We start from the raw sequence: 55,761 nt of genomic DNA on the forward strand, positions 1-55,761 counted from the left end.
CCAAGCAGTAGTAGGCGTGATTGTCGTCTGCGTAGGTGTCTTAGTGATCATTTTGAACCGACAGATTCCAAGACTTATCCACTTCGTGTTGCGTCTATTTTATGGCGAACCAATGGCTGATGACGCAGTGAGACCGAATTCAACTTGGAAACACATCATCATAGTCGGGTGTGCGTTCATCGCATTTGGAGTATTTATGATCTTGGCTCCGGCAAACCCACGTTGACGGGTGCGAGGTCGCTACTGGCGGCGCGGCAGTGGAGAAGCAGGCCCAATCGATGACCTTGCGATATCTCTACGGGTCTGGTGAAGCGTTCGACGTTGGGCACGGTGTCGACGGCGGCGTACACGTATCCGGCGGCGGGTGGGGGATCGTCCGCATTCGGTGAACTCGGTGACGGGGCCGGCTGGTGTGGGTCCGGGGTCATATTCGTATGACGCGGCGGGGAACATGACGGGCCGTCCGGGGCAGACCATCACGTTCAACGATGTCGGGAAGGTGTCGAAGGTCGTTGCCGGTTCGGTGACGCAGGACACGGTGTACGACGTGGATGGCAGCATCCTCTTGCGCACGAACACGACGGAGGGTGCGTCGTTGTTCGTGGGAGATACGGTGTTGTCGCAGGCTGCGGGTTCTTCTGTGGTGGCGGGTGTGCGGACGTACAGTGGTGCGGAGGGTAAGCCGATTGCGGAGAAGTCGGCGAAGACCGGGACCACGGGGACGACGTTGACGTGGTTGTTCTCGAATCTGGAGGGGACGGTGGACGTGCAGACCGTAACGAACGGGACGGGTGGCCACTCTCGCCCAGAATGCCGTCAAGGGGCTCCGGACATGCAGGCCGCGAATTTGAAACGGATGCTTCGCCAGTGAGTGACGCGGAGAAGGTCAGGTTAGCCAGATTCGTGCTTTGGTGTCTTCCTGTCATCGCAGCGCTCGCGGTCGTGCTCGGGTTTTCGTATCGATTCTTGTTTCTCGGTCAAGTAGTTCTCGATCGCGGCCCTGCGGCGCGTATTCGCGACGCTTTTTCTGCGAGCGCAGCAATGTTTGTCGTACTCCTCGTCGCCTCGATTGCTCCTGGTGTCGCCTTCCGAGTCCGCGCCTCGCTCGGGGGAAAGATCGTCGCGGCGAGCATCTCGGGGTTGCTGGTCTACGCGCTAACTTGGTTCTCGTTGGCGCAAGTCGGTGGTTTCCCTCTAGCCGCGGGTTCAGTAACGGGCGCGACTTCTTTCTTTCTCTTGATATGCGTGCCGAGGCGCAGTTCCGACTGATCGGTGGTTGCCCGCGATGGTGAGCAGTGAGGCTCAAGCACCATGCCACCCGTCGGAATCGGGGATTCCGGTGCACGGACAGGCGCCGAGGTTCGGGACATACGAGTGAGAGGTTTCGTTCCGGTTCATCCGTAGAATCGACTATTTCCTTCCTGTGCAGGCATCCTCTAGATTCGATCCGTTGCCGCATTTTCGGCAGAGGTTCGAGGGCCGAGCGGGACAGCGTGAGGGTTGCGCGCACGACCTCCTTCACAGGGTGGGACGATGACGCGATGACGCGACGACGCGGGATGATGCGGGCGATGCTCGGCGGGATGGCGGCGTTCGCGCTCGCCTTGGGCGGTGCGACGACGGCGGCTGCCGCCGGACCGGAGGACGCCGCAGGGTCGGGCTTCATCAGCGGGGTGGTCACGCGCGAGGACGACGGCACTCCGCTCGAGGGCGTCACGGTCTCGGCCGGCGGGGAGGGGGCGGCCTGGGTATCGACGCAGACGGACGAGACGGGAGCCTACTCGCTGACCGGTCTGGCGCCCGGTTCCCACCTGGTCTCCTTCACCCCCGAAGGCACCGATCTGAAGTCGGAGTACTGGGAGAACGCCGAGCGATGGGATTCTGCGACTCCGATCGTCATCGGCGACGGCACCGTCGTCGCGGGCATCGACGCCGCGCTGAGCGTGGGAGGCACGATCACGGGTGTCGTCACCCGCGAGGACGACAGCTCCCCGCTCGAGAACGTCTCGGTATCCGCTCTCGATGCGCACAACGAGATCGTCGGAATGGCCCGGACGGATGCGACGGGTGGGTACCACCTCGGCGGTCTCCCCGATGGTTCGTACCGGCTGCGCTTCGGCTCTCCGGATCCGGAGCTGCTGTCCGAGTTCTGGGAGAACCAGTACCGGGGGGATTCCGGGACCGTCATCGCTGTCGTCAGCGGGCAGACGACCGCGGGCGTGGATGCGGCTCTCGCCGCCGCGGGGTACATCAGCGGCACGGTGACCAGTGGGGCCGACGGGCAGCCGCTGTTCTCCTCGGTGCTGGTCTACGACGTCGATGAGCGGTTCGACTTCGAGTTCAGCTATACGGAGGTCGACGGCGGCTACCGCGTCGCAGTTCCTGCGGGAACCTACAAGGTGCTCTTCCGTTCTTCCGGCCTGGCGGAGGAGTGGTGGAACGATGCGCCAGTCTGGGACGCTGCGACCGCCGTCACCGTCTCTGCGGGCGACGAAGTCGAGAGCGTCGACGCTGTGCTCGACGAGATCGCGACCGTCACCGGCACGGTGACGGTCGACGCCGGCGCAGCGTCGGAGATCCTCGTGGAAGCCTGGAGCGACGGCATCCAGGTCGCGAACAAGTATGCCGACCCGGCCACGGGCGCCTACTCGATGCTTCTCCAGAAGGGGACATACATCCTGAAGGCAACGGCCACGTTCACGGATGGCGCGACGGCCACGATCTCGCAGTTCTTCGACGGGGTCGAGACGGCTGCCGAGGCGACGCCGCTCTCCCTCTCCCCGGGTGACATCGTGCAGGGGATCGACTTCCTGCTCACGGCCGACACGGAGCCAGAGCCGACTCTCGTGCTTTCGTCCGGCGCCGCGCAGGCCGGAGGCGACATCACGGTCTCGGGAACCGGCTTCGCGCCGAGTGCCGAGATCACGTTCGAACTGCACTCCGACCCGATCGTGCTCGGCACGCTGACGGCAGACGCGGGAGGTGTGCTGAAGGGCTCGTTCACGATTCCGGCCAGTGCTCCGGCCGGCGCCCACACGCTGGTCGCGTTTTCCGGCGCGACCGTGGTCGCGACCGCGGCGTTGAACGTCACAGCCGCAGGGAGCACCGGTTCGGGAGGGGCCACCACCGGCGGAACCGGAGGTGCTCTCGCGAACACGGGCTCGGATGCGCCGGTCGCCGCAGCTGCGACCGCTCTGCTGCTGCTGCTCGCGGGTCTGACCCTCGTGCGGCGGCGCCGTCGGGTGCAGGTCTGAGGAGGAGCCACGCGGCCATGCACATTCATGGGGCGTGGGTACCGATTTCGCGTGGCCAAGCGATGGCCTGGTCAAGGGAATCCCTCGACCAGGGGTCCGGTATCTCCGCACAGATGGCCGCCAGGCTCGACCACGAACAAGTCCACGCCTTTGCGATCATGCCTCGTGATCGGGCCGGCGCCGATGTGGCAGATTTCGCGCGATCTGCGCAGCTCGGCGATGCCGATCTCCTTCTGGGGAGATTCCTTCGGAGTCTCTCCGCAATCTCGGACAGCATCCTCGTGGTCGACGACGATCTTGCGCGCCGCGGTGACCCGGGACTCGACGACGTCTCATTCATCGATGACCGAGTCATTCGTTGGAATGACCTGCAGTCGGCCCCCGACCGCCTGACGCGCCTCCTACGGACCGGAGCGTCGGGGTATCCGCTGAATGCCTTCATCTGCGGTGCTCAAGGTGGTCACGCCTTTCGCCCCCCAAGTGGTCCACTGTCCGAATCGGACATCGAGCTGCTGGTACGCGAGGCGCGAGCCGTCATCCACTCGATCTACGACGCGGAATCGTTCCTGATCCTGGTCATCGACCAGGAGCTCAAAGAACTCTTGGAGACGCATACACACGCAGTCGACTCCGCACCGGAATCATGATCGACGGATACTCTCTCGTGCTGGCCAGCTCTGTCGGCGTGCGTGATGGAATGGCCCTCGAGCTGACCAGAGCTGGTGGCGTGATCATCGCTGAGGTCTATGAAGACGACTCCACCCGGGCGCGGACGGTGACCGTTTTCGAGCCTGACGTTCCGGTGGAGGCAATGGAGTGGCTCCTCTCGTCGGCACGAGAAATGCTCTAGGCGGAGATTCCGAGCATCCGCTCGATCACCTGCGCCACCCCGTCATCGTCGTTCGACGCGGTCGTCTCGTCGGCGGCATCCTGCACGACGGCCTCCGCGCCGGCCATGGCGACGCCGCGCCCGGCCCAGCGGAGCATCTCGACGTCGTTGAGCGCGTCGCCGAACGCGACGACGTCGGCGCGGTCGATGCCGAGGTGCGCGCACAGGCGTGCGAGCCCCGTGGCCTTCGTGACCCCCTCGGCCATGACCTCGACGAACGGCGCGCCCGACAGAGTGGCCTCGAAACCGGTGAGGCCGAGCGAACGCAGGGTATCGAAGAGTGCGGCGGCGGCGAGCTCGGGATGCCGGATCACGAACTTAACACTCGGTGCGGACACGACGTCGTCGAAAGCGACGCCGCCCATCGTCTCCGGGGCTCGCTTGTGATCGGTCAGGTCCGCGATCGCCGCATACCCTTCCTGCGCCACGAACGTCTCGCCGGCGTCGCGCACGCTCGCGAACAGCAGCCCGGGGATGCTGGCGCGCAGCGCCTCGGCGAGCGTGCGGATCGTGTCGGCGGGGAGTTCCTCGGCGAACAGCATCCGTTCGTCGGTCAGGTGCACGGCATACGCCCCGTTGCTGCACAGCGCCCAACCGTGGAACGCCGCATCTGCCGCGATCGCGCGCAGGCCGATCGGCTGGCGGGCGGTCACCGGGACGACGTGGATGCCGCGCTCACGAGCGGCATCCAGCGCCGTACGCGTGCGCGGGGAGACGTGCGATGAGGAGTCGAGAAGCGTGCCGTCGAGATCGGTGGCGATCAGGCGCATCGGATGTGTCCCTGAGCCTGTCGAAGTGTCAGGAGAAGATCATCGGCAGGTCGTCGTCGTCCTCGGCGCCGCCGAGATCGAGGTCGACGACCACGGGCACGTGGTCGCTGGGCTGCTCGCCCTTGCGCTCGTTGCGGTGGATCGAGGCGCCGGTGACGGCATCGGCGAAGGTGCGCGAACCGAGCACGAAGTCGATGCGGATGCCCTCGTTGCGGGGGAACTTCAGCCTCTGATAGTCCCAGTACGTGTACCCCTCGGGGAGGAGCGGGCGCACGACATCGGTCACTCCGGCGTCTTCGAACGCGAAGAAGGCGGCGCGCTCGGGCGGCGAGACGTGGGTGGACCGGCCGACGACGATGTCGGGGTCGCCGTTGTCATGGTCGAAGGGGATGATGTTGAAGTCGCCGACCAGCGCGAGCGGCAGCTCGGGGTTCGCCGCGAGCTCGGCCGCCGTGGAGTCGCGCAGCGCCTCGAGCCAGTGCAGCTTGTAGGCGAGATGCGGATCGTCGAGCGAACGACCGTTGGGCACGTACAGGCTCCACACCCGCACGCCGTCGACCAGCACGCCCAGCGCGCGGGCCTCGAGCGGAGCATCCGGACCCTCATGCCCCTTCGCGAAGCCGGGCATCCCCTCGAACGCGGTGCGCACGTCGGTGATCGGCAGGCGGCTCGCGATCGCGACGCCGTTCCACTGGTTCAGGCCGTGCACCTCGACGTGGTACCCGGCCTCTTCGAACGGACCGTACGGGAACTGCTCCGGCTTGCACTTGATCTCCTGCATCGCCAGCACGTCGATGTCTTCGCGCACGGCGAATTCGACGGTGCGGGTGACGCGGGTGCGGATGGAGTTGACGTTCCAGGTGGCCAAGCGCATGCGTCCAGCCTAGTTGCGGCCTCCGACAGCGGTCGCCTGCTGCGCCTTCTTCTCGCGGCGCAGGCCGTGCAGCAGCGGCTCGGTGTATCCGCTCGGCTGCGCCGCGCCCTCGACGATCAGTCGCCGGGCCGCGGTGTAGGCGATTCCGGGCTCCTCACCCTCGGCGAACGCCAGTGGCTCGTACGCGGCGTCGCCGGCGTTCTGCGCATCGACGACCGGTGCCAGGCGCCGCAGGCTGTCGTCGATCTGCGCCTCGGTGATCACGCCGTGCGCGAGCCAGTTGGCCAGTAGCTGGCTCGAGATGCGCAGCGTGGCACGGTCTTCCATGAGGCCTGTGCCGTGGATGTCCGGCACCTTCGAGACGCCGATGCCCTGATCGATCCAGCGCACGACGTAGCCGAGGATCGACTGCACGTTGTTGTCGATCTCATCGGCGACGATCTCGGGCGTGAGGTCTCCCTCTCCGGCGAGCGGAGGCGTGAGCAGCACGTCGAGCGAGGCCTCGTCGAGGGCGGGCAGTGTCTCCCGCACCGCGAACGCGTCGACCTGGTGGTAGTGCAGCGCGTGCAGGGTCGCCGCGGTCGGCGAGGGGACCCACGCGGTCGAGGCCCCGGATCGCACGTGCGCGATTTTCTTCTCGAGCATGTCGCGCATGAGGTCGGGCTCGGCCCACATGCCCTTGCCGATCTGCGCGCGACCGCCGAGTCCGGCGGCCAGCCCGATCGCGACGTTGCGGGCCTCGTAGGCCGCCATGAACGGCTGCGCCTTGATCCCCGCCTTCGGCAGGAAGGGCCCCGCGTGCAGCGACGTGTGGATCTCGTCGCCCGTGCGGTCGAGGAATCCGGTGTTGATGAACACGACGCGATCGGATGCCGCGGCGATGCCGGCCAGGAGGTTCACCGACGTGCGGCGCTCCTCGTCCATGATCCCGATCTTCATGGTGCGCGCGGGCAGCCCGAGCAGCTGCTCCACGCGACCGAAGAGCTCGGCCGTGAACGCGACCTCGTCCGGGCCGTGCATCTTCGGCTTGACGATGTACATCGAGCCGCTGCGCGAGTTGCGTCCGCGGTGCGGCCCCTCGAGTTCGGGGAGGGCGCCGAGGGCGGTCATGATCGCGTCGAGCATCCCCTCGAAGGTCTGCTCGCCGTGGCGATCGAGCACCGCGTCGGTGCGCATGAGGTGACCCACGTTGCGGACGAAGAGGACCGCTCGTCCCGGCAGCGTCAGCTCGCCGCCGTCGACCGCGCGGTAGGTGCGGTCGGGTGCGAGCTCGCGGAGGAACGTGCGCCCGGCCTTGGTCACCGACTCGGTGAGCGTGCCGTCCATGAACCCGCGCCAGTTGCGGTAGCCGAGGGCCTTGTCGTCGGCGTCGACGGCGGCGACCGAGTCCTCCAGGTCGAGGATCGCGGTGAGCGCGGACTCGAGCACGATGTCCTGCACCCCCGCCTCCTCGGTGCGCCCGATCGCGCCCTCGTGGTCGATCACGATCTCGGCGTGCAGGCCGTGGTGCCGCAGCAGCACGGCGGTCGGGGCGTCGGCCTCTCCGGTGAAGCCGACGAGACCCTCGGGTGCGGCGAGGCGTCGGTCGCCCCCGGGCGTCCGGATCACGAGGCCGTCCGCGTCGACGAGGTAACCGGTCGCATCGCGGTGCGAGCCCTCGGCGAGCGGAGCGATCTGGTCGAGGAACTCGCGCCCGCGAGCGACGACCGCGGCGGCGCGCACCGGGTTGTGCTGAGATCCCGGTGCCAGATCGCCGGTCTGGTCCACGGCGTCGGTGCCGTAGAGCGCGTCGTACAGGGAGCCCCATCGGGCGTTGGCGGCGTTCAGTGCGAACCGGGCGTTCAGCAGCGGCACGACCAGCTGCGGCCCGGCCATCGTCGCGATCTCCGGGTCGACATCCTCCGTCGTCACAGACACGGCATCCGGAACCGGGACGAGATAGCCGACATCGGTGAGCAGCGCCCGGTACGCGGCGGGATCCGGCGCTCCGGGGTTCGCGCGGTGGAAGTCGTCGATGCGCTGCTGGAGCTCGGCGCGTCTCTGCAGCAGCTCCGCATTCCGCGGGCCCAGATCATGGATGAGCGCACTCGCCTCGCGCCAGAAGGCCTCGGAGTCGCGTCCTGAAGCGGCGAGCGACGTCTCGGCGAACTCCACGATCGGCGCGGCCACCGAGAGGTCTGCTCGGGTGAGATACGAGGTCATGTGGGCATTCCTTCTCTTCGGGCGCCGAGGCGCTGCAGGGTCTCCAGGGCGATCTCCGCATCCTGGACGGGAGTTCCGCCGGCGACACCCAGTCCGCCGACGTGGTCGTCGCCGAAGAAGATCGGCACGCCTCCGTCGATCGTCGTGAGGGCGCCGCCGGTGCCCAGGGGCAGCGTGGTGCTGAGTGCTTCGGGGATCAGCCCGGTGCGCCGACGAGTGGATGCCGACGTCGCGGCCTTGCGACGGCTGGTCTCTGCGCTGTGCGGTGTGGCCCCGTCGGACATGCCGTAGGCGATGAGCGTCATCGAGGGATCGGCGACGGCGACGACGGTCTTCACGCCGTGGCTCTCGCCCACCTCCATCGCGATGGCGACGGCGCGGACGGCCGTCTCGTAGTTGATCGCGGCGATCTGGCGGTGGGTAGACATGACGTCTCCTCTTCTCGATCTCAACTATTCACACTGCGAATGTTAACTTTCGCATGACGGAATCCTATGTCATCGAGCGTCGCCGATTCAACCGCGCCTTCTACACTGGATGCCGTGACCGCACTCGACGCAGACCGCCAGACCCTTCTCGACCTGATCAAGGACGAGGCGGTGTTCCACGGCGACTTCACCCTCTCCAGTGGCAAGAAGGCGACGTACTACGTCGACATGCGCAAGCTGACCCTCGACCACCGCGCGGCTCCGGCGATCGGCCGCATCATGCTCGACCTCATCGGCGACCTCGACATCGTCGCCGTCGGCGGCCTCACGCTCGGCGCCGACCCGATCGCGAACTCCGTGCTGCACGCCTCGGTCGCAGCGAGTCGCCCGCTCGACGCGTTCGTGGTGCGCAAGGAGCCGAAGGACCACGGCCGCGGCCGTCAGATCGAAGGCGCCGACGTCAAGGGCAAGCGCGTCGTCGTGCTGGAGGACACCTCCACCACGGGGCAGTCCGCTCTCAAAGCCGTCGAGGCGCTGCGCCGCGAGGGTGCCGAGATCGTCGCCGTCGCCGTGATCGTCGACCGCAAGACCGGCGCCCAGGCGGCGATCGAAGCCGAGGGCCTCGAGTGGCGCGCCGCCTTCGACCTCGACGACCTCGGGCTCGACCCCCAGTGACGCGCTACGCCCTGGCCGTCGATGTGGGCGGCACGAAGATGGAAGCCGCGCTCGTCGGCGAAGACGGCGTGCTCGTGCGCGGAAGCCGCAGCCGCCGGGCGACCGGCAGGGATGCCACTCCCGCGTCGCTCGACGACGCGATCGCGACCGTGATCGCCCACGCTCTCTCCCGTCTCCCCGACGACGCCGAACTCGTCGGCGCCGGTATCGGCAGCGCGGGGCCGATCGACCGGAACGTCGGCCAGATCCTCCCGGTGAACATGCCTGCGGCCCGCGGATACGGTCTCGCCGAGGCGGTGCGCACAGCCGCCTCCGGCCTCCTCGGCCGGGAGCTGCCGACGGTCTTCGGCCATGACGGCGGAGCGCTCGCGCTCGCCGAGTCCTGGCTCGGTGCGACGAAGGATGCCCGTTCCTCGCTCTCGATCGTCGTGTCCACCGGCGTCGGCGGCGGGTTCGTGGTCAACGGGTCCTACATCCCCGGCGCCACCGGCAACGCCGGCCACCTCGGGCAGGTGCGCCGTGAGGGCGGGCTGACGCTCGAGGAGATCGCCTCCGGGCCCGCGAGTGCCGCCTGGGCGCAGCAGCAGGGCTGGAGCGGCGCGACCGGCGAGGACCTCGCTCGGGACGCCGCGGCGGGAGTCGCCATCGCGCGTGCCGCGATCGAGCGCTCGGCGAAGGCTGTCGGTGAGGCGTTGGCGGATGCCGCGACCCTCGTCGACCTCGACACGGTCGCCATCGGGGGAGGCTTCTCCCGCGTGTCCGACGACTACATCGACCTCGTCCAGCAGGCGCTCACCGCAAGTGCCGCGCACGAGTACTCGCGCAAGGCGCGCGTGGTGCGCTCGGGACTGGGCGACGAGGGTCCGCTCATCGGCGCTGCGGCGCTCGTGCTGCGCTAGGTGCTCGCTGTGACGAGGTGGCGGGGCGGTCCTTCGAGCCTCGCGATCGCGATCTTCACTCCGGTGACCTCGTCGGCCAGGGCGTCGATGCGTGCGGTGAGCTTCTCCTCGACGGCGTCGATTCGTGCGGTGAGCTTCTCGTCGACGGCGTCGATTCGTGCGGTGAGTTTCTCGTCGACGGCGTTGATGCGGGTCGTGAGCTTCGTGTCGACCGCGTCGATGCGGCGCACCATCCAGGCGAAACCGGCGAACAGGCTCGCCCCGAGGGTCAGCACGATGCCGATCGCGCTGATGACGATCGTCAAGGTCTCCACGGACACGTACACGGCTCCATTCTGCGGCTCAGGTTCGGGATGTGCCAGCAGGTTATCGAAGAAACCGATATTCTCTGCGACCAGGAAAAATGCAGGCTCAGCGATGGTGGACGACGTGACGAATCTGCCTCGCTGTGGAGGAAAAGTCCCGCCGCTCAGTTCGTCGCGGAGGTCCTCTGCTGTGCCCGTGCGGCGATCAGAACCAGCACCGGGACGACGGCGCACAGCGCGGCCGAGATGATCAGGGTCGTGCTCGATGCCGGGTCGCGGCCGATCAGCAGCACGAGGCTCGGCACGAACGTGCCGCCGACCGCGCCGCATGCCACCAGGGCGCCCGTCACCGCGGCGCTGCGCACCGCATCGAGCCGATCGAGCGCGAGCCCGAGGATGAGGCCGTAGCTCGGCGCGAGCAGGACGACGGATGCCGCGAGGGCGACGAGTGCGCCGACGGGGGTGTCGCCGACGAGCACTCCGGCCGTGGCCATCAGGCCCGCGGCCCCGATCGTGCCGGTGGCGAGGATCGCGACCGGTGGAACGGAAGCGCGGCGGAGGGCTGCCGCGACGAAGCGGCCCAGTGCCATCAGCGCCCAGAAGGCGGACGTGCCGAGGGCCGCGGCCGCGGGTTCGAGCGCCAGAGCCCGCTCGGGGATCACCGCCGACCATCCGGACAGCACGGTCTCGACGCCGACGTACAGCGGCAGGGCGACCGCGAACGGGAGCAGCGCCGTCAGCCCGCGCAGGTCTCGACGCGTCGGGGTGTCCGAGGCGGGTGTCGACGGCGCGCGCCCTCCGGCGAGCAGGACGATCGTCATGAGAGGGACGACGGCGAGGATGCTCAGCGCGGACAGAGCCCCGGTTCCGGCGGCCACGGCGAGAGGGGTGACGGCGGCGCAGACGGCCACGGTCCCCATGAGTGCGCTCAGCAGCCCGGTGGCGCTGCCGGTTGCTGCGGCCTTCGCCGCGACGGAACCGGCCGCTTCGACCAGACCGAACCCGAGTCCGGCCAGGGCTGCCGCAGCGATGAAGACCGCGGGGTGGCCCGCCCACGCCGCGGCGACGATCGCGCCGGCCTGGAGCGCGCTGCCGAGGATGAGTGCGGTCCGCGGAGGGCGCCGCACGAGCAGGGGGCCCGAGAGAAGCACGCCGACGAGGAGCCCGGCGAAGAGCACGGGTACGGCGACGCTGAGCGCCGTCCCGATCGCCCGCTCGGCCGCCGGCAGCACCGCGGGGACGAAGGACGCCGTGACGCCGAGGCCCGCGAAGGCGGCGAAGAGACCCGTGCGGTCGCGGCTGCTCGTCACGCGCCGCCCGCTCTGATGCGGTGCACGGCGGCGTAGGTGTCGCGGAGCGCCTCCATCGAGCGGTCGTAATTCGACTGGGCGACGCCGATGAAGATGCAGTCGACGACCATGAGCTGGGCGATCCGGCTGCCGAGGGCCCCGGAGCGGAACCCGGTCTCCCTGGCCGCCGTGGTGAGCACGATGTCGGCCTGGTCGGCGAGGGGGGCTCCGGCGTGGTTCGTGATCGCGATCGTCGTCGCTCCCGCGCGGCGGGCGAGCAGGAGGAACTCGATCGTGTCGGTCGTCGAGCCGCTGTGCGAGACCGCGATCGCGACGTTGCCGGGACCGAGGGTGGCGGCCGATGTCCACGCGGCATGCGGGTCGGACCAGTCCAGGGCGGTCCGGCCGATGCGGGTGAGCTTGCGCTGCAGGTCGAGCCCGACGATCGAGCTCGCGCCGACACCGAAGATGTCGACCCTCGACGCGGAGGTGATCGCGTCGACGGCCGCGCGCAGCGCGTCGGTGTCGAGCACCTTGGCGGTGTCGGCCAGAGACAGCGTCTCGGCGAGCGAGACCTTCGCGACGATGTCGGCGAGGGTGTCGTTGCGGTCGATGTCGCCGGAGACGTCGGGCAGGGCCGCCGTGTCGAAGGTCTCGCGCTCGACGTCGCGCAGCACGTGGTTGCGCAGCTCGCGCACATGGTCGTAGCCGAGCCGCTTGCAGAAGCGCACGACCGAGGTGGTCGAGGTGTCGCAGCGCTGCGCCAGCTCGGCGATGGAGAGCCCTGCCGTCTCGGCGGGGCTCGCGAGGAAGAGGTCGGCGATCCGCTGCTCGCTGGGGCGCAGCTCGGGGCGGATCGCGCGCATGCGCACGAGAACAGGGTGCCCGCCGGCGTCGTCGAGGGCGGCGTGATGGGGCATGGAGGTCTCCGATCGATGTTTCATAACACTAGAGGAACTTCTGTTACATAAGAAGTGACTTTCGTGTACTTTTGGTACCACCAAGACCGACGATGTTCGCGGGCGAGCAGGCGCAAGCGCCTCCCCGACGCCACGGCGACGCGTCCCAGCCAGCAGGAGGAATCAGCAATGAGCACAGCACGGCGGGCGTCACTGGGCGCTCTCACCGCGACGGGAGCCATCCTCGCCCTCGTCATGACCGGGTGCTCCGCCCCGGCATCCGATCCGTCCCCCTCCGAGGGCGCAGCCGGCGGCGATCTCGTCATCGGCGTCACCAGCGACCCGGACACCCTGTTCCCCTGGAAGGCCACGCAGTTCCAGGCCGTCAACGTCCTGCAGAACCTCTACGGCACGCTCACCGAGTTCGACGAGGAGCTCAACGTCGTCCCCGGGCTCGCCGAGTCCTGGGACGTCTCGGAGGACGGGCTCACCGTCACACTCAAGCTCCGTGAGGGCGTGACCTTCGCCGACGGCAGCACCTTCGGATCCGAGGACGTGAAGTACTCGCTCGACGCGATCGCCCTCGAGGCCACCGCCGCCGTGGCGCGCAGCTCGCTGGCCTCGGTCACGGCCGTCGAGGCGACCGATGAGACGACCGTCACCCTCACGCTCAGCGCACCCGACGCCGCGCTCCCCGCCAACCTCGCCGTGATCAACATGGCGATGCTGTCCTCGGACGACACCGAGGAGGCGCTGAACACCACGCCGAACGGCACCGGGCCCTTCGTCCTCGAAGACCGTGCGCCGAGCCAGTCGCTCACGCTCGCGAAGAACGACGACTACTGGGGCGACGCCGCGCTGCTCGACACCGTCGAGTTCCGCGTCATCCCGGACGAGTCCTCGATCGTCTCGGCGATGCAGTCCGGCAACGTCCAGCTCGCCGTGTTCGACGACCCGCTGGTCGCTCAGACTGCCGAGGGCGCGAACGTCGAGGTCGCGACCACGCCGCAGCTGAGCTACCACGCCCTGCAGCTGAACGCGACGCGCGGCGACCTCGCCGACGTCAACGTGCGTCTCGCGATCCAGTGCGCGATCGACCGCCAGGAAGTCCTCGACACCGCCGCCCTCGGCGAGGGCGAGGTCACGGGGCCGATCACCTCTCCCGCGTACAAGTCCGACCCCGACGCGCGCCCCTGCCCGGAGCGCGACCTCGACAAGGCGGCGGAGTACCTGAAGAAGGCGGGCAAGGAGGACGGCGTCACGATCAACGCGATCGTCTCGCAGGGCGAGTACGCCACCTCGGTGAACGAGGCGCAGAACCTCAAGGCCCAGCTCGCCGACGCCGACATCACCCTCGAGATCGAGGTCCTCGAATCCGGTGCGTTCGTCGACCGCTGGATCGCCGCGGACTTCGACGCCGCCGTCGCCCTCAACGGCGGACGCCCCGACCCCGACGGCATGTACGGCCGGTACTTCACCAGCACCGGGAACCTGAACAAGGTCGCCGGCTACTCCTCGCCCGAGCTCGACGCGCTGTTCGCCGAGGGCCGTCAGACGGCGGATGCCGACGAGCGCAAGGAGATCTACGCGCAGGTCTCCGAGAACCTCGAGGACAACGCCGCGTGGATCTGGCTGTTCACCAGCTACACCTACACCGCGACGGCGTCGTCCGTCGACGGCTTCGTTCCGATGGTGAACGGCTCGCTGCAGTACCTGCGGACGACCTCCATCAAGTAGCGGACGGAGGCGGCGCCGGCGTACGACCAGCCGCCGCCGCCTCCTCCCCGACGACAGGCAGCCTCACACTCGCATGTTCAGACAGATCCTCCGCAACACCGTGCTGCGCCGCATCCTCGCAGCCCTCGGCACGCTCCTCGGCGTGGCCGTCTTCGTCTTCCTGATGCTGCGCGCCATCCCCGGCGACCAGATCAGCTCGGGCCTCGGCACCGAGGCCGCCGCCCTCACACCCGCGCAGCGCGCCGCGCTCGAGGCCTACTACGGTCTCGACCAGCCGCTGTTCGTGCAGTTCTTCTCGTGGCTCGGCAACATCTTCACCGGCAACCTCGGCTTCTCGTCGCGGGCGCAGACCAGCGTGCTCGACCTCACGCTCGCCGCCCTGCCGGTGACCTTCGAGCTCGCGATCTTCTCGATCGTGATCGCCCTCGCCATCGGCATCCCGCTGGGCATGCTCTCCGCCTCGAAGCCCGACTCGGTCCGCGACGGCTTCGGCCAGGTCGTCGGGCTCGCCGGGCTCTCGATCCCCGCTTTCCTGCTCGGCACCGCGCTCCTCGCGATCCTGGCCTCCTCGTTCGGGTTCAACCCCAACGGTCAGGGCTTCGTCACGCTGTTCCAGGACCCGCTGCTGAACCTCCAGCAGATGCTGCTCCCGTCGATCGTCCTCGGCTTCGGCATCGCCGCCCCGATCATGCGGACCACGCGAACCGCGGTGCTGGAGATCCGCGCCAACGACTTCATCCGCACCGCCCGGGCGAAGGGCGTGCCGCCGCGTCGCCTGCAGATCCGGCACGTGCTGCGCAACGCGCTCGTCCCCATCGTCACCATGACGGGCCTGCAGTTCGGCTACCTCCTCGGAGGTGCCGTCGTGGTCGAGCAGATCTTCTCGCTTCCCGGCATCGGCCGCCAGGTGCTCCTCGGCATCCAGCAGAAGGAGTACGCGCTCGTGCAGAGCACCGTGCTGGTGATCGCGCTCGCGTTCGTCATCGTCAACCTGCTCACCGACCTGCTCTACCGGGTCATCGATCCTCGGGTGCGTGCCGCATGACCGACATCTCTCAGACCCCCGCCCTCGCTCCCGGTGGCGGGCGCACGATGGAGCGCGTCCGGCTGCTGCTGCGCAGCAGGAGCGGTCTCACCGGGCTCATCATCGTCGTCCTCCTCGGTGTGCTCAGCATCGTCTCGGCATTCGGACTGCTGCCGTTCGACCCGCTCGCGCAGGACCCGCCGTCGCGGCTGCAGCCGCCCTCGGGCGTGCACTGGTTCGGCACCGATCAGTTCGGCCGCGACGTGTTCTCCCGCGTCGCCGCCGGCGTCGCGAACTCCGCCCTCATCTCCCTCGTCGCCGTCGCCTTCGCCACGGTCGTCGGCACGGTGTGCGGTCTCATCGCGGGCTTCTACCGCGGCTTCTCCGACGGCGCGATCACGGCGGTCACGAACGTGCTCTTCGCGTTCCCGCCGCTGCTGCTCGCCCTCTCGCTGGCCTCGGTCTTCGAGCGCAACTGGTTCACGATCGCCGTCGCCATCGCGATCGTCTACGTGCCGATCTTCATCCGCGTGACCCGCGGTCCCGTGCTGTCGCTCCGCGAGGTCGAGTACGTCAAGGCCGCCAAGAGCACCGGGCAGAGCCGGATGGCCACGATGTTCCGTCACGTGCTTCCGAACATCACGTCGATCATCATCGTGCAGGTGACGCTCTCGCTCTCGTGGGCCGTGCTCACCGAGGCGTCGCTGAGCTTCCTCGGCCTGGGCACCCCGCCGCCGGCGCCGTCGCTCGGGTCGATGATCTTCGAGGCGCGCACGCTCGTGACGATCGCCCCCTGGACGATGATCGCCCCGGGTGTGATCGTGGTCCTGCTCGTCGTCGGACTGAACCTGCTCGGCGACGGACTGCGCGACAGCCTCGACCCGCGGAACAGGGGGAAGCGATGACCCTGGAGGATCTCGGCGGACTCGCCACCGAGGCGAGCGACCCCCGGTACGCGGAACTCGACCGGATGAGCGTCGCCCAGCTCGCGCAGACCATGAACGACGCGGATGCGACGGTTCCGGGCGCCGTGCAGCGGGCACTCCCGCAGATCGTGCCGGCCATCGAGGCGACCGCCGAGCGCATGGCTCGCGGCGGTCGGCTCGTCTACGTGGGCGCCGGCACGCCGGGCCGCATCGGCGTCGTGGACGCCTCGGAGTGCCCGCCGACGTTCAGCACGCCGCCGGAGCTCGTCTTCGCGATCATGGCAGGCGGACCGGGAGCCATCGTGAACCCGGTCGAGGGCGCGGAGGACGACGCCGACGCCGGCAGCGCCGCGATCGACGAGGCGGGTATCGGCCCGCTCGACACCGTGATCGGCATCGCCTCCAGCGGACGCACGCCCTACGTGGTGGCCGCGATCCGGCGCGCGCGGGAGCGCGGCGCACTGACCGTCGGGCTGTCCTGCAACACCGGCACCGTGCTCAGTGCGGCGGCGGAGCACGGCATCGAGGTCGAGGTCGGCCCCGAGGTGCTCTCCGGGTCGACGCGCCTCAAGTCGGGCACCGCGCAGAAGCTCGTGCTCAACATGTTCTCGACCATCGTCATGGTGCGGAACGGCAAGGCCTACGGCAACCTCATGGTCGATCTGAAGGCGACCAACCACAAGCTCCGCGAGCGCGCCATCCGCATGGTGCAGTCGATCGCGGGCGTCGATCGGGATGCCGCGGTCGGCGCGCTCGAGACGGCGGGCTACGACGTGAAGATCGCGTCGATCATGCTCCGCCGGGGCGAGGACCTCGCCGCGGCCACCGCACGGATCATCGCCGCCGACGGTCGGCTGCGGACAGCACTGGAGGAGAACTGATGCGCGTCCTGGGACTCATCTCCGGCACCTCGCACGACGGGATCGATGCATCGGTCGTGGACTTCACGATCGACGGCGATGGGTCGTCGACCCGGGGCGTCCACCTCCGCGGGAGCGTGCTCGCCTCGAGGAGCGTCCCGTACACCCCCGAGCTGCGCGCCCGGCTGATCGCGGCGCTTCCGCCCGCGCAGACCACGCTCGCCGAGGTGGCCGAGCTCGACACGCTCATCGGGCAGGCGTTCGCCGAGGTCGCCGCCGACATCTCCGCCGAGGTCGGCGGCGTCGACGCGATCTGCTCGCACGGACAGACCGTGTACCACTGGGTCGACGGCGCGCATGCGCTCGGAACGCTGCAGATCGGACAGCCCGCCTGGATCGCCGAGCGGGTGGGCGTACCCGTCGTCTCCGACATCCGCATCCGCGACATCACGGCCGGCGGCCACGGCGCTCCGCTGGTCTCCTTCCTCGACGAGCTGCTGCTGCGCACACACGCCGGCGTCTCGGCCGCCCTGAACCTGGGCGGCATCTCGAACATGACCGTGGTGCGCCCCGACGGCCTCGTCGCGTACGACATCGGTCCGGCGAACGCGCTCGTCGACGCGGTCATCGTGGAGCACGGGCTCAACCCGCTCGGCTACGACGACGACGCCCGGATCGCGCGCACGGGCCGCGTGGACGACGCCCTGCTCGCGGCGCTGCTCGCCGACCCGTACTACGCGCTGACTCCGCCGAAGAGCACGGGCAAGGAGCACTTCCACCTCGGCTACGTGCTCGAGCACCTCGCGGCGCAGGGGCGCGAGATCGCGGTCGAAGACGTCGTGCGCACCCTCACCGAGCTCACGGTGCAGACCGTCGCCCGCGACGTGGCCGCGGCCGGCATCGAGTTCCTCGCGGTGTCGGGCGGCGGATGCCGCAATCCGCTGATCCTCGACGGACTCCGCGCCGCTCTGCCGGGCACGCGGGTCGTCCTCGCGGACGAACTCGGCGCCCCGGCCGACAGCAAGGAGGCGATCCTCCTCGCGCTGATCGGCTGGTGCACGATGCACGGCGTCTCGGCCATCGTCCCCGGCGGGACCGGGGCCAGGGAGCCGCGCATCCTCGGCACGATCACCCCGGGCGCCGGCCCGCTCGTGATGCCGCAGCCGGTCTCCGGCATCGACTCCCTGAGCCTCGCGGAGGCCGCGGCATCGTGAACGTCGAGGTGCGCCCTGCGACCCCGGACGACCTGTCCGGGGTGCTCGGCGTGTTCCTGGGATGCTGGCGAGAGAGCTACCGCGGCATCCTGCCGGCATCCGCGATCGACGCCATGACCGATGAGCGCGCGGAGGCGCTGTGGCGACGGGTGCTGGCCGATTCGGTCGGCGAGGTGCTGGTGGCCGAGCGCGACGGCGAGGTCGTCGGTCTGACCCGCTACGCCGTGAGTGACGGCGAGGCGGCGGTGCACTCCCTGTACGTCTCGCCGCGCACGCACGGCGGCGGGGTCGGCACCGCGCTGCTGTCGGCCGCCGGCGAGGCGCTCCGCGCGGCCGGAGCGGATGCCGCCACCCTCTGGGTCTTCGCGGCGAACGCACCCTCCATCGGCTTCTACGAGTCCCGCGGCTGGCATGCCGACGGAGCGACCCGCACCCAGTCCGACTTCGGCGAGCCGGAGCAGCGGATGCGCAGGGAGTGGGCATGAGCGTCGTGGAGCGGATGCGCGTGCTGCGGGTGTCGTCGCCGCTGGTGCGGCCCTTCGTCACGGCGGTGCGCCGCACGGATCGCCTCGACGTCGTGCTCGTCGAGGCGACCGATGCGGACGGCCGCGTCGGCTGGGGCGAGGCGGCGGTGAGCTGGCGGGTCACGGGGGAGAGCCCGCAGAGCGTCGCCGCCGCCGTCGCCGGTCCGCTCGGTGACATCGTCGGCGGACGGGGAGCAGGGGACCCCGCGTTGGCCGACGACCTCGCGCGGGCGATCTGGGGGAATGCGGCCGCTCGCAGCGCGGTCGCCTGCGCGGTCGCGGATCTCGCCGCGCGGCAGCGGGGGCTGTCCGTCGCGGAGGCGCTTCTGGGGAACGGCGCGACGGCGCCGTCGCGCCTCCGCACGGACATGACGCTGTCGACCGCCGCCCCCGCGGAACTGGCGGAGCAGGCGATCGCGCACGTCGCGGCGGGGTTCGGCTGCCTCAAGATCAAGGCCTCGGCCGATCACGACACCGTGGCGGGGCTGCGGGCGGTCCGGGCGGCCGTCGGGGCTGAGGTGTCGCTGCGGATCGACGCGAACCAGGCGTGGGACGTCGCGACCGCGATCCGCATCATCCGCACCTGCGAAGACGAGGGACTCGGCATCGAGCTGGTCGAGCAGCCGGTCGCTGCGCCCGACATCGAGGGCCTTGCGGGGGTCACGGCCGCGGTCGGCACCCCGATCATGGCCGATGAGGCGGTGCGCACCGAGAGTGATGTCCGGGTGATCGCCGAACGCGGCGCCGCCGACCTGGTCAACATCAAGCTGGCGAAGACCGGCGGGCCGGCCGAGGCCGTCGCCGCGGTCCGCGCCGCTCGGGAGCACGGACTCGGCGTCGTGTTCGGCTGCATGATGGAGTCTCCGGTCGGCGTCACCGCCACCGCGCACCTCGCCGCGGCCCTGGCCCCCGAGGTCGTGCACGATCTCGACGCGGCGCTCTGGCTCCAGCGGTCGCCCGTCACGGGCGGCATCCGTTCCGAGGCTGACGTGCTCATGCTCGGAGACGGGTGCGGTCTCGGCATCGACGCGCTCGCGTCCGACGCCGACGCCGATGTGCTCGCCGACATCCGGGTCCACCAGGGGGTGTGCGCATGAGCGCCGCGCAGGCCGTCGAGGCCGTGATGGCAGAGCGCTCCGCTCCGGCCGGGGTCGTGGTCGGCATCACGTCGCCCGCTGGACGCGACGTGGCCGCGGGCGGTCGTGCCGACCTCGCGGGAACGCCGATGACGGTGGAGACCGCCTTCGACATCGCCTCCGTCACCAAGGTGGCCGCGACCACGACGGCTCTTCTCGGGCTGGTCGGCCGCGGCGAGCTCCGGTTCGACGACCTCGTCTCGCGGTTCCTCCCGGGCACCGCGTGCGCGCCGCAGACGACGCTCCGCCACCTGCTGCAGCATCGTGCCGGTCTCTGGGAATGGCAGCCGCTCTACCTGGACCGGCGGGACCCGGTCGCCGCCATGGATGCCCTGCCCCTGCGCTACGAACTCGACGAGGGGCGCCACTACTCCGATCTCGGCTTCCTGCTGCTCGGCCGCATCGTCGCCGCCGTCACGGGCATGCCGCTCGACGCCGCGGTCCGCGAGCTCGTGACCGCGCCGCTCGGGCTCGACCGCACCGGATACGGCCCGGTCGCATCGCCCGTCGCCTCGACCGCCGTCGGCGACCTCGCGGAGCGCCGTATGGTGGCCACGGGCGAGCCCTACCCGATCCTCACCTCGCGTCGCCACTTTGCCTGGCGCGAGGAGGAGATCACCGGTGCGGCGAACGACGGCAACTGCTTCCACGCCTTCGGCGGGATCGCCGGGCACGCGGGACTGTTCAGCACCGCGGACGACCTGCTCGCCTTCGGCGCCGCCCTCGCCGATCCCGAGCAGCACGCCGACCTGTGGAATCCGGATGCCGTCGCCGACCTGTTCCGCGACGGACCCGACCCCGGCCAGGCGCTCGGCTGGCGCAGCGACACGGTGCGGGTCGACGGCCACGAGCAGCGGATGCTGTGGCACCCCGGCTTCACCGGCTGCGCCCTCGGCATCATCCCCGGCGCATCGACCGCCGTCGTGATGCTCGGCAACCGCCTCCTCGCGGCCGAGCCTGCCACGACAGAGACCCTGTGGCGATCGGCTCTCCCCGCACTCCTGGGCGACCAGGCATCCCGTGACACCGCGACTTCCCGTGAAACCGAAGGAACGAGAACACCATGAGCAACACCGAGCCCGTGCTGAGCATCAAGGGCCTCGCGGTCGCCTTCCGGACCGGCTCCGAGCTGGTCACCGCGATCAGCGACGTCAGCATCGACGTCGCCGCGGGAGAGACGGTCGCCGTGGTGGGCGAATCCGGATCCGGGAAGTCCACGACGGCCGCGGCCGTCAACCGGCTCCTCCCGGACAACGGGGTGATCACCGCCGGCAGCATCCGCTTCGACGGGCGCGAGCTCACCGAGCTGGGCGAGAACGCGATGATCTCGCTGCGCGGCGCGGGGATCGGCCTCGTCCCGCAGGACCCGATGTCGAACCTCGACCCGCTCATGCGGGTCGGAGATCAGATCGGCGAGGCTCTCGAGGTGCACGGCCGCACCACGGGCGACGCCACGACGGCCCGCGTCGTCGAGCTGCTCGAGATGGTGGGGATCGCGGATGCCGCGAACCGCGCGCGCCAGTACCCGCACGAGTTCTCCGGCGGCATGCGCCAGCGCGTGCTGATCGCCATGGGGCTCGCCTGCACGCCCCGGCTGCTCATCGCCGACGAGCCGACCTCCGCGTTGGACGTCACGGTGCAGCGCCGCATCCTCGATCAGCTCGACGAGCTGACCGACGAGCTCGGCACGGCCGTCTTCCTCATCACGCACGACCTGGCGCTCGCCGCCGAGCGGGCGGACCGCATCGTCGTGATGTTCCGCGGGAAGATCGTCGAAGAGGGCACCTCCGCGGAGGTGCTCGGCAACCCGCAGCACGAGTACACCCGGCAGCTCCTCGCCGCAGCCCCCAGCCTCGCGTCGCGCCGCGATCCGCTCCCGCTCCGCGAGACGGTCGCGTCGGAGACGCCGTTCGTCGAGGTGCGCGACCTCCGCAAGGAGTTCGCGCTGCGCTCGCCGAAGCCGGGGGAGCCGCAGACCTTCACCGCCGTCGACGGCGTGAGCTTCTCGATCCGCCGCGGCACGACCGTGTCGATCGTGGGGGAGTCGGGCTCGGGCAAGTCGACGACCGCGAACATGGTGCTGGGACTCGAGGACGTCACTTCGGGATCGATCCTGTTCGACGGTCTCGACCTGACCGGTCTGCGGCGCAAGGAGCTCTTCGCCCTGCGGCGGCGCGTCCAGCCGGTGTTCCAGAACCCCTACGCGTCGCTCGACCCGCGGTACACGGTCGAGCAGTCGATCGCGGAACCGCTGCGCGTGCACCGCATCGGCACCGCGGCCACCCGGCACGCCCGCGTGCTCGAGCTCCTGGAGCAGGTCGCCCTTCCCGCGGCCATGGCCGAGCGCCTGCCGCACGAGCTGTCCGGCGGACAGCGGCAGCGCGTGGCCATCGCCCGGGCGCTCGCTCTCGAGCCGGAGCTCGTGGTCCTCGACGAGGCGGTGTCGGCCCTCGACGTGCTCGTTCAGGCGCAGATCCTCGACCTGCTCGCCGACCTGCAGCGCCGCCTCGGGCTCAGCTACCTGTTCATCAGCCATGACCTCGCGGTCGTGCGGATGATCTCCGACGAGGTGCACGTCATGCAGCGCGGCGTCGTCGTGGAGAGCGGAACGCCGGAGCGCATCTTCGACGATCCGCAGCATCCGTACACGAAGGAGCTGCTGGCGGCGATCCCGGGGGCCTCGCTCGCCTCCTGAGCGCTGCGGTCAGCGCTTCCGGTCGTCCTCGTCCCAGGGGCCTTCCCACCAGTTGCCGCCCCCGCCCTCGTCCGACCCGCCGCGGCGACGGGAGCGCACGAACTGCACGATGATCACCGTCAGCGAGCTGAGCAGGATCAGGAAGACGACGAGGAACAGCACGTCGCTCTGGTTCATGGACGCTTCCTCTCCGCGGCATCCGCCACGATCTTCGCGATCCGGGCGGACCGCGTCTCGGGCCGCTTCGCCATCGCGATGTGGGTGAGGCCGAACTTCTTGACCGACTTCGGGAACGCGTCCCAGTTCTCGCGCGCCGCGGGCACGGCGTCGAGCGCTGCCGCGAACTCGTCGGGCTCGATCCCGGCCTCCGGCCCGTCGAGCACCGTCCAGGACCCGTTCGCCTTCGCGACCTCCAGGACGCGGATGCCGGCCGGCGCGAGCAGCCCCTCCGCTTCGAGCAGGGCGATGCGCGCCTTGTTGGTCGCCGCCCATCCGCTGCCGGGGCGGCGCGGCGAGAACCACTGCCCGTTGGCGCGGTCGTCGCCTCCCTCGTCGAAGACGCGCACCGGGCCGTCGATCCATCCGAAGCAGAGCGCCTGCCGCACGGCATCCTCGTAGCCGACGCCGCCGGAGTCCGTGCCACGCACGCTCAGGAGCCAGACGCCGGCCGCGCGTTCGTGGTTCTCCTCGAGCCAGGCGCGCCACGCGGCGGCATCCGCCGCGCGGATCCGTTCGCCCTCGTCAAGCGCGCCCACGGGTCACTTCTTCGTCTTGACCGTCGTGATCGTGTCAGTGATCCGCGGCAGCAGGTCGGCGACCGACTGCACGATCTCGTCGGGGCGGAACGGATACTTCTCGATCTCGGCCTGGTCGCTGATGCCGGTGAGCACCAGCACGGTGTGCAGGCCCGCCTCGATGCCGGCGACCACGTCGGTGTCCATGCGGTCGCCGATCATGCCGGTGCGCTTCGAGTGCGCGCCGATCTTGTTCAGAGCGGAGCGGAACATCATCGGGTTCGGCTTGCCGACGACATACGGCTCCTTGCCCGTGGCCTTCGTGATGAGGGCGGCGATCGCACCCGTCGCCGGCAGCGGGCCGTCGGCGCTCGGGCCCGTGGCATCCGGGTTCGTGACGATGAAGCGCGCGCCGCCGATGATGAGACGGATGGCCTTCGTGATGGCCTCGAACGAGTAGTTGCGCGTCTCGCCGACGACGACGAAGTCGGGGTTCGTCTCGGTCATGATGAAGCCGGCGTCGTGCAGGGCGGTGAGGATGCCGGCCTCGCCGATCACGAACGCCGAGCCGCCGGGGAGCTGCTGCTGCAGGAACGACGCGGTCGCGAGGGCCGAGGTCCAGATCCGTTCCTCCGGCACATGCAGTCCGCTCGTGCGGAGGCGGGCGGAGAGGTCGCGGGCGGTGAAGATCGAGTTGTTCGTGAGCACCAGGTACGGGATGCCGGCGCTCTCCCAGCCGGCGAGCAGCTCGGATGCTCCGGGGATGGCGTCGTTCTCATGGACGAGCACGCCGTCCATGTCGGTGAGCCAGCATTCGATGTCGTCTCGTTGGGCCATGTGCCCAGCCTAGAGGGAGGGGGTGACCGCCGGAGGTCTGATGTCCGCGGACGGGACGGCCCAGGCGGCGAGGCCGGTGATGAGGGCCCGCAGGCCGATGCGGAAGGTCGCCGCGGCGGGGTCATCGCCGGCCCCCGCGCGGAGGCGCTCGGACTCGGCGTAGCGGGGGAACTCGTCGGCCAGCTCCCCCGGGGACATGTTGTCCCCGGGGGCGAGCGCGTCGAGCGCGGAGCCGATGATGAACGACTCGAGGGCGACGATCGTGTCGAGGGTCCGTGCGGCAGGCCAGCCGGCTGCGAGCAGTCGATCGGTGACGGCCTCGTACTGCACGAAGGACTCCCGATCCGCGTCGATGGGGAGGGTCGCCAGGAGGACGATCGCCCCCGGTGCGGTGAGCAGCGCCTCGCGATAGCTGGCGCCCCATCCGAACAGTGCGTCCGCGGCATCCGCCTCGCGCAGCGGCGCGAGATCGGTGAGCCGGCCGATGCGCGCCCGCATCCCGCGGATCACCGCATCGCGGTTCGCGTAGTGGTGGTACAGCGCCGACGTCCGCACGCCGAGCGCTGCGGCGAGCGCGGTCATGGTGAACTGCGCGGGTCCACGTGATCCCGCCACGCGGAACGCCGCCTTGAGGATCTTCTCCTCGGACAGGACGGTGGCGCTCGGGCGACCGGCGCTGCGCTGCTGCTTTGTCATGGACCCGTTCTCTGCTACTTTATTGAAACTCATTCAATTAAACCCCTGTCGGGAGCTCCCGCCATGACCATTGTCACTGCAGACGTGATCATCACGGGCGCGCGCATCATCACCATGGATCCGCGTCGCCCGGTCGCCTCCGCGCTCGCCGTGCGAGACGGCCGCATCCTCGCCGTGGGCGACCACACGACCGTCGCCGAACTCCGCGGGGCGGCTACCGAGGTCCGGGACCATCGGGGGAAGACCCTGACGCCCGGACTCATCGACGCGCACCTGCATCCGATCCAGGGGCTCGAGCTCACGGTCGGAGCCGATCTCGGCGGGATCACCGAGGCCCGCGCCCTCCTCGCCGCCCTCCGCGCCGAGGCGGACCGCGCGCTGGCCGAGGACGCGGACCCCTGGGTGCGCGGCTGGAATCTCGACTACGACGTGTTCCATGCGCTGCCCTGCACGGCGGCCGCGATCGACGACGCGGTGCGCGGCCTGCCCGCGCTCCTGGTGATGTACGACGGGCACACGGCTCTCGCGAGCTCCGCGGGTCTGATCCGCGGCGGGATCACCGGCGCGCGCGACTTCTCCGACAACTCGGTCATCGTGGTCGACGCGCACGGCGCGCCCACGGGTGAGCTGCGGGAGATGTCGGCCTACGAGCCCGTGCGCCTCGCCGCCCCCGCGCTCAGCCGCGAGCAGACGCTCGACGCGACGCATCGGCTGCTGCGCGGTCTCGGCTCGTCCGGTCTCACCGGCGGATGCATCATGGACGGATCCTTCGACACCCTCGACCTGCTGCGCGAGCTCGATGAGAGCGCGCGCCTCCCCATCCGCATCGTGTCGGCCGTCGACCACGAGCCGTCGTTCGATGCCGAGCGGATGGCGGCGAACCTCGCGGTGCGCGACCTGGGCGGAGCGCACTGGCGCGGGGGACTCGTCAAGCTCTACGCCGACGGCGTCGTCGAGACCGGCACCGCCTGGCTCTACGAGCCGGACACCGCGGGAGCGGGCCTCGAGCCGTTCTGGAAGGACCACGCGGCCTACGCGCGCACCGTCGGCGAGTACGCCAGGGCCGGATTCCAGGTGGCGACGCACGCGATCGGCGACCGCGCCATCGGCAGCGCCGTCGACGCGTATCTGCAGGCCGGGCCGCGAGCCGTGAACGGGGCCCCGCACCGCATCGAGCACCTCGAGACCACGGCCGATCGCGATGTCGCGCGCATCGCCGCCGCCGGCATCACGGCTTCGATGCAGCCCCTGCACCTGCAGTGGCGAAAGGCCGACGCCGGGGACGACTGGGCGCACCGCCTGGGCCCCGAGCGTGCGGCGCGGGCGTGGCGGGTTCGCGACTTCTGGGATGCCGGTGCCGCGGTCGCCCTCGGCTCGGACTGGCCGATCGCGCAGAACGACGCGAGGATCGGCCTCGCCTGGGCGATGCTGCGTCGGCGGCCCGGAGCTCCCGATGCTCCGGTGTTCGAACCGGAGCAGCGCCTCACGGCCTACCGGGCGCTGCACGGCTACACCGTCGGCGCGGCGCGCGCCCAGGGCGACGTCGATCTCGGTCGGCTCGCCCCGGGGTACCGCGCCGACTACGCGGTGTGGGATGCCGATCCGCTCCAGGTCTCCGCCGACGAACTCGTCGACGTTCCCGTGTCCGAGACCGCCGTCGGCGGCCTCGTCGTCTCCTGATCACAACGAGGTGAACATGTTCGCTGAGGCGACAACACTCCCGGCCGTCGGCGGCTTCGTGCTGCTTCCCATCCTGGTCATCCTGCTCGTCGCCGTGCTGACGCGCCGGACGCTCTTCGCGCTGTTCTGCGGCACCCTCGTCGGAGCAGTGCTGCTGACCGGCTGGGGCGCCTTCGACACCTGGGTCGAGTACTTCGGCAAGTCGCTCGCGAACGAGACGGCCCAGTGGCTCCTGCTGATCGTGGTGCTGTTCGGCATCCTGATCACACTGTTCGAGCGCTCCGGGATCGTCTCGGACTTCGCGCGGTGGACAGAGCGGTTCGTGAACTCGCGGCGGAAGTCCACCCTGCTGACGTTCTTCCTCTCGGTGGTGCTCTTCGTCGACGACTACCTGAACGTCCTCACCGTCGGCACATCGCTGAAGTCCCTCACCGACCGCTACGCCGTGCCCCGCACGCAGCTGGGGTCGATCATGAAGATGACCGCAGCGCCGATCGCCGTGATCGTGCCGTTCTCGACCTGGGCGCTGTTCTTCTCCGGCCTCTTCGAGGCACAGGGCGTGACCGTCGGGGGATCCGGCTTCGGCGCCTATCTGCAGGCGATCCCGTACATCTTCTTCGGCTGGATCGCGATCGTGGTGGCGTTCCTGATGAGCGCAGGGTGGCTTCCCCGGATCGGCGCGATCAAGCGCGACGCCGTGCGTGCCGAGCGCGACGGCGACGTGTTCCCGCTCGGCACGACCGCGGAGGAGCGCGAGGCCGAGGGTGCCGTCCTCCTTCAGGAGATCCGGGCGACGGATGCCGACGGCTCGACCGCTCAGCGCGTCGCGGTGGCGCTCGAGACCGAAGCCGCCGTCAAGCGGCCGCAGGCCTGGCCCTTCCTGCTGGCGATGGTCACCCTCGTCGGGGTCACGATCCTGACCGAGGCGAACGTCGTGAAGGGCACGGCGGCCGCCCTGGTCGTCACGATCGTGATCACGCTCATCCAGCGGCGCCTGCGCATCCGCGAGGTGCTGGAATCAGCGCTCGCCGGCATCGAGAGCATGCTGTTCGTCGCGGTGCTCACGGTGCTCGCCTTCATGGTGCAGGAGATGAACCTCTCGCTGCACCTCGCCGATTGGGTCATCGCCGTCACGGAGCCCGTGCTCACACCGGCGCTGCTTCCCGCGATCGTGTTCGCCGTCTGCGGCATCTACGCCTATGCGACCGGTTCCTTCTGGGATCTCGCCGCCGTGATCACCCCGGTCGTGCTCCCGCTGGCGATCGCGCTCGGCGCCGACCCGATCCTCGCGGGCGCCGCCGTGTTCTCCGGGGCGGCGCTGGGCAGCACGACCTGCCTCTACGGCGACGGCATCATCCTCGCGTCGCGCTCGATCGGCATCAAGCCGCACAACCTCATGCTCGCGATCTTGCCGTACGCGGGCATCGCGGCGGGCCTGTCGTTCGTGATGTACCTCATCGTCGGCGTGATCGGAGCCTGAGCGCGGCCGGCCGCCGGCGTTCGTCAGGCCGAGAGCCAGACCACGTCGGCGCTGCCGTCCGGAAGCGCGGTGTCCGCGCCGTCCAGGCGCACGCCGGCGACGGTCACGTCGAGGGTGGCGCCGATCTCGACGCCCGCACCCTCCAGTGCGCGCAGCAGGTCCGGATCGCGGTCGTCCACCCGGAGCACGCGGCCGACGTGCCCGATCTCCGCATCCGCCAGCAGGACGAAGGGCTCGCGCTCGACCGCTCCGGAGGCATCGGGGATCGCGTCGCCGTGCGGGTCGAACCGCGGGCGGCCCAGACGTTCGTCGATGCCCTCGAGCAGCCGGTCGCTGATGGTGTGCTCGAGCACCTCGGCCTCGTCGTGCACCTCGTCCCAGCCGTAGTCGAACTCGCGCACGAGCCACGTCTCGATCAGGCGGTGGCGGCGCACCATCGCGAGGGCGCGCTGCGTTCCGGCATCCGTCAGCCGCACGGCGCCGTACGGGACGTGCGAGACGAGACCTGCGGCCGCGAGCTTCTTCACCATCTCGGTGACCGAGGAGGGGGCGATGCCGAGCTTCCCCGCGAGGACCGACGGGGTGATCGGGGCGTCCTGCCATTCGGTGTGGGCGTAGACGGTCTTCAGGTAGTCGTCTGCTGCGGGGGAAGCCACGGGAGTCAGTCTAAATCAGGGGTCAGTTCGCGACCGCGACCAGCACGCCCCAGGCGACCTGCCCCGCGAAGAAGATGACGAGGAAGCCGAGGAGCGCCGCCGCCAGCGACAGACGTCCGTCGTAGTCGGAGACCTGGGCGATGCCGATCCGGCGGGCGCGGAACGACAGTACGAGCGTCGCGATGCCGAGCGCGAGCTGCACCCACGGCCCGCCGACCGGCAGCACCTGCGGGAATGCGATCAGCAGGGCGCCGATCACGCCGGCAGCGAGTCCGCTCCAGCTGAGGAGGCGGACGTTGCGGCGGGCGGTGTCGGCGGACATGACATCGAGCCTATCCGCGCCTCAGACCCCTCTCGTCCCGCTGCCTCCGGTCTCAGGCACCGGTGAGCACCAGCCAGAGCAGCGCCCCGTTGAGCGCGATCAGCAGCACGGATGCCACGATCCCGGCTGCCGTCGTCCACACCCGGTTGGTCCAGGCGCCGAGGGTGCGGCGCTGCGCGGTGAGCGCCACCAGGGGGATGAGCGCGAACGGGATGCCGAACGACAGCACGACCTGGCTGAGGACCAGGGCGAGGGTCGGGTCCACGCCGATCCCGAGGATCACGAGCGCCGGAATCAGGGTCACCAGGCGGCGCGCGAGCAGAGGGACGCGCACGTGCAGCAGGCCGTGCATGATCTCGGCGCCCGCGTAGGCGCCGACCGAGGTCGACGCCAGGCCGGAGGCGAGCAGGCCGACGGCGAAGAACGTGGCGACGACGGGACCGAGACCGGCGGCGAGGGCCGCGTGCGCGCCCTCCAGCGAATCGGTGCCCTCGACGCCGGCGAGGTTTGCCGCGGCCAGCAGCAGGATGCCGAGGTTCACCGAGCCCGCGATGACCATCGCGATCGAGACGTCCCAGCGGGTCGCGGTGAGGAGACGGCGGATGCGCGAGGTCTCGGTGCGCACCGCTTCGTCGCCCGCGTGGGCGGTCGTGGCGCCGAAACGGTCGCGGGCGAGCGAGGAGTGCGCGTAGATGGCGTGCGGCATGATCGTCGCACCCAGGATGGATGCCGCGAGCAGCACCGATCCTGTCCCCTCGAATCGGGGCACGAGGCCGCCGACGACGCCCGCGGGGTCCGGCGGAGCCACGAACACGCCCGCCACGAAGCCCACGGTGATGATGACCATGAGGCCGATGATGACGAACTCGAACGGGCGTGCGCCGCGACGGCTCTGCACCGCCAGCAGGATCATCGACACCGCTCCGGTGATGAGGCCGCCGAGCAGCAGCGGGATGTCGAACAGCAGGTACAGGGCGACCGCGCCGCCGATGACCTCGGCGAGATCGGTCGCCATCGCGACCAGCTCGGCCTGCAGCCAGTACGCGCGACGTGCCCATGGCCGCCGCAGCCGGGAGCCCAGCACCTCGGGCAGGCTCTGGCCCGTGACGACACCGAGCTTCGCCGAGAGGTACTGGATCAGCCAGGCCATCACGTTCCCGGCGAGCACGACCCACACCAGCAGGTAGCCGTACTGGGCTCCCGCCGTCATGTTGCTCGCGACGTTGCCGGGGTCGAGATAGGCGACACCCGCGACGAGAGCGGGTCCGAGGAGCCACAGGCTGCGCTGCGCGGTGGTGCGGGGAGCGGTACGGGGGGACGGCGTCAGCACCGACGGAGAATTTTTAGGCACACCGAAACCATAGCGTGTTTTCGGTGCGCCTAAAAGTGGGAATGGTGCCTGCCTGGGTTCACGTGTCGGCCGACATCTGTGCCGCCGGATAGCCTGGCGTGATGGATGAGCAGACGCCCGACGGGCACACCGGTTCGGTGGCGCAGCCCGGGTACGGCGTCGGCCCGTGGCCGGGTGGTGAGGATGCCTGGCCCGACGGCGACCGCTACGACCCGGAGCTCCTGGCGGCGGGGGACACCCGCAACGTCATCGACCGCTACCGCTACTGGCGCATGGAGGCGATCGTCGCGGATCTCGACACCCAGCGGCATCCGTTCCACGTCGCAATCGAAAACTGGCAGCACGACATGAACATCGGCTCGATCGTGCGCAGCGCCAATGCGTTCCTCGCCGACACCGTGCACATCATCGGGCGCCGCCGCTGGAACAAGCGCGGTGCGATGGTGACGGACCGCTACCAGCACGTCGTGCATCACGAGGACGTCGAGACGTTCGCGGCGTGGGCGGCCGCCGAGGGCATCCCGATCATCGCGGTCGACAACGTCGACGGCGCGGTGCCCGTGGATCGCGCCGACCTTCCGCAGACCTGCGTGCTGCTGTTCGGTCAGGAGGGTCCCGGGCTGTCGGCGGAGGCTCTCGCCGCGGCATCCGCCCATATCGAGATCACGCAGTACGGCTCGACCCGCTCGATCAACGCCAGCGCGGCGGCAGCCGTGATCATGTACGAGTGGTGCCGCAGATACGCCGGCTGATCGTGCCGAGGAACCCCCTCGACAGGCGGTGCCCGCGGGCGTAGCGTGAGTGCCGATCGAGGAGGTCGACATGGCAGGCCCTACGCCCATCCGTCCCTATCTCTGGTTCCACGACTCCGCCCAGGAGGCGATGGAGTACTACGTCTCCGTGTTCCCGAACTCGTCGATCGACCAGGTGACGCTCTACCCGGATGAGAACCTCAGCGAGCACTTCGAGGGCATGGGCGGCAAGGTCATCAACGGCGAGTTCACGCTGAACGGCACGCGGTTCGGCTGCATCGACGGGGGACCGGCGTTCACGTTCAACGAGGCCGTGTCGTTCGTGATCGAGTGCGCCGACCAGGCCGAGATCGACCACTACTGGCAGGCGCTCTCCGCGGTTCCGGAGGCGGAGGCGTGCGGGTGGTGCAAGGACCGGTTCGGCGTCAGCTGGCAGGTGGTCCCCGCCGGCCTCGATCTGCTGCAGCAGCGCCCGGAGCAGATCCAGGCGCTCATGCACATGAAGAAGATCGTGATCGCGGAGCTCGAGATGGCTGTAGCCTGATGCCACTTTCCCGACGAAGGAGCATCGTTGCGCCGAGCACTCGCCCTGGTCCTACTGGCCATCGCACTCGTGGGCTGCTCGCCGACGACGAGCGAGCCGACGTCTCCGCAGGCCGTGGATTCACCGTCTCCGCGACCCTCGGTCACACAGTGGACGCCCGCTCCTGAGGCACCGCTGCCCGAGCTCTCCGAGGCGGAGATCGCACTGGCGGTTCAGATTCGAGAGGCCGCCATCGACGATCTCAACCGCGTATCGGACCGCTCGATCATCGAGATCAGCAGGCAGATCTGTCAGAACCTCGACGCCGGGATCACTCTCGGCGACCTCGAGGCCGGATTTCGGCAGAGTCGTTTCAACGACGACATGATCGCCGCATTCTTCGTGCCCTCCGTCACCGCGCTGTGCCCTGAGCACGCGGGCGTGTTCGACGACGGCGACGTCTGAGCCGCTCCGGGGTCTCTTGCTCGGGACGGCGTCAGACGGCGGCGGCGAGCCAGCGTCCTGACCGCACGCGCCAGCCCAGCGTCGCCAGACGTGCCAGCAGATAGACGCCGAAGAACGCGAGCGCGAGCCAGACGAGGCCGGTACTGCCGTCGACGCCGACCGCGGCGATGATCCACAGCACGGGCAGGAACGGCACGAGGTTCAGGGCACCGGCGATCGCGAGGTACCGCGCGTCGTTCGCCCCCATCAGCACCCCGTCGAGCACGAACACGATGCCGGCGACGGGTTGCGCGGCGGCCAGCAGGATCAGCGCCGGCTGCACGAGCGCCGCGATCTCCGGGTCGCCGGTGAAGACGAGGCCGAGCACCCCCGAGCTCGCGGCGATCAGCGCACCGACCGCGAGACCGAACCACGCACCCCAGGCCACGGTGCGGCCGAGCACTCGGTGCACCTGCTTCTCGTCGCCGGCTCCGAGCTCCTTGCCGATCAGCGCCTGCGCGGCGATCGCCAGCGCGTCGAGCGCGAAGGCCGCGGCGGAGAAGATGGTGAAGACGATCTGCCAGCCTGCGAGCTCCTCGGTCCCGATGCCCGTGGCGACGGCGACCGTCACGAGGAGGGCGACGCGCAGGCTCACGGTGCGCAGGAACAGCCAGCCGCCGGAGGCGGCGGTGCTGCGCATGCCCGCCCGCTGTGCACGGAGCGAAGCGCTGTGCCGGGTGGCGAGCCGGCGCACGACCAGCACGTACGCGGCGACCATGCCCCACTGCGCGGCGACGGTGCCCGCGGCGGATCCGGCGATGCCCCACCCGAACCCGTAGATGAAGAGCCAGTTGAGCAGCGCGTTGGCGCCGAATCCGAGGCCGGCGATCCACAGCGGCGTCACCGTGTCCTGCATCCCGCGCAGCAGGCCGGTCGCGGCGAACACGATCAGCATCGCCGGCAGCCCCCACATCGAGATGACGAGGTAGGCGTTCGCCTGTTCGGCGACGGCTTCCCCCGCACCGAACAGCGAGACGAGCCACGGCGATGCGACGGTGCCGACGACAGCGAGCGCCGCGCCCAGCGCGAGAGCCAGCCACATCCCGTTCACTCCCACGGTCACGGCTTCGCCGGGTCGGCCGGCGCCGAAGCGACGAGCGACCGCCGGGGTGGTCGAGTACGCGAGGAAGACCATCAGGCCGACGATCGTCTGCAGCACGGCCCCGGCGATGCCAAGCCCGGCGAGCGGCGTGGTGCCCAGATGCCCGACCAGGGCCGCGTCGACGATGAGGAAGGCGGGCTCCGCGATCAGAGCGCCCAGCGCGGGAACGGCGAGCCGCAGGATCTCTCGATTGAGGGAGCGGCGCGCGGTCATCTTCCGAGCTTAGGGTGGGGAGGGAACTCGGATGCTGCGGAGGTGCATCATGACGGATCCACGGGAGAGCGCTGCGCGATATCGGGCGCGGCAGCAGCAGGGCTCGACGGGCGACGACGAGGAGGGCATCGCCCCGGGCGTCGCGGCCGCCGTCGATCGGGCGGCCTTCATCGAGACAGCGATCCAGGTGGCGATCCGGCGTGGCGAGTTCGACGACCTGCCCGGTGCGGGCAAGCCGCTGGAGGGTCTGGGCACGCACCACGATCCGGACTGGTGGATCCGCCGCAAGATCGAGACCGAGAACCTCACCGGGCTCGGCCCGCCCGCCATCCTGCTGCGCAACGAGGACCGCGAGCTCGACGATCAGCTCGACCTCCTCGGCCGGGAGGCCGACGTGCGCGATGTGCTGGACGACTTCAACCGGCGCGTGATCGAGGCGCGTCGTCAGCTCCAGGGAGGCCCTCCGGTGGTCACCGCGACCAGGGACGTCGAGGCCTCGGTGGCAGCCTGGCGCGAGCGCCGTGCGGCCCGGCCCGCGGCATCCGCTCCCGAGCCGGAGCGTCGCCGCCGTCGCTGGGGGATCCGCAAGACCGAATGACGGAGGCGCGTCATAGGCTGTTCGCATGACTGACGTTCTTCCCGTGGGCCTCGCCCTTGATGAGTTCAGCTCCGACATCCGCCCGCAGGACGACCTGTACCGCCACGTGAACGGCGCCTGGCTCGCTCGCACCGAGATCCCGGGCGACAAGGCGCGCTGGGGCTCGTTCCACCTGCTCGCGGAGCAGGCCGAGAAAGACGTCAGGACGATCATCGAGGAGTCGCAGGATGCCGAGGACGGCACCCTCGCCCGCAAGATCGGCGACCTGTTCGCGAGCTTCATGGACACCGCGCGCATCGAAGCGGCCGGCACGGCTCCGCTCGCCGACACCCTGGCCGAGATCGACGCGATCGACAGCATCCCGTCGTTCCTGCGCACGGTCGGCGCCTATGACCGCGACGGCCGCGCGCACCTGATCGGGTTCTACGTCGACGGCGACCCGGGCGACCCGGAGCGCTACGTGCCGGTCATCGTGCAGTCGGGGCTCTCGCTGCCCGACGAGAGCTACTTCCGGCTCGACACGTTCGAGGAGACGAGGGCCAAGTACCGCGCGCACCTCGAGCGTCTGCTCGCGCTCGCCGGAATCGCGGATGCCGCCGCCCAGGCCGACCGGGCGATCACGCTCGAGACCGAGCTGGCCGGCCACCACTGGGACAACGTGAAGAGCCGCGACGCGGTCGCGACCTACAACCTGAAGAACTGGACCGAGATCCAGGAGCTCGCCGGCGTGGACCTCGCCCCCTGGCGCGAAGCGGTCGCCCCGTCGAACCCGCGTGCTTTCGACGAGGCCGTCGTCTCGCAGCCGAGCTTCCTCGAGGGCCTCGGCGCGCTTCTCACCGCCGAGCGCCTCGACGACTGGAAGGCCTGGCTGCGCGCGCAGGTCGTGCACGCGGCGGCGCCGTACCTGACCGACGACTTCGTGCAGGAGAACTTCTCGTTCTACGGGACCGAGCTCACCGGCGTCCCGACGATCCGCGAGCGCTGGAAGCGCGGCGTCTCGGTGACCGAGGGCGCACTGAGCGAGGCGATCGGCAAGGTCTACGTCGAGCGCCACTACCCGCCGACGGCGAAGGCGGCGATGGACGAGCTCGTCGCGAACCTCATCGAGGCGTACCGCCGGAGCATCACGGACCTCGAGTGGATGACGGCCGAGACGCGCGAGCGCGCGCTGGCCAAGCTCGACTCCTTCACCCCCAAGATCGGCCACCCGACCGTGTGGCGCGATTACTCGAGCCTCACGATCGACCGGGCCGACCTGTTCGGCAACATCCGCCATGCCGCGATCGTCGAGCACGACCGCCACGTCGACAAGGTCGGCAAGCCGATCGACCGCGACGAGTGGCACATGCCGCCGCAGATGGTGAACGCCTACTACAACCCGTCGATGAACGAGATCGTGTTCCCCGCGGCGATCCTGCAGTACCCGTTCTTCGACGCCGCACGAGATGCCGCCGCGAACTACGGCGGCATCGGCGCGGTCATCGGCCACGAGATCGGCCACGGATTCGACGATCAGGGCAGCCGCTACGACGGAGACGGCCGGCTCCAGGACTGGTGGACCGACGCCGATCGCGCCGCCTTCGAGGAGCGCACCAAGGCACTCATCGCGCAGTACGACGAGCTCGTCCCCGAAGGGCTGGACGCGGAGCATCACGTCAACGGCGCCCTGACGATTGGCGAGAACATCGGCGACCTCGGCGGCCTGGGCATCGCGCTGAAGGCCTACGAGCTGTCGCTCGCCGGCGCCGCGGATCCTGTCATCGACGGCTACACGGGAGTCCAGCGCCTGCTGCTCTCCTGGGCCCAGGTCTGGCAGCAGAAGAGCCGCGACGCCGAGACCCTGCGGCTCCTCACGATCGACCCGCACTCGCCGAACGAGTTCCGCTGCAACCAGATCGTGCGCAACATCGACGCCTTCTACGCCGCGTTCGACGTGAGCGAGGACGATGCGCTGTGGCTGCCGCAGGAGTCCCGGGTGACCATCTGGTGACCGATCACCGCAGTCTGTGACGATCTCCCCGGCGGCGGGGTTACGATATCCCTGCCGCTGGGGAGCGCATCCTCTCGGTATCCCGCAATCCCCATCCCCCCTAAGGATCACGCGTGGGCGCTCCCGAGCCTTTCGAAGGGTTCCGCAACTCGCAGGCCCCGGCCTCTGCCGGCGGACGTCGGTCGCAGCGCGCCAGCAGACGCCTCCCGCGACGAGCCGCCGTCGGACGCCGGTCGTTCACCTCGACCCTGCGGTCGCTGGAGGAGCTGGCGGACGCCGGTGCGCAGGTCTCCGTGCACGTCGTCGACCTCGACAGCCACGTGCACGTGCTCTCGGGCGATGACCACGTCACGATGCCGGTCGCGGGGCTCGGCGTCGTGCCGCTGCTGATCGAGGTGGCGGCGGGTTTCGAGAACGGCACGCTGGATCCCCTGGAGATCGTCGACCGCACGGTCGTGGAGGCGGTGGAGACCTCGGGGCTGTGGCGGAACCTGCACGCCCCCGCGCTGCCGCTCGAAGATCTCGCGGTGCTGGCTGCCACCGCCGGTGACCCGATCGCGGTGAACGCTCTGCTGCAGCGGGTCGGGCACGATCGAGTGCGCGAGCGCATCGAGTCGCTCGGGCTGCGTCGCACAGCACTGCTCGACCGCTTCCGCGACCAGCGCGGTCCCGACGACGCACCGCAGGTCGCGGTGGGATCGGCCCGCGAGCTCGCCGGCCTCTTCTCGGCGCTCGTGAACTCGCAGGTCGTCGACGCCGCGGTCAGCGCCCAGGTGTCGGAGTGGCTCAGCCTCAATCAGGATCTGAGCCTGGTGGCGGCATCCACGGGTCTCGATCCGTTCTCGCACGATCACGACGCCCACGGGCTGCTCTTCATCAACAAGACGGGCCGCGATCGCGGCGTGCGTGCCGAGGCCGGCGTGCTCGCCGGGCCCCGCGCCGGCATCGCCTACTCGCTCATCGTCTGCTTCGACGACCTCTCGATCACCCACCGTCTGCGCGCGCACGACGCGTTCCGCGTGCTCGGTGTGGAGCTCATGGAGTACACGCACTGAGAGCCGTCGCTCTCGGCCGAAGCGTCAGCCCGGCAGCGATGGATGCTGCTCGGCGCTGCGCTGGCGGGGGATGAACAGCGACAGCACGACGGCGACGATGCCCGCGGCGATCGCCAGCCAGAAGCACACGTCGAACGCGGCGCGCGTCGGCATCGCCACGCCGTCGGCGTCGGTGCTCATCGCCGCGAGGATCCCGCCCATGACGGCGGAGGCGCTGGACGTGCCGACCGAGCGGAACAGGGCGTTCAGGCCGTTGGATGCTCCGGTCTCGTTCGCCGGGACGGAGCGCATGATGATCATCGGCATGGCCGCGAAGGTGAAACCGATGCCCACGCCGATGAGGATGTTCGCGGCGAGGATGTGCCACACCTCGCTCGACCACAGCAGCACGAACAGATAGGCGAGCACGATCGCGGCAGCGCCGATCGTGAAGAGCGGGCGTGGGCCGACGGTGCGCTCGAGCCGTCCGGACAGCGGTGAGATGACCATCATCACCAGTCCGGCCGGCATGACGACGAGCGCGGCGCCGACCATGTCGAGGCCGAACCCCGAGCTCGCGACGGGCATCTCGAGCAGCTGCGGGAACGTGATGTTGGATCCGAACAGGGCGAAGCCCATGCCGATCGCGGCGATGTTCGTGAAGAGCACGGCGGGACGCGCGGCGACGCGCAGGTCGAGCAGCGGGTCTTTCGTGCGCAGCTGGTACCAGCCCCAGACGAGCAGCACGATGACGCCGCCGATGATGCTCGTGAGCGTGAGAGGCGCCGCCCAGCCCCACTCCGCACCTCGGGACACGAAGAGCAGGATGCCGGTGAGCCCGATCGCGAGCCCGATCGCGCCGATCACGTCGAGGCGGCCGGGGGAGCGCAGGACGTCTTCCGGCACGACGAGCAGCACGAGCGCGAGGCCGACGGCTCCGAGCGCGGCGGCGAGCCAGAAGAGCATGTGCCAGTCGGCGTGCTCGGCGAGAAGAGCGGCGACCGGGAGTCCGATCGCTCCGCCCACGCCCATGGTGGCGCTCATCAGGGCGACAGCGGTTCCCAGGCGCTCGGGTGGCAGGACGTCGCGCATGATCGCGATGCCGAGCGGGACGACACCCGTGACGGCACCCTGCAGGGCGCGGCCGATGATGACGCCCACGATCGATCCGGAGAGTGCGGCGATGAGGGAACCGGCGACGAGGAGCGCCAGCAGCACGATCACGACGCGGCGCTTGCCGTACATGTCGCCCAGGCGTCCGGAGATCGGGGTGGCGACGGCGGCCACGAGCAGTGTGATCGTGACGACCCAGGTGGTGTCCTCGCGTGAGGCGTTCAGGAGCTGCGGGAGCTCCGCCTGCAGCGGCACCACCAGCGTGAACATGAACGACGAGCACAGCCCCGCGAACGCGAGAACCGCGACGATCGCCCATTTCGGTGGGGTTCTCGAGAGACGTCTCCTGGCCTTGTCCTCGTTCGCACCCACCGACCAAGGCTATCGGCGCTCCCGACACCCGAGGGTCGAACGGCTCTGACTAACATGTGGACATGGTCACGAGCAGCGTCGCTCCGGACGATCCGGCCGCCAGTCGCGGCATCTCCCGGCGCGCCCAGTCCGACATCTACCGCGCCGGCATCAGCGGGACGAAGCCCACGGTGCCGATCGACTCCGCGGGGCTGAAGGCGGCGGCGCGCAAGGCGCTGAGCGCCGAGGCGTTCGCCTACATCGCCGGAGGTGCGGGCGCCGAGCGAACCGTGGCGGCCAACCGCGCGGCGTTCGGACGCTGGCAGGTGTGGCCGCGTCCGCTGCGCGATGTCTCCGCGCGCGACCTCGGCGTCGACTTCCTCGGCACGCGCCGTCCGACTCCGCTGCTGCTCGCTCCGCTCGGGGTGATGGAGATGGCGCACGCGGATGCCGACCTCGCGGTGGCCAGAGCCGCGGCATCCGTCGGCGTGCCGTACACGCTCTCGAACCAGGCGTCGTTCCCGATGGAGCAGGTGGCGGATGCCGCGCCGCAGGGGTCCCGCCTGTTCCAGCTCTACTGGTCGGCGTCGGACGACCTGAACCGCTCGCTGCTCGCCCGCGCCGAGGCGTCCGGCTGCGAGGCGATCGTCGTCACGCTCGACACTCATCTGCTGGGCTGGCGGACGCGGGATCTCGATCTGGCGTATCTGCCGTTCACTCGGGGCATGGGCATCGCGCAGTACACGAGCGATCCGGTCTTCCAGCAGCTCGTGCGCGAACGGGTGAGCGCTCCGAAGACGGATGCCGCGGCCGTGAAGGTCACGGCCCAGGCCGTCCGGGCGGCATTGACGATCGCGAGGAAGGGCGCGCCTCTCACAGGAGGCGGCTCGCTGCGCGACAATCTGCGCTCACCCCTGCCGAGGGCCGCGGTCGAGACGTTCCTCGATGTGTTCTCCACCCCGGCGCTGACCTGGGGCGACCTCGCCAAGGCGCGGGAGTGGACGACCCTGCCGATCATCCTCAAGGGGATCGTGCACCCCGACGATGCGCAGAGCGCCCTGGACGCCGGGATGGACGGGATCTGGATCTCGAACCACGGCGGCCGCCAGATCGACCAGTCCGTGCCCACGCTCGCCGTGCTGCCCGAGATCGCCGACCGCGTGGCCGGCCGGGTGCCGATCGTGTTCGACTCCGGCGTGCGCGGAGGAGCGGATGCCGCGATCGCCCTCGCTCTGGGCGCCACCGTCGTGGCGCTCGGGCGTCCCTACGCGTACGGTCTCGGCATCGCGGGGGAGGCGGGGGTGCGCGAGGTGATCCGCAACGTGCTCGCCGAGCTCGACATCACCGTCGGCCTGGCGGGCCTGACGTCGGTGTCGCAGCTGGATCGGGACGCCCTGCGCGCCGTCTGATCCGGATGCCGATTCCTCGAACCGGCCGAGGAGGGGCAGACTGGGTTCGTGCGAACCATCCGCGATCTCGACACCGTTGAACTCATCCTCGACGCGCAGGGTCTGCTCGACTCCATCAGGGGTCCGCAGCGCGTCGTGGATGCCGGCACTCTGCGCGCCCTGCAGCAATCGGGCAACTACGTCGTCGGCTTCTTCGACGGCGAGGGCGACGACGAGCGCATGGTCGGCGCGTCGATCGCGTTCTTCGGAGAGCCGGCACGCCGTGCGATGCACTCGCACATCACCGCGCTGCTGCCCGAGTACCGCGGCCGCGGGTGGGGCCGCGAGCTCAAGGAGCACCAGCGCCAGTGGGCGTTCTCGCGCGACGTCGGCCGCATCACCTGGACGTTCGACCCGCTCGTGGCGCGCAACGCGCACTTCTTCTTCTCGGTGCTGGGCGCCAGGGCCACCGGGTACTCGGTGAACCGCTACGGCATCTTCGGCGGCGGAGACGCCGGCGACGAGAGCGACCGGCTCGACGTCGAGTGGGCTCTCGCCGACATCGCGAAGCCCCCGGCATCCGACACGGTCGTCCAGACCCTCGAGATCCCCGCCGACATCGAGTCGCTGCGTGTCTCCGACCCCGACGCCGCCCACGAGTGGCGTATGCGCCTGCGTGGCGAGATGGAGGAGCTCCTCGGACGCGGCCTCCGGGTCGCCGGGTTCGACGTCGAGCGGGGCTACCTCTTCACGGAGTGACGCCGGCCGTCACCGTACCCCGCGCATGAGCTTCAGCACGGGCTTGACCGAGAGCAGCAGTCCGATCCCGACGACGATCGCGATGGCGCCGAGGATCGAGAAGAACGGCACCTCGTTCTCGGGGTCGTAGAAGGCCACGAGCTGCCCCGAGATCGCGGTGCCCAGCGCGACCGACAGGAAGAACAGCGCCACCATCTGCGTCTGGAACACGGCCGGGGCGAGCTTCGTGCTCGCCGACAGCCCGACGGGCGACAGCAGCAGCTCGGCGACGGTGAACACGAACAGGATGCCCACGATCGCCAGCACCGGCGTGGTGTTCTCCCCTCCGCCTGCGAACGGGAGGAACAGCAGGAACGCGGATCCCATGATGATCGCGGCGAGTCCGAACTTCACCGGGGTGGAGGGCTGGCGTCTGCCGAGTTTCGTCCAGAGGGCGGCGAAGACACCCGACAGGATGATGATGAAGACCGGGTTGATCGACTGCACCCACGAGACCGGCATCTCCCAGCCGAAGAGCGAGCGGTCCAGGCGCTTGTCGGAGTAGATCGTCAGCACCGTGAACTGCTGCTGATACAGCGACCAGAACGCGACGCTGGTGATGAACAGCGGCAGGAAGCCCCACACGCGCGACCGCTCGGTCGCGTCGATGCGGGGACTGCGCAGGATCACCGTGAAGTAGGCGATCGCTGCGACGACCGTGACGCCGATGACGATGGGGGCGAGGTTGTCGGCGCGGATGACTCCGAGCAGCACGAGCACCGCGATGAGCACGACGGCGGTGACCGCGATCACGACGACCAGACGGTAGCGCGACGAGGGCAGCGGGTTCGGCACCACGCGTGCGGCTGCGGGCAGGGATCGGCGGCCGAACGAGTACTGCACCAGGCCGAGGGTCATTCCGACAGCCGCCAGACCGAAGCCCCAGTGGAAGCCCAGGGTCGACTGCAGGATGCCGGTCAGGATGGGGCCGAGGAAGCCGCCGAGGTTGATCCCGAGGTAGAAGAGCGAGAAGCCGGCGTCGCGCCGGGTGTCGTCCGGCGCGTAGAGCGTTCCGACGACCGAGGTCGCGTTCGCCTTGAGGCCACCCGATCCGAGCGCGACCAGGACGAGACCGACGCCCACGCCGAGCACGCCGGGGATGAGGGCCAGCGCGATGTGCCCCGCGACGATCACGATGGCGCTGACGAACAGGACACGCTCCGACCCGAACAGTCGGTCCGCGAGCCAGGCGCCGAGGATGGTGGCGAGGTAGACGGATCCGCCGTAGGCGCCGACGATGCCGCCCGCCACCGCCTCGGGGATCCCGAGCCCGCCCTGGGTGGCCGAGTAGTACAGGTAGATGAGCAGGATCCCCTGCATGCCGTAGAAGCTGAATCGCTCCCACATCTCCACGCCGAAGATGTGGACCAGCGACCACGGCTGTCCGAAGAATCGTGTGTCATCGTCGCGGGTCCGACCGGTCGGCTGCGCAGTGCTCATCCCACGACGGTACCCTTCGGCAGGCTCAGTGACCCCGTTTCGCGACGGATAGAATGGGGGTGCCCGTGCTCACGGGTTCTCCCGCTTCCGACCATTGGAGCCACCATGGCCGAACAGTCCCGCCTCGACAAGGTCATCGCCCTCGCCCGCCACCGCGGGTTCGTGTTCCAGGCCGGTGAGATCTACGGCGGTTCGCGTTCGGCATGGGACTACGGCCCCCTCGGCACCGAGCTCAAGGAGAATATCCGTCGGCAGTGGTGGCAGACGTTCGTGCGCGGCCGTGGCGACATGGTCGGCCTCGACTCCTCGATCATCCTCCCCAAGCGCGTGTGGGAGGCATCGGGTCACGTCGCGACCTTCACCGACCCGCTGGTCGAGTGCCTGCAGTGCCACAAGCGCTTCCGTGCCGACAACCTCATCGAGGACTTCGAGGCGCGCAAGGGCCGCAAGGCCGAGAACGGCCTCGCCGACATCCCCTGCCCCAACTGCGGCACCAAGGGCCAGTACACCGAGCCGAAGGCGTTCTCCGGCCTGGTGAAGACGTACCTCGGCGTCGTCGACGACGAGTCGGGCCTCTACTACCTGCGCCCCGAGACGGCGCAGGGCATCTTCGTGAACTTCTCGAACGTGCTCACCGCGAGCCGCAAGAAGCCGCCGTTCGGCATCGGCCAGGTCGGCAAGGCGTTCCGCAACGAGATCACCCCGGGTAACTTCATCTTCCGCACCCGCGAGTTCGAGCAGATGGAGATCGAGTTCTTCACGCCGCCCGCCGAGGCGCCGCAGTGGTTCGAGCACTGGGTGGAGGCGTGCTGGAACTGGTTCATCGATCTCGGCATCGACCCCGAGAACATGCGTCAGTTCGACGTGCCGGAAGACGATCGCGCGCACTACTCCGCCGGCACCATCGACGTCGAGTACAAGTTCGGCTTCGCGGGCAAGGAGTGGGGCGAGCTCATGGGCGTCGCCAACCGCACCGACTACGACCTGTCGAGCCACAGCGAGGCATCCGGCCAGAGCCTGACGTACTTCGACCAGGCCACGGGCGAGCGCTACACCCCCTACGTGATCGAGCCGTCGTTCGGTCTCACCCGCGCCATGATGGCGTTCCTCGTCGACGCGTATCGCGAGGAGGAGGTCCCGAACGCCAAGGGCGGCTCCGACGTGCGCACGGTGCTGAAGCTCGACCCGCGTCTCGCCCCGGTCAAGGCCGCAGTGCTGCCGCTGTCGCGCAACGAGCGGCTCTCGCCCCTCGCCCGCGAGGTCGCCGACACGCTCCGGAGCTCCTGGGCGGTCGACTTCGACGACGCCGGCGCGATCGGCCGGCGCTACCGTCGCCAGGACGAGATCGGCACCCCGTTCTGCGTCACGGTCGACTTCGACTCGCTCGACGACCGTGCTGTCACCGTGCGCGACCGCGACACGATGGCGCAGGAGCGCGTCTCGATCGACGGCCTGCACGCCTACCTCGCGGAGCGTCTCAAGGGCGCCTGAGCGCCCGGCCTCACCGCCGCTATGCTGACGGCATGATCGAGGAGTGGAGCGAGTTCAACGTGGCCATGGCCGGGGCCACCGCCGCTCTGGTCGGCCTCGTGATCGTCGCATCCAGCGTGAACATCGGCGAGATCATCAAGTCGCGCACGCTCACGGCGCGGCTGCTGGCCGGGATCGCGGCGCTCGTGCTCGCCCTCGCGGTGTCGGCGATCAGCCTCGTGCCCGGGATCGACCGCGTCTGGTTCGGAGTGGTGACCGTCTTCGCGTCGCTCCTGGCGGCGATCTTCCAGGTGCACGCGACGCGGCTCATCGCGACCGACCCCGACCCCGCCGACCGGGCGCGACCGCTCAAGTACATCGTGGGCTTCCTCCCGCTCCTCGCCTACCTCGTCGCCGGCGTGCTCGTCCTGATCGGGCATCCGGCGGGCCTCTATCTCGCCGCGGCCGGATGCCTGCTGGCGATCGTGTCCGCGATCGTGGTGTCGTGGGTCGCGCTGGTCGAAGTGCTGCGCTGAGCGGATGCCGGCTCAGGAGGCCGGGGACCCGGCGACCGCCCGCGCATAGCGCTCCGAGAGCACCTGCAGGCGGGGGATGAGCTCCGGGGGCGATTCCACCGTGAAGTCCATCATCAGCATCCCGATGTAGGCGGCGACCGTGTCGAGGCTGTCGGCGCCGGTCACCAGCACGCAGTGGTCCTCGTCGATCGGCTCGACGGCGCCGACCGCCGGATGGATGCGGTCGAGTACCTGCTGCGTCGGCGCATCGATGAGCAGACGCGCGTGCACGTTCCAGCCGCTCTCGGCGATCGTGCGCATCATGAACGCGGTGTAGTCACCACCGGGCAGCGGCTGCGGGTCGAAGCGCCGTCGCGTCGGCATCCGCAGCTCCATCCAGTCGACGCGGTACGTGTGCCATCCGCCGCTCTGCGGGTCTCGTCCGACCAGGTACCACCGGCGATGCCAGGTGAGCAGTCGGTAGGGCTCCACCAGCACGGGCGCTTCCTGGTAATCGAACCGCAGCCACTCCTCGTTGCGGATCGCGCCCGCGATCTCGCGCAGGACGGTCGCGTCGACCACGGGGTCGGGTGCGTCGGTGTCGTTGTTCTCGGGCGCACGGTCGATCGTCGTCTTCAGTGCATCGACCACTGGGCGCAGGTGCGACGGCAGCACCTGCTCGAGCTTGGCGAGGGCCCGCGCGCCGGACTCCTCGACGCCGGCGATGCCCGCCGCGGCGCGCAGCCCCACCGTGACAGCCACGGCCTCCTCGTCGTCGAGCAGAAGAGGGGGAAGCTTGCCGCCGGAGCCGAGGCGGTAGCCGCCGACGGCTCCGCGTGTCGCGTCGACCGGATAGCCGAGTTCCCGCAGACGATCGACGTCGTGGCGGATCGTGCGCGAGGAGACTCCCAGGCGCTCGGCCAGGTCTCGGCCGGAGCGCTCCGGGCCCGTCTGCAGCAGCGAGAGGAGGGCCAGGAGCCGGGCGGTGGGATCGGCCATGAGAATCCCTTCGAGGAAGTTCTTTTATTAGGAACATATCCTACCTAATGAGGAAATATCGTCGAAGACATGAACAACACAACCGCTCCCCTCAGCATCCGCCCGTTCACCGTCTCGGTCTCCGCCGCCGAGATCGCCGATCTGCAGGATCGTCTCGCCCGCACCCGGTTGCCCCAGCCCTCTCCCACCGACGACTGGGATGCCGGCACCCCCAACTCCTACCTCCGTGAGGCCATCGAAGCATGGCGCTCGTTCGACTGGGCCGCCGCCCAGGAGCGGATCAACGCCGTCCCGCACTTCACCACCGAGATCGACGGACAGACGATCCACTTCATCCACGTCCGCTCCGCTCACGAGGGTGCGACGCCGCTCCTGCTCGCCCACACGTACCCCGGCTCGGCCGTCGACTATCTCGACGTGATCGACCGGCTCGTCGACCCGGTGGCGCACGGCGGCCGCGCCGAGGACGCCTTCGACGTCGTGATCCCGGATGCTCCCGGCTACGGCTTCTCGCAGCCGCTGGCCTCGGCCGGCTGGACCACGGCGAAGGTCGCCGCGGCCTACGACCAGCTGATGCGCGGCCTCGGCTACGACAGCTACGGCATCCACGGCTCCGACAACGGCGCGATGGTCGCGCGTGAGCTCGGGCTGCTCAACCCCGAGGGATTCCTCGGCCTGCACGTGCTGCAGCTGTTCTCGTTCCCGTCGGGCGACCCGTCCGAGTTCGAGCGGCTGGAGCCGCAGGACTACGCCGGCCTGGAGCACATGCAGTGGTTCCAGTCCGTCGGCGGGTACAACACGATGAACTCCTCGCGGCCTCAGACCGTCTCGGTGGGCATCAGCGACTCCCCGATCGGACTGCTCGCCTACAGCGAGCTGTTCAACTCGTTCGGCAACGGCACCTCGCTCGTGACGCTCGAGCAGATCCTGCTCGAGGTCAGCGTGAACTGGTTCGCCAACGCGGCCTCCGGCATGAGCCGCAGCTACCTGGAGAACGCCCGCGCCGACGGCGGGGAGGACGCGGCACCGCAGATCAACGCCGCGCCGACCGGGGTCGCGGTGTTCAAGGACGACTTCCAGACGATCCGGGTCTTCGCCGAGCGCGACAACTCGAACATCGTGCACTGGAGTCGCTTCGACGAGGGCGGCCACTTCGCGGCCCTCGAGCGTCCGGATCTCGTCGCCGGCGACATCCGCGCGTTCTTCGCCGGGCTGCGCTGAGCGCGACCGCCCCGAGACCCCGCCCCGCTGATCTCAGCCGGGCGGGGTCTCGTCGTGCAGGTCGAGCCACATGATGCGCAGGCCCACATCGCCTTCGATCGGATGCCGGAATGCACCGGGTGCGATGCCGATCGTGCGGAAGCCGAGATCCTCGTACAGGTGGACGGCGGACGCGTTCGTCTCGACCACCGCGTTGAACTGCACTGCCGCGAAGCCCTCGCGCCGCGCCCAGCCGATCATGTCCTCCACGAGGGTCCGTCCCACGCGACGCCCCCTCGCGGCGACGTCCACCATGAAGCTCGCGGATGCCACATGCGACCCCGGCCCCGGACGATTGGGGTACATGTTCGCCGTGCCGAGCACCCGCTCGCCGGACACCGCGACGACGGTCCGCGCCGGAGCGCCCAGCATCCACATCTGGCGTGCGTCGGCCTCGCCCATGCCGGGGTCGTAGGCGAAGGTCGTCTGCTCGCGGATGACCTCGCGGACGATCGTCCAGATCTGCGGCCAGTCGTCACCGGTGGCTTCGCGCACCGTGACGGCGCTCAGCTCGTGACCTCGATCCGCACCTCGTCCGTGCCGCCGGATTCCGCCCACGCGAGCGAGCGTTCGAGGATGCCGCGGAGCGCGTCGAGGTCGATCTGCTCGAGGTCCTTGATGTAGACGCAGCTGACACCGGTCGTGTGCGGCCCGAGCTGCGCGAGCGCCTCGGCGTGGGCGTCTGTGCCGTCGAGCAGGTAGATCGTCGTGGATGTCTTGCGCGGAGCGAAGCCGAGGAGTCCGGTGTCGCCCTCTGTGCCGGTCGGGTAGCGGTAGTGGCACGAGCCGAATCCGATGATCGTGCCCCAGGTCGCGGGCTCACGGCCCGAGATCTCCTGCATCAGCGCGGTCAGCGTCTCGGCATCGCGCCGGCGGATCGCGGGGGTCGCGCGGGCGATGAGGCCGCCGACATCGCTCCCGGTCGGCTCCATGTCAGGCCTTCGCTTCCTTCGCCGCGAGTTTCATCGCCTTCTTGTGCTCGCGCACCTTCGTCAGCGACTCGGGCGAGACGATGTCGGCGACGCTGCGGTACGAGCCCTCCTCGCCGTAGACGCCGGCGGCCTCGCGCCAGCCCGCGCCGGTGAAGCCGTACTGCTTGCCGAGCAGCGCCAGGAAGATCTTCGCCTTCTGCTCGCCGAAGCCGGGGAGGGACTTGAGGCGCTTCAGCACCTCGGCGCCAGACGGCTGGGTCCCTGAGCCCGTCGAAGGGCGCGTCCAGAGTGCGCTGGCATCCCCGCCCCAGTCGTCGACGAGCGTCTGGCACAGCGTCTGCACGCGCGTCGCCATCGATCCGGGGAAACGATGCACGGCGGGAGTCTGCTGGAAGGCCTCGAGGAACTCGTCCGGCGCCATGCCGGCGATCGCGGCGGCATCCGTCGCGCCCGTGCGCTGCTCGATCTTGAGCGGACCGGCGAACGCGGTCTCCATCGGGACCTGCTGGTCCAGCAGCATCCCGACCAGCAGAGCCAGCGGGTTATCGGTCAGCAGTTCGTCGGCGGCGGTGTCTCCGGTGATGTGAAGGGCCATGCCTCCAGTCTCCCACCGAGTCCGGCGTCACGCGATCGAGGACTCGGGCCCCTGCTCGGCGGCCGGCTCGACGGGGTCGATGCCGTAGAGCGCGCCGAGCGCCGCGGCGAAGTCGTCCGCGCGCCCGGCGGCGGCCAACTCGTGCGCGCGCGTGGTCGGCGTGTGCAGGAGGACGCCGGTGAGGTGGCGGAGCGCCTGCTCCACACGGCCGTCCTCGTCGCCGCGGGCGCGAGCGCGGGCGATCTCGGACTCGAGGAGAGAGAACATGTGCGTGCGCAGGGCGACGACCGACGGGGTGACGCTCTGCCGGGCGCCGACGACGTGGAACGTGTCGGCGGCCTCGCGCACCACGCTGCGCGCGGCATCCGTCGCCTGCAGCTCTTCGAGCGGGGCGTGCAGACGGATGGTCTCGAGGTCGAGCAGTGCCACGCCGTCGAGAGTGCCGACGGCAGGGTCGACGTTGCGCGGCATGCCGAGGTCGACGACGAGCTGGGTGTGCGGGCCCACGGGGCATCCCGTGGCGGCGACGCCGACCGGGTGCTGCAGATGCTCCGGGCCGAGCACGGGCTCTGTCGCGGTCGTGCAGGTGATCAACAGGCTCGAGTGCGCGGCGGTGCGGGCGTACTCGGCGGCGGAGATAGGGCGGATGCCGTGCTTCGCGGCGAACACCTCGGCGCGGCCGGAAGGCGAGTACACCGAGATGTCGACGGCGCCGCGTTCGCGCAGCGTGGCGAGGGTGACGGCGGCGTAGGCGCCTGTTCCGACGAGCAGCACGCGCTCAGCGGACCAGTCGGCGATGCGGCTGTCGGCGAGCTCGAGGGCGAGGCGCACGAGGGAGCGGCCGGCGCGGCCGAGGGCGGTGACGTTCTTGACCTTGCGCTGCGCCTGGCTCGCGCGCTGGAACAGCCGTTCGAGCTCGGGGGAGGTGGTGCCGTCCTTGCGTGCGGACTTCAGTGCGCGGCGCACCTGGCCGGCGATCTCGCCCTCGCCGGAGACCACGGATTCGAGACCGGATGCCACGGAGAACAGGTGCTCGGCGACGCGGCGACCGGAGTGCACGGCATAGGCGCCGTCGAACTCGGCGGCTGCGACACCGGTCGTGGCCTCGACCGCCTCGAGCACGGCCTCGACGCCGATCGCGCCGGCAGCCGTGACAGGCTCGTCCATCTCGACGTACGCCTCGAAACGATTGCAGGTCGCCAGAACGACCGCACCCTGCACGCACGGTGTCATGTCCACGAGGGTGGAGGCGACGTCGTCGGGGGTGCGGCTCAGGCGTTCGAGCAATTCGAAGGAGGCGGTCTTGTGACTCGCCGTCACACACAGCAGCACCCGACGATTCTACCTGAGCGCACGGCCCGGGGTCTCCGCGGACTCATAACGACCGGATGGGAGGATGGAGGCATGGCCCTCTCCGACGCTCCGCTGCTGCGCGCCCTCGCAGGCTCCCGCCCCGCTCACACCCCGGTGTGGTTCATGCGTCAGGCCGGCCGGTCGCTGCCCGAGTACCGCGAGCTGCGGGTCGGCACGCGGATGCTGGACGCCTGCCTCACGCCCGACCTGGCGGCCGAGATCACCCTGCAGCCCGTCCGCCGGCACGGCGTCGACGCTGCCGTGTTCTTCAGCGACATCGTGATCCCGCTGCGTCTCGCGGGTGTCGAGGTCGAGATCGAGCCCGGGCGCGGGCCGGTGTTCGCGAACCCCGTGCGCACGGCATCCGATGTCGACCGGATCACGGCCATCGATCCGGAGTCGCTCGACGGGACCGCGATCGCCGAGGCCGTCCGCCTCGTCACCGCCGAGCTCGGAGACACCCCGCTGATCGGCTTCGCCGGCGCGCCGTTCACGCTCGCCGCCTACCTCGTCGAGGGCGGGCCGTCGAAGGAGCACCTGCGCGCACGGGCCATGATGCACGCCGATCCGGAGTCGTGGAACCGCCTCGCCGGCTGGCTCGCCCGGGTCTCGCGCCGGTTCCTCGAGACGCAGCGCGACGCCGGAGCATCCGTCGTGCAGCTCTTCGACAGCTGGGCGGGTTCGCTCAGCCCGGCCGACTACCGCGCGTTCGTCGCCCCGCACTCGCACGCGGCGCTGCAGGGCATCGGCATCCCGACCATCCACTTCGGCGTGGGGACCGGACCGTTCCTCGCCGACATGCGCCTCGACGGTGTGGCCGACGGCGTCGGCGTCGACTGGCGCCAGCCGCTCGACGAGGCCGCCGCGATCCTCGGACCGGATGTCACGGTGCAGGGCAACATCGATCCCGCGCTGCTCTCCGCGCCCTGGTCGGTGCTGGAGGCGCATGTGCGCGACGTGCTCGAGCGCGGTCGCGCCGCACGCGGCCACATCCTCAACCTCGGTCACGGCGTGCCGCCCGAGACCGACCCCGATCAGCTCACGCGCATCGTCGAACTGGTCCACGGCCAGCGCTGACGCCCGCGCGCGATCCGCAGATCGGACAGCCCGAAACGCCCCTCGGGGAGCGCAGCGCGGATGCGCTCGTCGCTGAACGGGCGTGATGGCCGGAGGCCGACGGGCACCTCCGGCGCGGGCGGCGCGGCTTCGCTCACTCCCTCGGCCAGCATCCGCGCCTGAGCCTTCGCGACCAGCGGGACGACCATGGCCCATTCCGTGAGCTGCGCGAGCACCCGGACGGTCCACACGGGCACGGGGAGGAACGCGGGACGACGCCCGGCGACCCGGGCGATGCGGCGGATGGCCTCGCCCAGCGTCACCTCGTCGACACCCATCACGGCGACCGTCGGGTCGGGGATGCGCCCCTCGAGAGCCGCGACCAGCACATCGACAGCGTCGTCGATCGGCACGGGGCGGGCGGTGCGCTCGCGGTAGCCGACGGTCCAGAACATGGGCAGGGTCCGCACGGCGCGCGTGACGTGATCGACCATGTGGTCGCCGGGGCCGTAGATCATGCCGGACTTGAGGATCGTGTGCGGGATGCCGGAACCGCGCACGATCTCCTCGGCCTCCCACTTGGACTCGTGGTAGCCGGAGCCGCAGTCGGGGCGTGCACGCAGGAAGCTGACCATCACGATCCGCCGGACACCGGCACGGCGCGCGGCCTCGACGACGGCCCTCGTCCCCTCGACGTGCACGCGCCGGAACGTCTGATCCCCGATCTCGCGGTTGATGCCGGCGCAGTGCGCCACCGTGTCGCATCCCTCGAAGGCGGCGGCGAGGGCGTCGACGTCGGTGATCTCCACTCCGCTGCGCCGGGAGATCACGACCGCGTCGTCGAGGCGCTCGGCCAGGTGCCGTCCGACGAATCCGGTGCCGCCGGTGATCGCAACTCTCATGATGTCGCTCCTTCGCTTATTAGCTATGCAGCTAAAGAGTATCTAGCGAAGATGCTATATTGCAAACATGGCAGATAGCGCGTCCGACATCTTCGCAGCGCTGGCGCATCCCACCCGGCGGCAGATCCTGCAGGATCTCAAGGCCGGCGAGCTCGCGGCCGGAGAGATCGCCTCGCGGTTCTCGGCGAGCGGGCCGACCATCTCCCGGCACCTGAGCGTGCTCCGTCAGGCCGGGCTCGTGAGTGAGCGGCGCGACGGCAACCGCATCCTCTACTCGCTCGTCGGCGAGCGGCTGGCGCTCTCCGTCGGCGACTTCCTCTCCACCGTGTGCCCCGAGCAGATCGTGCTGCGCGAGGTCCGCAAGCGAGGGCGCGGCACCGTGACGCCCGTCGAGGCCTGATCGGCGCCGATGCGAGAATTGACGGCATGACCGTCGACTCCTCGAGTGAACCCGCCGACCTCGCCGCTCGCGCCGCAGAGAAGCACGTCGTCGTCATCGGCGGCGGCGTCGGCGGTCTGATCGCGGCGCGCGAGTGCGCGAAGGTCGGCATGCGCGTCACGCTGCTCGAAGAGGCGGATGCTGTCGGCGGGGCGATCCGTCGAGCCGAGCTCGGCGGCGTCGTGGTGGATGCCGGGGCCGAGAGCTTCGCGACTCGGGGCGGTCACGTGCGCGCCCTGCTGCAGGAGCTCGGGCTGACCGATCGCATCGTCGCGCCCGAGGCCGGGAGCGCCTGGCTCGCCGGCATCCCCGGCGTCGGTGCGGCACCGCTGCCCGTCGGCGGCATCCTGGGCGTCCCCGCGAATCCGTTCCAGGACGACGTGCGTCGCGTCATCGGCTGGTCCGGTGCGTGGCGCGCCTACCTCGATCGCGTGCGCCCACCGCTGACGATCGGGCACCAGCTCAGCCTCGGCAAGCTCGTCGCGTCGCGCATGGGCGCCAAGGTCCGCGACCGCCTCGTCGCGCCCGTGACCACCGGCGTCTACTCCGCGTCGCCCGACGACGTCGATGTCGACGTCGCCGCCCCGGGTCTCAACGCCGCGCTCACGCGGGTCGGCTCCCTCTCCGGCGCCGTGCAGGCGCTCCGCGAAGGCGCCGCCGGTGCCGCGAAGGCTCCGGGTGCCGCGGTCGAGGGGCTGACCGGAGGCATGGGTGTGCTCGTCGATGCGCTGGTGGAGGACCTGGAGCGGCTCGGCGCCGAGGTGCGCACCGGCGTGCGCGTGCGGAGTCTTCGCAGGGCAGCTGCGACGTGGACGATCGACGCCGAGATCGAGCCGGATGCCGAGGCGGAGGCCGCCGAGGACGAGGTGCCGACGGAAGGGCTCTCGCTCGATGCGGATGCCGTCATCGTCGCCACGTCGGAGGAGGCCGCGCGCTCGCTCCTCACCTCCGGGGCCCCCGCACTCGCAGACGCCGCGCCGTCGTCGTCGCCGGAGATCGAGATCGTGACGCTGCTGCTCGACGCGTCGGGCCTGCGCGCCGCCCCGCGCGGAACGGGAGTCCTGACCGTGCCGGGCAGCCACATCGCGAAGGCTCTCACGCACTCCACCGCCAAGTGGGGCTGGCTGCGCGATGCCGCCGGCGATCGGGAGATCGTGCGCGTCTCGTTCGGCGCGCAGGGCGAACCCGCGGCGACCGCGGATCTGAATGACGACGACGCCGCGCTGCTCGCACTGCGCGAGGCATCCGCTCTCCTCGGCGTGCCCCTCGCTCCCGCGAACCTCCTCGCCGCGCACCGGGCTCGCTATGTGCAGTCGCAGCCCGCGTCGATCATCGGCTCGGGCGAGCGGCGCGCGGCCGCACGCGCCGCCGTGCAGGCCGTTCCGGGTGTCGCGGTCGTGGGCGCCTGGCTCGCCGGCACCGGCCTCGCACAGGTCATCCCGGACGCGAAGGACGAGGCGGATCGCCTGCGCCGAGCCCTGTTGTGGGACTGATGAATCCCCATGTGTCAACCCCTCGGCCCTCTAGATGCCGAAATCGGCATACGGGGTTACGCTGAGTACCTGACCCGCAGGACTCGAACAACGTGAGGAGACCCCATGAAGGGGAAGATCGGACTCGTCGTAGGACTCGGCGTCGGCTACGTCCTCGGCACACGTGCCGGGCGCGAGCGCTATGAGCAGATCAAGACGCAGTGGCTGAAGCTCTACCACCTGGACCCCGTGCAGGAGCAGGTCGAGAAGGTCAAGGATTTCGTCGGTGACAAGGCTGCGGCCGTTCCCGGCGCGCTCTGGACGGGGGCCGTGAAGGTCGTCAAGTCCGTCAAGAGCAACGGCACCCCCGGGCAGAAGCTCGACGCCGTGATCGCCTCCGGCAAGGAGGCCGCGGAAGAGGTGGCCGAGGCCGCCGACGACGCCGTGGACGAAGTGAAGGCGAAGGCGAACACCTCCGCCGCGAAGCCGGCGACGAAGAAGCCTGCTCCGAAGAAGCCCGGCGCCTGAGATGCCTCGCGGATACCGGGACCGCGCCGATGACAGTCTGCTGACGCTGCTCGGCGACCTGCCCGAACTCGTCACGAATCTCGTCAAAGCCGAGGTCGACTCGGCCAAGGCGTGGATCTCGAAGACCGCGAAGGACGCCGGGATCGGTTCCGTCTGGTTCCTCGTCGCGCTGTTCTTCCTCTTCTGGGCCGTGCCGGTCATCCTCGTCTTCGCGATCGCCGGACTCTCGTCGTGGTGGCCGGTGTGGCTCTCGGCTCTGGCGGTCCTCGGCATCCTGATCGTCGCCGTGCTGCTGTTCGCGCTGCTCGGCATCCTGAAGTTCCGCAAGGTCCTCCGGCGTCAGAATCCCGCCCAGGCGGTCGCGGAGGACATCCGAATCGTGAAGGAGGCCGGCGATGACGAATTCTGAGTCGCTCGTACCGCGCACCGTCGTTCCCGCCGGCATCGTCGATCCGCGGGACTCCGCGCGCGCCGAGCTGAAGGCGGCGCTCGCCGCCATCGAGGTCAAGGGCAACATCCCCCGGCGCATCGAGAAGGCGTCGACGCGCGGCATCGCGAAGGCGCGCTCCTTCGCCGACCGCAACCCGATCGGCGCGGCTGCGGCCGTGATCGGGATCGCGGCGGCGGTGGGCGGGTTCGTCTGGGTCGTCGCCCGCGCGATCTCTCGCTGAGACCCCGCGTTCGCGGCACCTCCGCAAAGGGGGCAGACTGGAGACATGTCCGAAGCGCTCGAAGAGAACCCGTCCGGATTCACCCTCTGGGCCGTGTGGCGACGCAATCCCGACGTCCCCGTCACGGAGTCCGACTCGACCGAACTCGAGACGATCGTCTCGTACGTCGAGGACTCCGGCGTCACCGTACGCGGCTTCTACGACGTCTCGGGGCTGAAGGCCGACGCCGACCTCATGGTGTGGCTGCACGGCGAGACGGCCGAAGAGCTGCAGAAGGCGCTCCGTCGTCTGCGCCGCACCGAGCTGCTGCGCTCCCTCCTCCCGGTCTGGAACGTCATGGGCGTGCACCGCGACGCCGAGTTCAACCGCGCACACGTGCCGGGGTTCCTCCGCGGCGTCGAGCCGAAGGACTGGCTCTGCCTGTACCCGTTCGTGCGCACCCCCGAGTGGTACCTGGCTCCCGAGGAGGAGCGTCGCAAGATGCTCGCCGATCACGGTCGCAAGGGCGCTGCGTTCACGGGCGTCATCGCGAACACGGTCGCCGCGTTCGCCCTGGGCGACTACGAGTGGCTGCTGCCGCTCGAGGCCGATGACGTCACGGAGCTCGTCGACCTCATGCGCGATCTCCGCTACACCGACGCGCGTCTCTACGTGAAGGAGGAGGTGCCCTTCTACACGGGGCGCCGTCTGCGCTTCGACGAGATCGCGGACGTGCTGCAGTAGGCCGCCCGATGAGCACCCCGATCCGCCTGGGAACCCGGCGCAGCGCGCTCGCGCAGGCGCAGTCCGGTCATGTCGCCGCCGCCCTCGAGAAGGTCTCCGGGCGTCCGGTCGAGCTCGTCCCGATCACGAGCGAGGGCGACACGAACCGTGCGTCGCTCTCCGAGATCGGCGGCCAGGGCATCTTCGCCACGCGTCTGCGCGAGGCGCTGTTCGCGGGGGAGTGCGACTTCCTCGTGCATTCGCTGAAGGACCTGCCGACCGCCATCCCCGACGGCCTCATGATCGCGGCGACGCCGAAGCGCGAGGACGCGCGCGATGTCGTGCTCACCCGCCTCGGGATCCCGCTGCACGAACTGCGGTCGGGAAGCACCGTCGGCACGGGGTCGCCGCGACGGATCGCCCAGGTGCACCGCCGGGCGCCGCACGCCGAGGTCGTCGACATCCGCGGGAACGTCGACTCCCGCCTCGCGCGGGTCGCGTCCGGCGAGCTGGACGCCGTGATCCTCGCCGCAGCGGGACTCTCCCGGCTCGGCGCGGAGTCGCGCCTCCGGCGGGAGGAGCTCGGCCTCGCCGAGTGGCCGACCGCACCGGGGCAGGGATCGCTGGCCGTCGAGACGCGGACGGACGCTCCGGCCGAGCTGCTTGCCGCACTCGCTGCCCTGGACGACGAGGAGACCCGTCTCG

The 55,761-nt window shown here is 70.0% G+C and carries 59 protein-coding genes (1 of these 59 only partly in view); 36 read left to right on the forward strand and 23 right to left on the reverse strand.

The genetic code is table 11. The features are described 5' to 3' along the window. The first annotated feature begins 451 nt into the window (after positions 1–451). The 4 genes from LBN7_RS11920 (at position 452) to LBN7_RS11935 (ending at position 3,901) form a co-directional block, all read left to right on the forward strand. Positions 452–871, forward strand: coding sequence for a hypothetical protein (locus tag LBN7_RS11920; protein WP_407359751.1), 420 nt, complete (start codon positions 452–454; stop codon positions 869–871). Then, entirely contained in the window at positions 868–1,269 is a 402-nt protein-coding gene (locus tag LBN7_RS11925) for a hypothetical protein (protein WP_407359752.1), read from the forward strand. The genes LBN7_RS11920 and LBN7_RS11925 overlap by 4 nt, the downstream gene beginning before the upstream one ends. A gap of 272 nt (positions 1,270–1,541) precedes the next feature. After that, entirely contained in the window at positions 1,542–3,254 is a 1,713-nt protein-coding gene (locus LBN7_RS11930; RefSeq protein ID WP_407359753.1) for a collagen binding domain-containing protein, read from the forward strand. A 113-nt stretch (positions 3,255–3,367) separates the two neighbouring features. Then, a complete protein-coding gene (locus LBN7_RS11935; RefSeq protein ID WP_407359754.1) occupies positions 3,368–3,901 on the forward strand; it encodes a hypothetical protein in 534 nt (177 codons plus the stop codon). Positions 3,902–4,100: 199 nt separating this feature from the next. Here the strand turns inward: LBN7_RS11935 and LBN7_RS11940 are convergent, their stop codons facing one another. From LBN7_RS11940 to LBN7_RS11955, 4 genes are read right to left on the reverse strand one after another with little or no spacing between them, the layout of a single operon-like run. After that, positions 4,101–4,913 (reverse strand): HAD family hydrolase, encoded by an 813-nt coding sequence (locus LBN7_RS11940; RefSeq protein ID WP_341947342.1) that lies wholly within the window; start codon positions 4,911–4,913, stop codon positions 4,101–4,103. Between the two features lie 28 nt (positions 4,914–4,941). After that, positions 4,942–5,787 carry an exodeoxyribonuclease III gene (locus LBN7_RS11945; RefSeq protein WP_407359755.1) on the reverse strand — a complete coding sequence of 282 codons (846 nt, stop codon included), beginning with the start codon at positions 5,785–5,787 and terminating at the stop codon, positions 4,942–4,944. A 9-nt stretch (positions 5,788–5,796) separates the two neighbouring features. Further along, positions 5,797–7,989 carry a malate synthase G gene (locus tag LBN7_RS11950; RefSeq protein WP_407359756.1) on the reverse strand — a complete coding sequence of 731 codons (2,193 nt, stop codon included), beginning with the start codon at positions 7,987–7,989 and terminating at the stop codon, positions 5,797–5,799. Continuing rightward, positions 7,986–8,417, reverse strand: a complete 432-nt coding sequence (locus LBN7_RS11955) for a heme-binding protein (protein WP_116633776.1) — start codon at positions 8,415–8,417, stop codon at positions 7,986–7,988. The genes LBN7_RS11950 and LBN7_RS11955 overlap by 4 nt, the downstream gene beginning before the upstream one ends. Positions 8,418–8,531: 114 nt before the next feature. Between LBN7_RS11955 and pyrE the strand changes: the two genes are divergently transcribed. Next, a complete protein-coding gene (pyrE, locus tag LBN7_RS11960; protein ID WP_116633777.1) occupies positions 8,532–9,092 on the forward strand; it encodes an orotate phosphoribosyltransferase in 561 nt (186 codons plus the stop codon). Then, positions 9,089–9,991 carry an ROK family protein gene (locus LBN7_RS11965; RefSeq protein WP_116633778.1) on the forward strand — a complete coding sequence of 301 codons (903 nt, stop codon included), beginning with the start codon at positions 9,089–9,091 and terminating at the stop codon, positions 9,989–9,991. Before pyrE ends, LBN7_RS11965 begins: the two co-directional genes overlap by 4 nt. Here the strand turns inward: LBN7_RS11965 and LBN7_RS11970 are convergent. The 3 genes from LBN7_RS11970 to LBN7_RS11980 all read right to left on the reverse strand — a co-directional run bounded on the left by LBN7_RS11970 (position 9,988) and on the right by LBN7_RS11980 (position 12,505). Beyond that, positions 9,988–10,317, reverse strand: a complete 330-nt coding sequence (locus tag LBN7_RS11970) for a hypothetical protein (protein ID WP_407359757.1) — start codon at positions 10,315–10,317, stop codon at positions 9,988–9,990. The two genes, LBN7_RS11965 and LBN7_RS11970, sit on opposite strands and share 4 nt — an antisense overlap. A gap of 143 nt (positions 10,318–10,460) precedes the next feature. Then, positions 10,461–11,606, reverse strand: coding sequence for an MFS transporter (locus LBN7_RS11975; protein WP_407359758.1), 1,146 nt, complete (start codon positions 11,604–11,606; stop codon positions 10,461–10,463). Next, positions 11,603–12,505: a MurR/RpiR family transcriptional regulator gene (locus tag LBN7_RS11980; protein ID WP_407359759.1), complete on the reverse strand. Its 903-nt coding sequence runs from the start codon at positions 12,503–12,505 to the stop codon at positions 11,603–11,605. Before LBN7_RS11980 ends, LBN7_RS11975 begins: the two co-directional genes overlap by 4 nt. 168 nt (positions 12,506–12,673) lie before the next feature. On the opposite strand from LBN7_RS11980, the gene LBN7_RS11985 reads away from it, so the two are divergent. The 9 genes from LBN7_RS11985 (at position 12,674) to LBN7_RS12025 (ending at position 22,600) form a co-directional block, all read left to right on the forward strand. Beyond that, positions 12,674–14,221, forward strand: coding sequence for an ABC transporter substrate-binding protein (locus LBN7_RS11985; protein ID WP_116633781.1), 1,548 nt, complete (start codon positions 12,674–12,676; stop codon positions 14,219–14,221). A 73-nt stretch (positions 14,222–14,294) separates the two neighbouring features. Then, complete coding sequence (locus LBN7_RS11990) at positions 14,295–15,266, forward strand: ABC transporter permease (protein ID WP_116633782.1); 972 nt, start codon at positions 14,295–14,297, stop codon at positions 15,264–15,266. Further along, complete coding sequence (locus tag LBN7_RS11995) at positions 15,263–16,150, forward strand: ABC transporter permease (protein ID WP_341947349.1); 888 nt, start codon at positions 15,263–15,265, stop codon at positions 16,148–16,150. Before LBN7_RS11990 ends, LBN7_RS11995 begins: the two co-directional genes overlap by 4 nt. Then, entirely contained in the window at positions 16,147–17,052 is a 906-nt protein-coding gene (murQ, locus tag LBN7_RS12000) for an N-acetylmuramic acid 6-phosphate etherase (RefSeq protein ID WP_407359760.1), read from the forward strand. The genes LBN7_RS11995 and murQ overlap by 4 nt, the downstream gene beginning before the upstream one ends. After that, positions 17,052–18,245, forward strand: a complete 1,194-nt coding sequence (locus LBN7_RS12005; protein WP_407359761.1) for an anhydro-N-acetylmuramic acid kinase — start codon at positions 17,052–17,054, stop codon at positions 18,243–18,245. Before murQ ends, LBN7_RS12005 begins: the two co-directional genes overlap by 1 nt. After that, positions 18,242–18,730 (forward strand): GNAT family N-acetyltransferase, encoded by a 489-nt coding sequence (locus LBN7_RS12010; RefSeq protein ID WP_407359762.1) that lies wholly within the window; start codon positions 18,242–18,244, stop codon positions 18,728–18,730. Before LBN7_RS12005 ends, LBN7_RS12010 begins: the two co-directional genes overlap by 4 nt. Continuing rightward, the gene (locus LBN7_RS12015; protein ID WP_407359763.1) at positions 18,727–19,866 is read left to right on the forward strand and encodes an enolase C-terminal domain-like protein; all 1,140 of its coding nucleotides are present in this window, start codon (positions 18,727–18,729) and stop codon (positions 19,864–19,866) included. The genes LBN7_RS12010 and LBN7_RS12015 overlap by 4 nt, the downstream gene beginning before the upstream one ends. After that, complete coding sequence (locus LBN7_RS12020; RefSeq protein ID WP_407359764.1) at positions 19,863–20,972, forward strand: serine hydrolase domain-containing protein; 1,110 nt, start codon at positions 19,863–19,865, stop codon at positions 20,970–20,972. The genes LBN7_RS12015 and LBN7_RS12020 overlap by 4 nt, the downstream gene beginning before the upstream one ends. Continuing rightward, positions 20,969–22,600 carry an ABC transporter ATP-binding protein gene (locus LBN7_RS12025; RefSeq protein ID WP_407359765.1) on the forward strand — a complete coding sequence of 544 codons (1,632 nt, stop codon included), beginning with the start codon at positions 20,969–20,971 and terminating at the stop codon, positions 22,598–22,600. Before LBN7_RS12020 ends, LBN7_RS12025 begins: the two co-directional genes overlap by 4 nt. Before the next feature lie 9 nt (positions 22,601–22,609). Here LBN7_RS12025 and LBN7_RS12030 read toward each other — a convergent pair whose 3' ends face one another. Genes LBN7_RS12030 through LBN7_RS12045 form a run of 4 tightly spaced genes read right to left on the reverse strand, consistent with a single transcriptional unit; the run spans position 22,610 to position 24,867 of the window. Continuing rightward, positions 22,610–22,777 carry a hypothetical protein gene (locus LBN7_RS12030; RefSeq protein WP_165807979.1) on the reverse strand — a complete coding sequence of 56 codons (168 nt, stop codon included), beginning with the start codon at positions 22,775–22,777 and terminating at the stop codon, positions 22,610–22,612. After that, positions 22,774–23,355 carry a YdeI/OmpD-associated family protein gene (locus LBN7_RS12035; protein WP_407359766.1) on the reverse strand — a complete coding sequence of 194 codons (582 nt, stop codon included), beginning with the start codon at positions 23,353–23,355 and terminating at the stop codon, positions 22,774–22,776. The genes LBN7_RS12030 and LBN7_RS12035 overlap by 4 nt, the downstream gene beginning before the upstream one ends. 3 nt (positions 23,356–23,358) lie before the next feature. Then, positions 23,359–24,171, reverse strand: a complete 813-nt coding sequence (locus tag LBN7_RS12040) for an HAD-IIA family hydrolase (RefSeq protein WP_116633790.1) — start codon at positions 24,169–24,171, stop codon at positions 23,359–23,361. 9 nt (positions 24,172–24,180) lie between these two features. Beyond that, complete coding sequence (locus LBN7_RS12045) at positions 24,181–24,867, reverse strand: helix-turn-helix domain-containing protein (RefSeq protein ID WP_341947358.1); 687 nt, start codon at positions 24,865–24,867, stop codon at positions 24,181–24,183. 63 nt (positions 24,868–24,930) lie between these two features. Here LBN7_RS12045 and LBN7_RS12050 point away from each other — a divergent pair, with 63 nt between their 5' ends. Both LBN7_RS12050 and LBN7_RS12055 read left to right on the forward strand, forming a co-directional pair. Beyond that, on the forward strand, positions 24,931–26,547 hold the full coding sequence (locus LBN7_RS12050) for an amidohydrolase (RefSeq protein WP_407359767.1): 1,617 nt from the start codon (positions 24,931–24,933) through the stop codon (positions 26,545–26,547). Between the two features lie 16 nt (positions 26,548–26,563). Beyond that, positions 26,564–28,027: a Na+/H+ antiporter NhaC family protein gene (locus tag LBN7_RS12055; protein WP_407359768.1), complete on the forward strand. Its 1,464-nt coding sequence runs from the start codon at positions 26,564–26,566 to the stop codon at positions 28,025–28,027. Positions 28,028–28,050: 23 nt separating this feature from the next. On the opposite strand, the gene LBN7_RS12060 is transcribed toward LBN7_RS12055, so the two are convergent. The 3 genes from LBN7_RS12060 to LBN7_RS12070 are packed head-to-tail and all read right to left on the reverse strand — an operon-like array spanning position 28,051 to position 30,335. Further along, a complete protein-coding gene (locus tag LBN7_RS12060; protein ID WP_116633791.1) occupies positions 28,051–28,683 on the reverse strand; it encodes a metal-dependent transcriptional regulator in 633 nt (210 codons plus the stop codon). Between the two features lie 22 nt (positions 28,684–28,705). Then, positions 28,706–29,005 (reverse strand): hypothetical protein, encoded by a 300-nt coding sequence (locus LBN7_RS12065; RefSeq protein ID WP_116633792.1) that lies wholly within the window; start codon positions 29,003–29,005, stop codon positions 28,706–28,708. 52 nt (positions 29,006–29,057) lie between these two features. Further along, complete coding sequence (locus LBN7_RS12070; RefSeq protein WP_407359769.1) at positions 29,058–30,335, reverse strand: Nramp family divalent metal transporter; 1,278 nt, start codon at positions 30,333–30,335, stop codon at positions 29,058–29,060. 122 nt (positions 30,336–30,457) lie between these two features. Between LBN7_RS12070 and LBN7_RS12075 the strand changes: the two genes are divergently transcribed. The 3 genes from LBN7_RS12075 (at position 30,458) to LBN7_RS12085 (ending at position 32,096) form a co-directional block, all read left to right on the forward strand. Then, positions 30,458–31,108 carry a TrmH family RNA methyltransferase gene (locus LBN7_RS12075; RefSeq protein ID WP_116633793.1) on the forward strand — a complete coding sequence of 217 codons (651 nt, stop codon included), beginning with the start codon at positions 30,458–30,460 and terminating at the stop codon, positions 31,106–31,108. Positions 31,109–31,178: 70 nt separating this feature from the next. Then, positions 31,179–31,652, forward strand: a complete 474-nt coding sequence (locus LBN7_RS12080) for a VOC family protein (protein WP_407359770.1) — start codon at positions 31,179–31,181, stop codon at positions 31,650–31,652. A 27-nt stretch (positions 31,653–31,679) separates the two neighbouring features. Further along, positions 31,680–32,096: a DUF732 domain-containing protein gene (locus LBN7_RS12085; RefSeq protein WP_407359771.1), complete on the forward strand. Its 417-nt coding sequence runs from the start codon at positions 31,680–31,682 to the stop codon at positions 32,094–32,096. Positions 32,097–32,127: 31 nt separating this feature from the next. Here LBN7_RS12085 and LBN7_RS12090 read toward each other — a convergent pair whose 3' ends face one another. Beyond that, complete coding sequence (locus LBN7_RS12090) at positions 32,128–33,450, reverse strand: MATE family efflux transporter (RefSeq protein WP_407359772.1); 1,323 nt, start codon at positions 33,448–33,450, stop codon at positions 32,128–32,130. A 49-nt stretch (positions 33,451–33,499) separates the two neighbouring features. On the opposite strand from LBN7_RS12090, the gene LBN7_RS12095 reads away from it, so the two are divergent. The 3 genes from LBN7_RS12095 to LBN7_RS12105 all read left to right on the forward strand — a co-directional run bounded on the left by LBN7_RS12095 (position 33,500) and on the right by LBN7_RS12105 (position 37,093). Further along, entirely contained in the window at positions 33,500–34,048 is a 549-nt protein-coding gene (locus LBN7_RS12095) for a DUF1992 domain-containing protein (protein ID WP_407359773.1), read from the forward strand. A 25-nt stretch (positions 34,049–34,073) separates the two neighbouring features. Continuing rightward, positions 34,074–36,038, forward strand: a complete 1,965-nt coding sequence (locus LBN7_RS12100) for a M13 family metallopeptidase (protein WP_407359774.1) — start codon at positions 34,074–34,076, stop codon at positions 36,036–36,038. A gap of 113 nt (positions 36,039–36,151) precedes the next feature. Continuing rightward, positions 36,152–37,093 (forward strand): serine hydrolase, encoded by a 942-nt coding sequence (locus tag LBN7_RS12105; protein WP_116633797.1) that lies wholly within the window; start codon positions 36,152–36,154, stop codon positions 37,091–37,093. Positions 37,094–37,117: 24 nt separating this feature from the next. On the opposite strand, the gene LBN7_RS12110 is transcribed toward LBN7_RS12105, so the two are convergent. Next, positions 37,118–38,557, reverse strand: coding sequence for an MFS transporter (locus LBN7_RS12110; protein WP_407359775.1), 1,440 nt, complete (start codon positions 38,555–38,557; stop codon positions 37,118–37,120). Positions 38,558–38,619: 62 nt separating this feature from the next. Between LBN7_RS12110 and LBN7_RS12115 the strand changes: the two genes are divergently transcribed. Continuing rightward, a complete protein-coding gene (locus LBN7_RS12115; protein ID WP_407359776.1) occupies positions 38,620–39,945 on the forward strand; it encodes an alpha-hydroxy-acid oxidizing protein in 1,326 nt (441 codons plus the stop codon). 48 nt (positions 39,946–39,993) lie between these two features. Next, positions 39,994–40,683 (forward strand): GNAT family N-acetyltransferase, encoded by a 690-nt coding sequence (locus LBN7_RS12120; protein ID WP_116633800.1) that lies wholly within the window; start codon positions 39,994–39,996, stop codon positions 40,681–40,683. 9 nt (positions 40,684–40,692) lie between these two features. On the opposite strand, the gene LBN7_RS12125 is transcribed toward LBN7_RS12120, so the two are convergent. Continuing rightward, on the reverse strand, positions 40,693–42,162 hold the full coding sequence (locus LBN7_RS12125; protein WP_341947372.1) for a peptide MFS transporter: 1,470 nt from the start codon (positions 42,160–42,162) through the stop codon (positions 40,693–40,695). A gap of 105 nt (positions 42,163–42,267) precedes the next feature. Here LBN7_RS12125 and LBN7_RS12130 point away from each other — a divergent pair, with 105 nt between their 5' ends. After that, positions 42,268–43,653 carry a glycine--tRNA ligase gene (locus LBN7_RS12130; protein WP_341947373.1) on the forward strand — a complete coding sequence of 462 codons (1,386 nt, stop codon included), beginning with the start codon at positions 42,268–42,270 and terminating at the stop codon, positions 43,651–43,653. A gap of 32 nt (positions 43,654–43,685) precedes the next feature. Continuing rightward, positions 43,686–44,168, forward strand: a complete 483-nt coding sequence (locus LBN7_RS12135) for a hypothetical protein (RefSeq protein WP_341947375.1) — start codon at positions 43,686–43,688, stop codon at positions 44,166–44,168. A 12-nt stretch (positions 44,169–44,180) separates the two neighbouring features. On the opposite strand, the gene LBN7_RS12140 is transcribed toward LBN7_RS12135, so the two are convergent. Further along, a complete protein-coding gene (locus tag LBN7_RS12140; protein WP_341947376.1) occupies positions 44,181–45,146 on the reverse strand; it encodes a WYL domain-containing protein in 966 nt (321 codons plus the stop codon). 69 nt (positions 45,147–45,215) lie between these two features. On the opposite strand from LBN7_RS12140, the gene LBN7_RS12145 reads away from it, so the two are divergent. Beyond that, complete coding sequence (locus LBN7_RS12145) at positions 45,216–46,367, forward strand: epoxide hydrolase family protein (RefSeq protein WP_116633805.1); 1,152 nt, start codon at positions 45,216–45,218, stop codon at positions 46,365–46,367. A gap of 33 nt (positions 46,368–46,400) precedes the next feature. Here the strand turns inward: LBN7_RS12145 and LBN7_RS12150 are convergent, their stop codons facing one another. The 4 genes from LBN7_RS12150 to LBN7_RS12165 are packed head-to-tail and all read right to left on the reverse strand — an operon-like array spanning position 46,401 to position 49,265. Next, entirely contained in the window at positions 46,401–46,964 is a 564-nt protein-coding gene (locus LBN7_RS12150; RefSeq protein WP_407359777.1) for a GNAT family N-acetyltransferase, read from the reverse strand. Next, positions 46,913–47,338, reverse strand: coding sequence for a DUF1801 domain-containing protein (locus LBN7_RS12155; protein WP_407359778.1), 426 nt, complete (start codon positions 47,336–47,338; stop codon positions 46,913–46,915). The genes LBN7_RS12150 and LBN7_RS12155 overlap by 52 nt, the downstream gene beginning before the upstream one ends. A 1-nt stretch (position 47,339) precedes the next feature. After that, entirely contained in the window at positions 47,340–47,933 is a 594-nt protein-coding gene (locus tag LBN7_RS12160) for an HhH-GPD-type base excision DNA repair protein (protein WP_116633807.1), read from the reverse strand. Between the two features lie 27 nt (positions 47,934–47,960). Next, positions 47,961–49,265, reverse strand: coding sequence for a glutamyl-tRNA reductase (locus LBN7_RS12165; RefSeq protein ID WP_341947382.1), 1,305 nt, complete (start codon positions 49,263–49,265; stop codon positions 47,961–47,963). A 72-nt stretch (positions 49,266–49,337) separates the two neighbouring features. Between LBN7_RS12165 and hemE the strand changes: the two genes are divergently transcribed. Continuing rightward, on the forward strand, positions 49,338–50,363 hold the full coding sequence (hemE, locus tag LBN7_RS12170; protein ID WP_116633809.1) for a uroporphyrinogen decarboxylase: 1,026 nt from the start codon (positions 49,338–49,340) through the stop codon (positions 50,361–50,363). Here the strand turns inward: hemE and LBN7_RS12175 are convergent. Next, positions 50,321–51,244, reverse strand: a complete 924-nt coding sequence (locus tag LBN7_RS12175) for an NAD(P)H-binding protein (protein WP_341947383.1) — start codon at positions 51,242–51,244, stop codon at positions 50,321–50,323. The two genes, hemE and LBN7_RS12175, sit on opposite strands and share 43 nt — an antisense overlap. Positions 51,245–51,311: 67 nt before the next feature. Here LBN7_RS12175 and LBN7_RS12180 point away from each other — a divergent pair, with 67 nt between their 5' ends. The 7 genes from LBN7_RS12180 to hemC form a co-directional block, all read left to right on the forward strand. Further along, positions 51,312–51,644: a metalloregulator ArsR/SmtB family transcription factor gene (locus LBN7_RS12180; protein ID WP_116633811.1), complete on the forward strand. Its 333-nt coding sequence runs from the start codon at positions 51,312–51,314 to the stop codon at positions 51,642–51,644. A gap of 26 nt (positions 51,645–51,670) precedes the next feature. Continuing rightward, positions 51,671–53,176 (forward strand): FAD-dependent oxidoreductase, encoded by a 1,506-nt coding sequence (locus LBN7_RS12185; protein WP_341947384.1) that lies wholly within the window; start codon positions 51,671–51,673, stop codon positions 53,174–53,176. 105 nt (positions 53,177–53,281) lie between these two features. Further along, positions 53,282–53,683 carry a hypothetical protein gene (locus LBN7_RS12190; RefSeq protein WP_116633813.1) on the forward strand — a complete coding sequence of 134 codons (402 nt, stop codon included), beginning with the start codon at positions 53,282–53,284 and terminating at the stop codon, positions 53,681–53,683. Position 53,684: 1 nt separating this feature from the next. Then, positions 53,685–54,092, forward strand: coding sequence for a phage holin family protein (locus LBN7_RS12195; protein WP_116633814.1), 408 nt, complete (start codon positions 53,685–53,687; stop codon positions 54,090–54,092). Next, a complete protein-coding gene (locus tag LBN7_RS12200) occupies positions 54,079–54,354 on the forward strand; it encodes a hypothetical protein (protein WP_116633815.1) in 276 nt (91 codons plus the stop codon). The genes LBN7_RS12195 and LBN7_RS12200 overlap by 14 nt, the downstream gene beginning before the upstream one ends. A gap of 45 nt (positions 54,355–54,399) precedes the next feature. Continuing rightward, positions 54,400–55,077 (forward strand): hydrogen peroxide-dependent heme synthase, encoded by a 678-nt coding sequence (gene hemQ, locus LBN7_RS12205; protein ID WP_282215750.1) that lies wholly within the window; start codon positions 54,400–54,402, stop codon positions 55,075–55,077. An 8-nt stretch (positions 55,078–55,085) separates the two neighbouring features. Then, positions 55,086–55,761 carry the 5' portion of a hydroxymethylbilane synthase gene (hemC, locus tag LBN7_RS12210; protein ID WP_407359779.1) on the forward strand. 320 nt of this gene lie beyond the right edge of the window, so 676 of the gene's 996 nt are visible here — the first part of the coding sequence; it begins with the start codon at positions 55,086–55,088; its stop codon lies off the right edge, out of view.

The sequence above is a fragment of the Microbacterium sp. LBN7 genome (assembly GCF_045690345.1).
GTDB lineage: Bacteria > Actinomycetota > Actinomycetes > Actinomycetales > Microbacteriaceae > Microbacterium.

Coding starts and splice junctions, on each gene's coding strand:
- LBN7_RS11920 (WP_407359751.1), top strand. CDS start 452: ATGACGGGCCGTCCGGGGCAGACCATCACGTTCAACGATGTCGGGAAG.
- LBN7_RS11930 (WP_407359753.1), top strand. CDS start 1,542: ATGACGCGACGACGCGGGATGATGCGGGCGATGCTCGGCGGGATGGCG.
- LBN7_RS11935 (WP_407359754.1), top strand. CDS start 3,368: ATGGCCGCCAGGCTCGACCACGAACAAGTCCACGCCTTTGCGATCATG.
- LBN7_RS11940 (WP_341947342.1), bottom strand. CDS start 4,913: ATGCGCCTGATCGCCACCGATCTCGACGGCACGCTTCTCGACTCCTCA.
- LBN7_RS11945 (WP_407359755.1), bottom strand. CDS start 5,787: ATGCGCTTGGCCACCTGGAACGTCAACTCCATCCGCACCCGCGTCACC.
- LBN7_RS11950 (WP_407359756.1), bottom strand. CDS start 7,989: ATGACCTCGTATCTCACCCGAGCAGACCTCTCGGTGGCCGCGCCGATC.
- LBN7_RS11955 (WP_116633776.1), bottom strand. CDS start 8,417: ATGTCTACCCACCGCCAGATCGCCGCGATCAACTACGAGACGGCCGTC.
- LBN7_RS11980 (WP_407359759.1), bottom strand. CDS start 12,505: ATGCCCCATCACGCCGCCCTCGACGACGCCGGCGGGCACCCTGTTCTC.
- LBN7_RS11985 (WP_116633781.1), top strand. CDS start 12,674: ATGAGCACAGCACGGCGGGCGTCACTGGGCGCTCTCACCGCGACGGGA.
- LBN7_RS11990 (WP_116633782.1), top strand. CDS start 14,295: ATGTTCAGACAGATCCTCCGCAACACCGTGCTGCGCCGCATCCTCGCA.
- LBN7_RS11995 (WP_341947349.1), top strand. CDS start 15,263: ATGACCGACATCTCTCAGACCCCCGCCCTCGCTCCCGGTGGCGGGCGC.
- murQ (WP_407359760.1), top strand. CDS start 16,147: ATGACCCTGGAGGATCTCGGCGGACTCGCCACCGAGGCGAGCGACCCC.
- LBN7_RS12005 (WP_407359761.1), top strand. CDS start 17,052: ATGCGCGTCCTGGGACTCATCTCCGGCACCTCGCACGACGGGATCGAT.
- LBN7_RS12015 (WP_407359763.1), top strand. CDS start 18,727: ATGAGCGTCGTGGAGCGGATGCGCGTGCTGCGGGTGTCGTCGCCGCTG.
- LBN7_RS12020 (WP_407359764.1), top strand. CDS start 19,863: ATGAGCGCCGCGCAGGCCGTCGAGGCCGTGATGGCAGAGCGCTCCGCT.
- LBN7_RS12025 (WP_407359765.1), top strand. CDS start 20,969: ATGAGCAACACCGAGCCCGTGCTGAGCATCAAGGGCCTCGCGGTCGCC.
- LBN7_RS12030 (WP_165807979.1), bottom strand. CDS start 22,777: ATGAACCAGAGCGACGTGCTGTTCCTCGTCGTCTTCCTGATCCTGCTC.
- LBN7_RS12040 (WP_116633790.1), bottom strand. CDS start 24,171: ATGGCCCAACGAGACGACATCGAATGCTGGCTCACCGACATGGACGGC.
- LBN7_RS12045 (WP_341947358.1), bottom strand. CDS start 24,867: ATGACAAAGCAGCAGCGCAGCGCCGGTCGCCCGAGCGCCACCGTCCTG.
- LBN7_RS12050 (WP_407359767.1), top strand. CDS start 24,931: ATGACCATTGTCACTGCAGACGTGATCATCACGGGCGCGCGCATCATC.
- LBN7_RS12055 (WP_407359768.1), top strand. CDS start 26,564: ATGTTCGCTGAGGCGACAACACTCCCGGCCGTCGGCGGCTTCGTGCTG.
- LBN7_RS12065 (WP_116633792.1), bottom strand. CDS start 29,005: ATGTCCGCCGACACCGCCCGCCGCAACGTCCGCCTCCTCAGCTGGAGC.
- LBN7_RS12075 (WP_116633793.1), top strand. CDS start 30,458: ATGGATGAGCAGACGCCCGACGGGCACACCGGTTCGGTGGCGCAGCCC.
- LBN7_RS12080 (WP_407359770.1), top strand. CDS start 31,179: ATGGCAGGCCCTACGCCCATCCGTCCCTATCTCTGGTTCCACGACTCC.
- LBN7_RS12090 (WP_407359772.1), bottom strand. CDS start 33,450: ATGACCGCGCGCCGCTCCCTCAATCGAGAGATCCTGCGGCTCGCCGTT.
- LBN7_RS12095 (WP_407359773.1), top strand. CDS start 33,500: ATGACGGATCCACGGGAGAGCGCTGCGCGATATCGGGCGCGGCAGCAG.
- LBN7_RS12100 (WP_407359774.1), top strand. CDS start 34,074: ATGACTGACGTTCTTCCCGTGGGCCTCGCCCTTGATGAGTTCAGCTCC.
- LBN7_RS12115 (WP_407359776.1), top strand. CDS start 38,620: ATGGTCACGAGCAGCGTCGCTCCGGACGATCCGGCCGCCAGTCGCGGC.
- LBN7_RS12125 (WP_341947372.1), bottom strand. CDS start 42,162: ATGAGCACTGCGCAGCCGACCGGTCGGACCCGCGACGATGACACACGA.
- LBN7_RS12130 (WP_341947373.1), top strand. CDS start 42,268: ATGGCCGAACAGTCCCGCCTCGACAAGGTCATCGCCCTCGCCCGCCAC.
- LBN7_RS12135 (WP_341947375.1), top strand. CDS start 43,686: ATGATCGAGGAGTGGAGCGAGTTCAACGTGGCCATGGCCGGGGCCACC.
- LBN7_RS12140 (WP_341947376.1), bottom strand. CDS start 45,146: ATGGCCGATCCCACCGCCCGGCTCCTGGCCCTCCTCTCGCTGCTGCAG.
- LBN7_RS12145 (WP_116633805.1), top strand. CDS start 45,216: ATGAACAACACAACCGCTCCCCTCAGCATCCGCCCGTTCACCGTCTCG.
- LBN7_RS12155 (WP_407359778.1), bottom strand. CDS start 47,338: ATGGAGCCGACCGGGAGCGATGTCGGCGGCCTCATCGCCCGCGCGACC.
- LBN7_RS12160 (WP_116633807.1), bottom strand. CDS start 47,933: ATGGCCCTTCACATCACCGGAGACACCGCCGCCGACGAACTGCTGACC.
- hemE (WP_116633809.1), top strand. CDS start 49,338: ATGGCCCTCTCCGACGCTCCGCTGCTGCGCGCCCTCGCAGGCTCCCGC.
- LBN7_RS12175 (WP_341947383.1), bottom strand. CDS start 51,244: ATGAGAGTTGCGATCACCGGCGGCACCGGATTCGTCGGACGGCACCTG.
- LBN7_RS12180 (WP_116633811.1), top strand. CDS start 51,312: ATGGCAGATAGCGCGTCCGACATCTTCGCAGCGCTGGCGCATCCCACC.
- LBN7_RS12185 (WP_341947384.1), top strand. CDS start 51,671: ATGACCGTCGACTCCTCGAGTGAACCCGCCGACCTCGCCGCTCGCGCC.
- LBN7_RS12190 (WP_116633813.1), top strand. CDS start 53,282: ATGAAGGGGAAGATCGGACTCGTCGTAGGACTCGGCGTCGGCTACGTC.
- LBN7_RS12195 (WP_116633814.1), top strand. CDS start 53,685: ATGCCTCGCGGATACCGGGACCGCGCCGATGACAGTCTGCTGACGCTG.
- LBN7_RS12200 (WP_116633815.1), top strand. CDS start 54,079: ATGACGAATTCTGAGTCGCTCGTACCGCGCACCGTCGTTCCCGCCGGC.
- hemQ (WP_282215750.1), top strand. CDS start 54,400: ATGTCCGAAGCGCTCGAAGAGAACCCGTCCGGATTCACCCTCTGGGCC.